Source organism: Enterococcus sp. HY326 (genome assembly GCF_026157065.1).
Lineage (GTDB): Bacteria > Bacillota > Bacilli > Lactobacillales > Enterococcaceae > HY326.
Genome location: NZ_JANLGQ010000001.1, coordinates 515,515 through 573,185, shown reverse-complemented (window position 1 = coordinate 573,185; position 57,671 = coordinate 515,515). Strand labels below are relative to the sequence as shown.

51 protein-coding genes (2 of these 51 only partly in view) are annotated in these 57,671 nt (G+C 39.3%); 39 read left to right on the top strand and 12 right to left on the bottom strand.

The window, feature by feature from the left end; translation table 11 throughout:
* Positions 1–149 carry the 3' end of a hypothetical protein gene (locus tag ORH16_RS02830; protein WP_265456040.1) on the top strand. Its footprint begins 406 nt before the window's first position, so 149 of the gene's 555 nt are visible here — the last part of the coding sequence; its start codon lies beyond the left edge, outside the window; the stop codon is at positions 147–149.
* Positions 150–162: 13 nt separating this feature from the next.
* A complete protein-coding gene (locus tag ORH16_RS02825; RefSeq protein WP_265456038.1) occupies positions 163–375 on the top strand; it encodes a helix-turn-helix domain-containing protein in 213 nt (70 codons plus the stop codon).
* A gap of 212 nt (positions 376–587) precedes the next feature.
* On the opposite strand, the gene ORH16_RS02820 is transcribed toward ORH16_RS02825, so the two are convergent.
* Positions 588–1,142: a GNAT family N-acetyltransferase gene (locus tag ORH16_RS02820; RefSeq protein WP_265456037.1), complete on the bottom strand. Its 555-nt coding sequence runs from the start codon at positions 1,140–1,142 to the stop codon at positions 588–590.
* Positions 1,143–1,321: 179 nt separating this feature from the next.
* Here ORH16_RS02820 and ORH16_RS02815 point away from each other — a divergent pair, with 179 nt between their 5' ends.
* The 4 genes from ORH16_RS02815 to lepB (ORH16_RS02800) all read left to right on the top strand — a co-directional run bounded on the left by ORH16_RS02815 (position 1,322) and on the right by lepB (ORH16_RS02800) (position 4,938).
* The gene (locus ORH16_RS02815; RefSeq protein WP_265456036.1) at positions 1,322–1,732 is read left to right on the top strand and encodes an Ohr family peroxiredoxin; all 411 of its coding nucleotides are present in this window, start codon (positions 1,322–1,324) and stop codon (positions 1,730–1,732) included.
* A 181-nt stretch (positions 1,733–1,913) separates the two neighbouring features.
* Entirely contained in the window at positions 1,914–2,360 is a 447-nt protein-coding gene (locus ORH16_RS02810; RefSeq protein WP_265456034.1) for a DUF2922 domain-containing protein, read from the top strand.
* Between the two features lie 329 nt (positions 2,361–2,689).
* Positions 2,690–3,841 carry a DUF916 and DUF3324 domain-containing protein gene (locus tag ORH16_RS02805; protein ID WP_265456032.1) on the top strand — a complete coding sequence of 384 codons (1,152 nt, stop codon included), beginning with the start codon at positions 2,690–2,692 and terminating at the stop codon, positions 3,839–3,841.
* A gap of 131 nt (positions 3,842–3,972) precedes the next feature.
* Positions 3,973–4,938, top strand: a complete 966-nt coding sequence (lepB, locus tag ORH16_RS02800) for a signal peptidase I (protein WP_265456030.1) — start codon at positions 3,973–3,975, stop codon at positions 4,936–4,938.
* A 122-nt stretch (positions 4,939–5,060) separates the two neighbouring features.
* Here the strand turns inward: lepB (ORH16_RS02800) and ORH16_RS02795 are convergent, their stop codons facing one another.
* On the bottom strand, positions 5,061–5,462 hold the full coding sequence (locus ORH16_RS02795) for a pyridoxamine 5'-phosphate oxidase family protein (RefSeq protein ID WP_265456029.1): 402 nt from the start codon (positions 5,460–5,462) through the stop codon (positions 5,061–5,063).
* Positions 5,463–5,659: 197 nt separating this feature from the next.
* Entirely contained in the window at positions 5,660–6,226 is a 567-nt protein-coding gene (locus ORH16_RS02790; protein WP_265456027.1) for an NADPH-dependent FMN reductase, read from the bottom strand.
* A gap of 774 nt (positions 6,227–7,000) precedes the next feature.
* Between ORH16_RS02790 and ORH16_RS02785 the strand changes: the two genes are divergently transcribed.
* The 11 genes from ORH16_RS02785 (at position 7,001) to ORH16_RS02735 (ending at position 21,951) form a co-directional block, all read left to right on the top strand.
* Complete coding sequence (locus ORH16_RS02785) at positions 7,001–7,378, top strand: VOC family protein (protein WP_265456024.1); 378 nt, start codon at positions 7,001–7,003, stop codon at positions 7,376–7,378.
* Positions 7,379–7,460: 82 nt separating this feature from the next.
* A complete protein-coding gene (locus ORH16_RS02780) occupies positions 7,461–8,084 on the top strand; it encodes a sugar O-acetyltransferase (protein ID WP_265456022.1) in 624 nt (207 codons plus the stop codon).
* A gap of 51 nt (positions 8,085–8,135) precedes the next feature.
* Entirely contained in the window at positions 8,136–9,122 is a 987-nt protein-coding gene (locus ORH16_RS02775; RefSeq protein ID WP_265456020.1) for an ROK family protein, read from the top strand.
* 907 nt (positions 9,123–10,029) lie between these two features.
* On the top strand, positions 10,030–10,974 hold the full coding sequence (lepB, locus tag ORH16_RS02770; protein WP_265456019.1) for a signal peptidase I: 945 nt from the start codon (positions 10,030–10,032) through the stop codon (positions 10,972–10,974).
* Between the two features lie 32 nt (positions 10,975–11,006).
* Complete coding sequence (locus ORH16_RS02765; protein ID WP_265456017.1) at positions 11,007–12,155, top strand: DUF916 domain-containing protein; 1,149 nt, start codon at positions 11,007–11,009, stop codon at positions 12,153–12,155.
* A 48-nt stretch (positions 12,156–12,203) separates the two neighbouring features.
* Positions 12,204–17,369 carry a WxL domain-containing protein gene (locus tag ORH16_RS02760; protein WP_265456015.1) on the top strand — a complete coding sequence of 1,722 codons (5,166 nt, stop codon included), beginning with the start codon at positions 12,204–12,206 and terminating at the stop codon, positions 17,367–17,369.
* Between the two features lie 359 nt (positions 17,370–17,728).
* On the top strand, positions 17,729–18,073 hold the full coding sequence (locus ORH16_RS02755) for an LPXTG cell wall anchor domain-containing protein (protein WP_265456656.1): 345 nt from the start codon (positions 17,729–17,731) through the stop codon (positions 18,071–18,073).
* The gene (locus ORH16_RS02750) at positions 18,070–18,894 is read left to right on the top strand and encodes a WxL domain-containing protein (protein WP_265456013.1); all 825 of its coding nucleotides are present in this window, start codon (positions 18,070–18,072) and stop codon (positions 18,892–18,894) included. The genes ORH16_RS02755 and ORH16_RS02750 overlap by 4 nt, the downstream gene beginning before the upstream one ends.
* A gap of 74 nt (positions 18,895–18,968) precedes the next feature.
* On the top strand, positions 18,969–19,862 hold the full coding sequence (locus ORH16_RS02745) for a WxL domain-containing protein (RefSeq protein WP_265456012.1): 894 nt from the start codon (positions 18,969–18,971) through the stop codon (positions 19,860–19,862).
* Between the two features lie 267 nt (positions 19,863–20,129).
* Positions 20,130–21,239, top strand: a complete 1,110-nt coding sequence (locus tag ORH16_RS02740; RefSeq protein WP_265456010.1) for a DUF916 and DUF3324 domain-containing protein — start codon at positions 20,130–20,132, stop codon at positions 21,237–21,239.
* Positions 21,240–21,258: 19 nt separating this feature from the next.
* Positions 21,259–21,951 (top strand): hypothetical protein, encoded by a 693-nt coding sequence (locus tag ORH16_RS02735; protein ID WP_265456008.1) that lies wholly within the window; start codon positions 21,259–21,261, stop codon positions 21,949–21,951.
* A 92-nt stretch (positions 21,952–22,043) separates the two neighbouring features.
* On the opposite strand, the gene ORH16_RS02730 is transcribed toward ORH16_RS02735, so the two are convergent.
* Both ORH16_RS02730 and ORH16_RS02725 read right to left on the bottom strand, forming a co-directional pair.
* The gene (locus ORH16_RS02730; protein WP_265456007.1) at positions 22,044–22,787 is read right to left on the bottom strand and encodes a TraX family protein; all 744 of its coding nucleotides are present in this window, start codon (positions 22,785–22,787) and stop codon (positions 22,044–22,046) included.
* A 730-nt stretch (positions 22,788–23,517) separates the two neighbouring features.
* The gene (locus tag ORH16_RS02725; protein ID WP_265456005.1) at positions 23,518–24,135 is read right to left on the bottom strand and encodes a histidine phosphatase family protein; all 618 of its coding nucleotides are present in this window, start codon (positions 24,133–24,135) and stop codon (positions 23,518–23,520) included.
* Between the two features lie 194 nt (positions 24,136–24,329).
* On the opposite strand from ORH16_RS02725, the gene ORH16_RS02720 reads away from it, so the two are divergent.
* From ORH16_RS02720 to ORH16_RS18935, 3 genes are read left to right on the top strand one after another with little or no spacing between them, the layout of a single operon-like run.
* Positions 24,330–24,755, top strand: coding sequence for a GTP pyrophosphokinase (locus tag ORH16_RS02720; protein ID WP_265456003.1), 426 nt, complete (start codon positions 24,330–24,332; stop codon positions 24,753–24,755).
* A 44-nt stretch (positions 24,756–24,799) separates the two neighbouring features.
* A complete protein-coding gene (locus ORH16_RS02715) occupies positions 24,800–25,000 on the top strand; it encodes a hypothetical protein (protein WP_265456001.1) in 201 nt (66 codons plus the stop codon).
* A gap of 4 nt (positions 25,001–25,004) precedes the next feature.
* Positions 25,005–25,109 (top strand): hypothetical protein, encoded by a 105-nt coding sequence (locus ORH16_RS18935; protein WP_416207829.1) that lies wholly within the window; start codon positions 25,005–25,007, stop codon positions 25,107–25,109.
* A 234-nt stretch (positions 25,110–25,343) separates the two neighbouring features.
* On the opposite strand, the gene ORH16_RS02710 is transcribed toward ORH16_RS18935, so the two are convergent.
* Entirely contained in the window at positions 25,344–26,366 is a 1,023-nt protein-coding gene (locus ORH16_RS02710) for an LLM class flavin-dependent oxidoreductase (protein ID WP_265455999.1), read from the bottom strand.
* Between the two features lie 402 nt (positions 26,367–26,768).
* Between ORH16_RS02710 and ORH16_RS02705 the strand changes: the two genes are divergently transcribed.
* Both ORH16_RS02705 and ORH16_RS02700 read left to right on the top strand, forming a co-directional pair.
* Positions 26,769–28,934: an LPXTG cell wall anchor domain-containing protein gene (locus tag ORH16_RS02705; protein WP_265455997.1), complete on the top strand. Its 2,166-nt coding sequence runs from the start codon at positions 26,769–26,771 to the stop codon at positions 28,932–28,934.
* 929 nt (positions 28,935–29,863) lie between these two features.
* On the top strand, positions 29,864–31,870 hold the full coding sequence (locus tag ORH16_RS02700) for a glucose PTS transporter subunit IIA (protein WP_265455995.1): 2,007 nt from the start codon (positions 29,864–29,866) through the stop codon (positions 31,868–31,870).
* 45 nt (positions 31,871–31,915) lie between these two features.
* Here the strand turns inward: ORH16_RS02700 and ORH16_RS02695 are convergent, their stop codons facing one another.
* Positions 31,916–32,635: a MurR/RpiR family transcriptional regulator gene (locus ORH16_RS02695; protein ID WP_265455993.1), complete on the bottom strand. Its 720-nt coding sequence runs from the start codon at positions 32,633–32,635 to the stop codon at positions 31,916–31,918.
* A gap of 152 nt (positions 32,636–32,787) precedes the next feature.
* On the opposite strand from ORH16_RS02695, the gene ORH16_RS02690 reads away from it, so the two are divergent.
* Together ORH16_RS02690 and ORH16_RS02685 are read left to right on the top strand one after the other, a co-directional pair.
* Positions 32,788–33,600 carry a carbohydrate deacetylase gene (locus tag ORH16_RS02690; protein WP_265455991.1) on the top strand — a complete coding sequence of 271 codons (813 nt, stop codon included), beginning with the start codon at positions 32,788–32,790 and terminating at the stop codon, positions 33,598–33,600.
* Between the two features lie 13 nt (positions 33,601–33,613).
* Entirely contained in the window at positions 33,614–34,975 is a 1,362-nt protein-coding gene (locus ORH16_RS02685) for a 6-phospho-alpha-glucosidase (RefSeq protein WP_265455989.1), read from the top strand.
* 503 nt (positions 34,976–35,478) lie between these two features.
* Here ORH16_RS02685 and ORH16_RS02680 read toward each other — a convergent pair.
* From ORH16_RS02680 to coaA, 5 genes are all read right to left on the bottom strand, one after another.
* Entirely contained in the window at positions 35,479–36,300 is an 822-nt protein-coding gene (locus tag ORH16_RS02680) for a hypothetical protein (RefSeq protein WP_265455987.1), read from the bottom strand.
* Positions 36,300–37,277: an AAA family ATPase gene (locus ORH16_RS02675; protein ID WP_265455986.1), complete on the bottom strand. Its 978-nt coding sequence runs from the start codon at positions 37,275–37,277 to the stop codon at positions 36,300–36,302. The genes ORH16_RS02680 and ORH16_RS02675 overlap by 1 nt, the downstream gene beginning before the upstream one ends.
* A 3-nt stretch (positions 37,278–37,280) precedes the next feature.
* Positions 37,281–38,603: a DUF262 domain-containing protein gene (locus ORH16_RS02670; RefSeq protein WP_265455984.1), complete on the bottom strand. Its 1,323-nt coding sequence runs from the start codon at positions 38,601–38,603 to the stop codon at positions 37,281–37,283.
* Positions 38,604–39,030: 427 nt separating this feature from the next.
* Complete coding sequence (gene guaA, locus ORH16_RS02665) at positions 39,031–40,584, bottom strand: glutamine-hydrolyzing GMP synthase (RefSeq protein ID WP_265455983.1); 1,554 nt, start codon at positions 40,582–40,584, stop codon at positions 39,031–39,033.
* Between the two features lie 80 nt (positions 40,585–40,664).
* Positions 40,665–41,588 carry a type I pantothenate kinase gene (coaA, locus tag ORH16_RS02660; protein WP_265455982.1) on the bottom strand — a complete coding sequence of 308 codons (924 nt, stop codon included), beginning with the start codon at positions 41,586–41,588 and terminating at the stop codon, positions 40,665–40,667.
* Positions 41,589–41,850: 262 nt separating this feature from the next.
* On the opposite strand from coaA, the gene ORH16_RS02655 reads away from it, so the two are divergent.
* The 15 genes from ORH16_RS02655 to ORH16_RS02585 form a co-directional block, all read left to right on the top strand.
* Positions 41,851–42,426, top strand: a complete 576-nt coding sequence (locus ORH16_RS02655) for an SGNH/GDSL hydrolase family protein (protein WP_265455980.1) — start codon at positions 41,851–41,853, stop codon at positions 42,424–42,426.
* Between the two features lie 11 nt (positions 42,427–42,437).
* Positions 42,438–43,040 (top strand): class I SAM-dependent methyltransferase, encoded by a 603-nt coding sequence (locus ORH16_RS02650; RefSeq protein ID WP_265455979.1) that lies wholly within the window; start codon positions 42,438–42,440, stop codon positions 43,038–43,040.
* A gap of 464 nt (positions 43,041–43,504) precedes the next feature.
* Complete coding sequence (locus ORH16_RS02645; protein WP_265455978.1) at positions 43,505–44,542, top strand: LacI family DNA-binding transcriptional regulator; 1,038 nt, start codon at positions 43,505–43,507, stop codon at positions 44,540–44,542.
* A 117-nt stretch (positions 44,543–44,659) separates the two neighbouring features.
* On the top strand, positions 44,660–45,961 hold the full coding sequence (locus tag ORH16_RS02640; RefSeq protein ID WP_265455976.1) for a pyrimidine-nucleoside phosphorylase: 1,302 nt from the start codon (positions 44,660–44,662) through the stop codon (positions 45,959–45,961).
* 11 nt (positions 45,962–45,972) lie between these two features.
* The gene (gene deoC / locus ORH16_RS02635; RefSeq protein ID WP_265455974.1) at positions 45,973–46,635 is read left to right on the top strand and encodes a deoxyribose-phosphate aldolase; all 663 of its coding nucleotides are present in this window, start codon (positions 45,973–45,975) and stop codon (positions 46,633–46,635) included.
* A 1-nt stretch (position 46,636) separates the two neighbouring features.
* Positions 46,637–47,035, top strand: a complete 399-nt coding sequence (locus tag ORH16_RS02630) for a cytidine deaminase (protein WP_265455972.1) — start codon at positions 46,637–46,639, stop codon at positions 47,033–47,035.
* A gap of 64 nt (positions 47,036–47,099) precedes the next feature.
* Positions 47,100–48,215 (top strand): BMP family lipoprotein, encoded by a 1,116-nt coding sequence (locus ORH16_RS02625; RefSeq protein ID WP_265455971.1) that lies wholly within the window; start codon positions 47,100–47,102, stop codon positions 48,213–48,215.
* Between the two features lie 318 nt (positions 48,216–48,533).
* A complete protein-coding gene (locus ORH16_RS02620; RefSeq protein WP_265455969.1) occupies positions 48,534–50,102 on the top strand; it encodes an ABC transporter ATP-binding protein in 1,569 nt (522 codons plus the stop codon).
* Positions 50,095–51,255 carry an ABC transporter permease gene (locus tag ORH16_RS02615; RefSeq protein WP_265455967.1) on the top strand — a complete coding sequence of 387 codons (1,161 nt, stop codon included), beginning with the start codon at positions 50,095–50,097 and terminating at the stop codon, positions 51,253–51,255. Before ORH16_RS02620 ends, ORH16_RS02615 begins: the two co-directional genes overlap by 8 nt.
* Positions 51,255–52,208, top strand: a complete 954-nt coding sequence (locus ORH16_RS02610; RefSeq protein WP_265455966.1) for an ABC transporter permease — start codon at positions 51,255–51,257, stop codon at positions 52,206–52,208. The genes ORH16_RS02615 and ORH16_RS02610 overlap by 1 nt, the downstream gene beginning before the upstream one ends.
* A 102-nt stretch (positions 52,209–52,310) precedes the next feature.
* A complete protein-coding gene (gene deoB / locus ORH16_RS02605; protein ID WP_265455964.1) occupies positions 52,311–53,477 on the top strand; it encodes a phosphopentomutase in 1,167 nt (388 codons plus the stop codon).
* 233 nt (positions 53,478–53,710) lie between these two features.
* A complete protein-coding gene (locus ORH16_RS02600) occupies positions 53,711–54,529 on the top strand; it encodes a purine-nucleoside phosphorylase (RefSeq protein WP_265455962.1) in 819 nt (272 codons plus the stop codon).
* Positions 54,530–54,551: 22 nt separating this feature from the next.
* The gene (gene deoD / locus ORH16_RS02595; RefSeq protein WP_265455960.1) at positions 54,552–55,256 is read left to right on the top strand and encodes a purine-nucleoside phosphorylase; all 705 of its coding nucleotides are present in this window, start codon (positions 54,552–54,554) and stop codon (positions 55,254–55,256) included.
* 79 nt (positions 55,257–55,335) lie between these two features.
* Entirely contained in the window at positions 55,336–56,514 is a 1,179-nt protein-coding gene (locus tag ORH16_RS02590; protein WP_265455958.1) for an iron-containing alcohol dehydrogenase, read from the top strand.
* Positions 56,515–57,363: 849 nt separating this feature from the next.
* Positions 57,364–57,671: the 5' end (the start) of a tyrosine-type recombinase/integrase gene (locus ORH16_RS02585; protein ID WP_265455956.1), read on the top strand. 805 nt of this gene lie beyond the right edge of the window; 308 of the gene's 1,113 nt are visible here — the first part of the coding sequence; its start codon is at positions 57,364–57,366; its stop codon lies off the right edge, out of view.

Below are 57,671 nucleotides of genomic sequence, written 5' to 3'. Positions count from 1 at the left end.
CAAAATTCCTGCAAAATCTCTTTGACCAAGATTATGATATTCAATACGGCTTGGACAGCGGCCTGATTTATGGCTTGATTTTATATGTGGTAGCCGGGGTGATTCATTATGGCATCGAGCTGCAAAAGCTGGCTGAAGATACAGTGTAAGGAGGGGAGCCGCTTGGCAATAGTGATTCGTCTAGATCGAGTGATGGCTGATCGCAAAATTTCTTTGAAGGATTTGGCGGATGAGGTCGGCATCACCAATGTAAATCTCTCCAAATTGAAAACCGGCAAGGCAGTGGCGATTCGTTTTTCAACGTTGGAGGCCATCTGCAGGGCCCTGGATTGCCAGCCGGGGGATTTGTTGGAATATCAACCAGAGGAAAATTAAAAAGCTGAGTTGCTGAAATTTGCAGGAGGGATGTCCGCAATTTCAACAGTTCAGCTTTTTATGTGGAATTTTATTCGGTTATTCGCCGATAACAAAAAAATTGGCTTCTAATCCAGCTCGTCAAAGTCGCTGTCTATACAAATTACCTTTATTCGAAAGTGACACCACTAAGAGATTACTGGCAAAAATTAATCCAGCAGTTTTACAAGAGGCTATCTCTTCCGCCAATCCTCCCGCAACACACCATATTTCACCGAATCAAAAAATTCTCCTTGATAATAACGGACTTTGGGAATCTGAGCTTCTAATTTTAAGCCGGACTTCAAGGCTAAATTCATCATACCCTGATTGCCAGACCAAGTTGTGCAGCCAATGTGTTCAATTTCCGGATGCAAATCAAACAGGTAATCCAACCAAACTGGTACTACCCGCTTGCCGATACCTTTGCCCCAAAGACTAGCATCGTAGAGGACAATCCCAAATTCCAACCAGCGTTGTAGCCCGCCGTCTTGCCATTGAGCTGTTAGCAGACCGATAATTTTCCCTCGATAAACAATGACCGCCCGGTGAGGGTTGCCGACTGAATCCCAGCCAAAGCCGCTGGAAAAATCCTGCCAGGTTTCGACGGGGTCGTGAAAATACGGGCCATTAAATTTCATCCATTCCAAATCCGCCTCTGGGCCAAAGGCGATGCTCCAAATTTCTTTTAAGCGTTCCAAGGGAAAACCGATAATTTCGATTTCACCATCTAAAGTTTTTAATTCCATGTAGGTCTTCCTTCGTTTTTTCTTTAATTCTAGCACGAAAAAAGTGTTCCTTTAAGCAAAATTGAACTATTTTCACAAGAAAGACAATTTTTTTTATCGAAGGCGGGCAGATTGTTTCTAGCTGCTAGTCAAAAGTGTTAGACTAATAGAGTAAGCAAATCAAGAAAGGATGATTTTGAATGTCAAAAAAAATGTCAGTTTCAACGGTAATTAATGAGGGCGGCCGCGAAGGTGAAAGCAAGTCAGTCACTGGTTTCTTGGATGTCAAAACAACTGGAACGAAAAAAGAAGGCTATACCAATCCAGAAGAATTATTTGCCGCAGGATTTGCTGCATGCTTCAACGGCGCAATGGTTTTCCCATTAGAAAGAGACGGCCACGGCGACTTACACCGCAGCGTGCGGGCAGAAGTTGCGTTACTTGGCGACTTGCCTGATTTCAACAGCTTGCACTTAGAAGTTACTTTAATCGGTAAAATCGACGGCCTTTCAAAGGAAGAAACCTTGAAATACATGAAGGAAACAGAAGGCATCTGCCCTTATTCAAAAGCGATTGAAGGCAATGTCAAACTAACTGTCGATGCCGAATAATTTTTAAAGCTAATAATCAAACCTGAGGCAGCTGTCTCAGGTTTTTTCTTTTGTTCAAAATTATTGAAGCGGAATTCTATTTTATCTAGAAAGAAAAAATTTTTTCACTGCCTGTTGATTTTTCCGTCGCTGAGGTTGTGTATATAGTGAAGCATTTATTTTTCACACAAGGAGTAAAACTATGCACAAACTACATTTACAATTTAGAAATGCGGACGGCAGCCGCAAAACCATGATTATTCAGCTATGCCATCAAAACTTATCTCCTGAAATTGTGCGACAAGCAATGACAGATTTGATTGCCCTCAAACTTTTTGAGCGCAACGGCGTGCAGCTTTATACAGAAATTGTTGGGGCGAAATATGCGGAGACGAAGGTGACGTGGCTTTTTATGGACTTTTCGCAAGAAGCGGGGAAAACACAGCAGTCGCAGCAGACAGCGACTGCACCGGAAATTTTGCTTGAAGAAGCAGAGGGGACTCGTTTCAATGCTAGACAAGGGTCATTGCAAGGCGTTTTTCTGCAATTGAGACAAATATTTGAGGCCAGCTTTACTAGTGCAAAAGAAACCCCAGAACCCAGTTATTTACAGAAATTATCCCTAGGTGCTTGGGCCTTGGCACCTTGATGTCAGGGTGGGTTTTATAACAAAATTATGCGATGACGAGTGTTTATTTGAGCTGCTGTTTTTAAGACAGCAGCTAAGGCACTCCTCTTTAACAGGATGACATTACCGCAAAGAAAGGGTTGGGCACAGCTCCACAAACATATTCCATCCTAACATGATTAGGTCGCTAATCCTTTCTAAATGGTAGCATTAGGTCGTACCAATTTATCGTCAATAAAAAACCTGCAGAAACCCAACACTCCCCACAACTAAAATAAATTGATATGTTATAATAATTGAGAATGAAACTATCAAATCAGGTGAATTTAATTGCATTTAGGGAGAAAAAAATGAAGCGATTTAAGTATTTTGTTGGTTGGGTTATTATTTTTGGTCTGTTTTTAGCTAGCCCAGCTGTTCCATTGGCAGCGAGCTCTGGCGAGACGGCTGATTCAAGCAGTCAAGCTGGCACAGAAACGACCACAGCAAGCAGTGAGGACAGTAGTGAATCTGCTCAAATCACTTTTTCAGTGGTGGGACATTTACCGGAGAATCAAATTAATACTCAGGATGAATTTTTTAATCTGCGGTTGGCCGCTGGTGAGCAGCAGACAATTTCTGTGGGAGTGACCAATCACTCCAATCGGGAAATGACGTATCAGGTCTCAGTCAATCAAGCTTACACCAACACCCGCGGGTTAATTGACTACACGCAGGCGGCCGACAGTGCCCGCAATGATTATCCTTATCCGATTGGAGACATCGTTGATTTTGAAAATGAAGTCACGGTGCCTGCCAATGAAACAGTTGACTTTCCGCTGACCATCACGATGCCAGCTGAAGAATTTGACGGGGAAATCTTGGCGGCGATTCAGATTACCCAGTCACAAGAAGGCTCTGCCGATCAAGGCTATGCATTGGGACTGCGTTTGACAGAAAATGACAATCCAGTCGTGCATGAGCTCAATTTAATTGATATTGTACCGGCCGCTGCTAATAATCGGCCAAGTGTCGTGGCGACGTTGGAAAATCCGACGATGGCCAGCTATAGTCAGCTGAGTTATCACGGGGAAATTTATGATACTAGTACTGGTGAGTTAGTCCGCAGCAGCGATAGCGATGCTAATTTGCAAATGGCCCCCAGCTCGACCTTTGATTTTGTGATTGATTGGGAGCAGGAGCCGTTGATGGCCGGCGATTACCGTTTGGTTTTGACGGTCTCAGATAATACCGACAGCGATTGGGAATTTGAACAGGAATTCAGTATCTCCCAAGAGCAGGCCGATGAGATTAACGGCATGACCTTGGTCACCAGTCAAGCGTCAGGACTGTCGATTTGGGGCTTTGTTTTTACTGGTATCGGTTTAGCCTTACTTTTGACCTTGGGCATTCAAGCCTATAAACGCCGGCGCCGCAAAAAGTTAGCGGCTGCACGACGGCAAGCTAAGCAGCAGCAGAAAAAGCCTCAGGGAAAACCAGCGCCTAAATCAAAGAAAAAGTAACTTGTTTAAGCCGCTTTCTGGATGCTGCAAAAAAAGCTGGGAAATTTTTGCGAGAATTCGACTAGAGTCCCTTGACTTTAATTTTTTAAAGGGCAATACTTAAATCATTACCGAAAAAAGAGGAGGACAAGATGGAGAAAGCTAAAGGATCAAAAAAGCACACTCCTCCTAAAGAGCGCACGGCCAAGAAACGGCCAACGACAGCCGGAAAAGACACGGAGCAAAGACGACAGCAACCAGGGAGAACACTACAAAAAACCTCGCAAAAGTTACCACAAAAAAGCGAAAATAAAGTGGTTGTTAATGAAGGGGCGAAAGAAAGGCAACGCCAGCAGAAAAATCAGCGCTCTGTGGCTAGTCAGCGGGAAATAACTGAGAGAAAAACCGCCAGACCGCAGTCAGCCAGCAGCTCAGCAGAAAAAAAACGCCCCCGCAAACCTGTCCAAGCAGTGTCTAAGAATTCTACGGCGAGCAAAAAGGCGGCCAGTAAGAAAAAAAGGCCACAAGGGAAAGCCAAGCGCCTCACCCAAACGAAGGGCTATCAAGCCGTTCGGTATCTCCAATACGGTGCTGAAATTTTATTCACCTTGGCGGTAGTGGTCTTTTGTATCTGGTTTACGGTTAATATTCGAGCTCATTTTGTCAACGGCGAGTCAATGTCGCCGACCTTCGCCACTGGGGATCGCCTCTTTACCAATAAAAATACCGAAGTTGAACGCTATGACATTATTACCTTTTTTCCAGGGGAGTCTTCTGAAACCTATTTAAAACGGGTGGTGGCTTTGCCTGGCGACAGTATTTATGTGATGGGCAATAGTCTTTATATTTTTGCCGGTGAAGTGGATGCCGAAAATATTCCAGGGATTATTTATTCAGCACAGCTGCCAGACAGTACCCAGATTGTCACAATTGATGATGCCGTGGCTGAAGAAATGGCCGGTCTAAAAGAAGTTCCAGCAGATCAGTTTTTTGTAATGGGGGACAACCGCGGCAATTCCCGCGACAGTCGGGCTCTCGGTTTAATTGATCGTGAGCAGATTGAAGGAGTTGTCAGCTTCCGTTTTTATCCCTTTGATAAATTCGGCTTTGTGCATTAAAGCTAAAACAACATAAAAAGGAGCTAGCAAAATGCTAGGCTGCCTCTATCTAGGATTTACTTTTTTTATCATCCTAGTTAAGAGTAGCTCAGCAAAAGTTGCCAGCTCCTTTTTTTATTTCATTAGCCTTCAATCAAGTTACCGGCTTCAGGACCGGCGTCGAGTTTGTAGATTTTTTCAATTGCAATCACATTGGCTGCGACTGGCACCGGCAATTTATGAGCCGCTGCAAATTCTTTAGCCGCTTCATAAATCTCATCACCTTGATGGATTTCAACCGGACCTTCAAAGCGGAAGCCTTTAAAAGCAGGATGGTCAACAGTGGCCACGACTGCTAGGTGGGTATCTTGAACATTTTGCCAAGCTTGCTTACCAGTGTGTTCGTTGTAAATCAAATGATTGTCATCCAAAACCCGCATCGTGCCTTTAGGTCCAACTTGCGGATAGCCATTTTTATCGGCGGTTGCCAAAAAACTTAATTGTGCTGCAATCATATCTTTCATTGCTTGTGTTAAAGTTGCCATAATTATCGTCTTCTTTCTTAATGTGAGATAAGTGTAGCACTTTTTGAAAAATTGACAAAAGAAAGTGTCCTGTTTTATTCCTTAATAGAAGAAACAAAAAAAGCCGACAAACACAGCTGTCAGCGGGAACGAAAAGTTATTTATTGTGTCGCTTTTCGTTTTTTTGTGCTAATGAGAGCTCTGTTTGCGGCATTTTTTTAATAGTCAAAAATTACTTCGTGGGGTGTCCAGACATGCTCTTGAGTTTCCGCCAAGACCATGGTATCTTCAACGAGCTTGTCAATTCTAAAGAGAATATCGTCATTGACAATTGTCGTGCCAAGCACATCGCTCTTTTCAATAAAGACATAGCTAGGCAGCAGATTGGCTTTCATATAATTCAAAATGGGTTTTAACTGGGTTTCAGCTACTAGATAATGTCTGGCAGAATCTGCAGAAACAATTAAGCTGACGGTTTTGCGCAACAGAGCGTTACGGGGCAGCAAATCAAATACATTTTTCAAACTTCCGGGAATTGAGGCTTGGCAAATGGCAGTGGCAATCACTAAGATGTCACACTCCATCAGAGTATTAATCAAAGCTTGGGTGTCCCCACTATACTCCTGATAATTGCGGCCATCGCTAAAGGCTAATTTTAGCTTTTGCAGGTCACAAATCGTCACCTCATTTTGGGGATACTTGACCATCAGTTCATTCTGGACTTGATCAATGGCTAGTTTGGCTCTGTTACCAAAATTTGACGCTGATAATAGTACAATTTTCATTCTGCTCATCCTTTTTTTCATGAATTTCCTAGTAGCGTGTTCTTAAGACTGCAACATCAAACAACATAGATGGTAAATGGCCAAACGCTTCACAAGTTTGGCTAACAGTCGAATGACTGCTCAGTGGATTATCACAGGGCAAAACGAACTGCTTTTGCTCACAGCTTCAGTCAAGCACTGAGACAATTACCTAAAAGACTGGCTATCTAATCTATCAACCTGATGTCAAAATCACCTTTGGAAATATTCATTTTTCAAGGTATCTACTAAAAGCCAAATCTGCAACCAACAGAAGGGCACTTTAAAAAGCAAATGATAGGAAACCGAGTGTGACGATTTTTATCAATTTTTCAGCTAAATACCTAAAAAAATATCTTTACAAAAAAATTATATCAACTTTGTCAATTTTAGTTAAATAAAATGCTTTTATCATAAGAATCATTTTTATTTAAAGGATTAATAAATCGCTTTCTTTTAATACTGAAAGACAGTCAATTCCTACAGCTGAAGCCTATGGGAGAGAAATAGTGGAAGGTCTAATCTTGATTATTTGCTTAATATCAACGGTTTTTCTTGAAAATTCAAATTTTCATTGAGGAATCTATAAGTTTGTCCGTGGGAAAAATTAAGTTAAATTTGCTAAAACGAGAGCAGAGATCAACTTTAAAGAAAATTTAGATTTAAAAATTTTTTCAAGAAACTTTATTAATAAAGTTTAAAAAGTATGGTATGATAAAGGAACCTTTTTTAATAGATATTAGGAGGAGACAGACTATGCACATCGAACACATCGCACTAGCTACCAATGACCTTGAAAAAATGAAGGATTTTTATGTAAATTATTTTAATGCTACTAGTAATCAGCTCTATCACAATCAAAAAACCGGCTTCCAGTCCTATTTTCTAGAATTCACTTCTGGCAGCCGTCTTGAGCTCACGACGAAAAAGCATTTGGCTGGCCGAGTACCAGAAAGTTTGGGCTATGCACATCTTGCTATTTCCCTCGGCAGTAAAGAAGCGGTTGATACTTTTGTGGAACGTTTTTTAGCAGATGGCTTTCCGTTATTGAATGGCCCGCGGAGGACTGGTGACGGCTACTATGAAGCAGTTATTCAAGACCCTGAAGGCAATCTAATTGAGCTGACGATTTAGTTTCCTTCATTAAATAAGTAAAAATTTTTCCGGTAATACAATCTGGAAAACAACGCAGGATAAAATTTTAAGGAGTTTTTCAATGGAAAATCAATTTGAACGCATGATTGCTGGTGAGTTATACTTGGCAAAAGACCCAGAGCTGTCCGCAAAATTTACCCGCTGTCAAAAATTGTTGGATGAATACAATCGACTGACCTATGAGCAAAAAGAACGGAAGGCAGAAATCCGTCGGGAAGTGCTAGGAGCCAGCGGGGAGCATGTGACTCTTGTAGCACCCTTTCGCTGTGACTATGGCGAAAATATTTCTATTGGCGAAAATTTTTATGCCAATTATGATTGCATCATGCTGGATGTAGCGCCGATTGAAATCGGCGATAACGTTTTATTTGGCCCACGGGTTGGACTGTATACCGCTGGGCACCCGATTGACGCCGCCGTCAGAAATACCGGTTTAGAATTTGGGAATAAAATTAAAATTGGCGATAATGTTTGGATTGGTGGCAATACTGTTGTCAATCCTGGCGTTACAATCGGCAATAATGTGGTCATCGGCTCAGGTTCAGTTGTCACCAAAGACATTCCCGCTGATGTCATCGCCTTGGGGAATCCTTGTCGTGTGCTGCGGCCAATTTCTCCAGAAGAAACCTTGGCCTGGCAAGAGCGCCAAGCAGATTATGAAAAAGAATTTAACATCAGCCTTTAATAAGCAAATTTTAAAGATACCAGCAAAATTAATTAGAAAGAAGGCAAAGTTGTGGAATCCTTCAAGCCTAGCAGTGTCAAAGAACATAATTTAGGCCTTTTGCGCCAACTTTTAATCAGCGGAGCAGGGCTGTCTGCCCGCCAATTGTCTGAAAAAACGGGCCTCAGCGTTGTCAGCATCAATAAGCTGGTCGCCGAATTAATCGAAACTGGTGAAATCAGTATCCAAGCAACACCCCAAACAACTGGCGGACGCAAGGCCACTTTATATCAGTACAATCCTGAGCGGCGATTATTGCTCATCTTTCAATTTGTTGAAGAAGCAAGTGGGATTGTTGCCAATCTAGCAGTGGTCAATTTATTTGGCGAGACATTGCAGCAAAAGCGCCTAACCTCAGACGAGTTGCATCCGCAAAAATTATTGGAAAATATTCAACAGCTACTAGAAAACTTTCCCAAAATTCAACTGATTGTTTTTGGTATCACCGGCGCTGAAATCGCCGGTAAGCTGCAAATCATGGACTTTGCGCCATTGCAGGACATTAATTTGCGTCAGTTAGTCACGGAAACTTTTGCCGTCGATGTCCTGATTGAAAATGATATTAATGCGGCGGCTTTAAGCCAGTCTCAGCCGCAGACGATTACCGTGGCCCTTTACTATCCGAAAAATTTTCCGCCTGGGGCAGCAGTAGTCATCAATGGTCAAATTTTTCATGGCACCCATGGCTTAAGCGGAGAAATCAAGCATCTGCCTTTTGTTCAGCGGGCACAATTTCCTATCAGCCCTTCTCAATTGAAAAGTCAGATTTTAGAAACACTTCAGACGGTCATCAGTGTCTATGATCCCGCAAAAATCATTCTCTACCTCAATCAATCAGCCTTCAGCCAAGCTGATTTAACTCTGATTGAAGCAAAGCTAGCCGAAGTATTTCCCTATTTTGCTTTGCCACCAATCCACTTAGCACAATCTTTCCAAGAAGATTATTTTGCGGGTCTGTTACAATTAGGACTTGCAAAGCTACGGAATTTGACAGATTAATTTTAAGGATTTGTTATGGTACAAGTCCTTATATAGAGATTTTAACGAAATAAGCTAAACGTCTTATTTGTAGCTATTTTAAGTAGGGTCTGGACAATTATTGATGAAAACGCATTTTTTTCTAGGTACACTACTTTTATTTTTCTGAGCACTACGCCTTTTTCTAATAATTTCAGCATATTATAAAAATTTTTTCTTATAAGAATTCTAGTCTAAAATTCAGCGAAAAAATTAAAAGTAAAAAATATCTTTATTCAGCTGAAAAAAGCCTGCGAAATTTTGAATATTTCGCAGGCTTTTTTTATTGGCAAATGATGAATATACCAACGAATAAAAAAACAATAAAAAATGATTTGTCTATTGTTTGGTAATTAAATGATAAATTTAAATATTATTAATATGTTATATATAAAACGCAAATGAATAGACTATTTATAAGATTTTTTGTCTAATATTATTCAAAACTAAGATAATTTTTGCTTAAAAATGATTGAAAAAGCTATTTTAGCGATTTATTATTAGGTTGTAATCAGAACAAAAGTTATTATAAAAATACGCAAAAATTTCCTTTTTTCGTTATTTTAAAATGATTTTTTCTTTGGTTGGAGAAAAAAACAGGAAATAAAAAAACGTTTTTTGTAAATGTATAGCTTTTGTCTGAAGTATCAAAAAAAGATAAATATTATTAAGTACTTTGCAAACTACTTGATAGTAAAATCTTTGACATTTATTTGAAAAAGGAAAGTTGTTATAAGTAAAAAAGCTTGTCGGAAAAGGAAGAAAAACAAAAAGGTTAAGTTGTTGAAAAGATTGCTGTTGAGCTTTTGTTTAGTACAAAAAGTAAATGGTAGCTATAGGGGGGATAAATCAGAACAGGGATGATAACGAGTAAAGCAGGTGCAAAATAATGGGGCAAAGAAAGTTAGAGAGTATTCAGCAGGCTAATCGTCCCAAGAAAAATATCCAAAAGAAAAAAACTAGAGGCAATCTCATACAGTCTTCTAAAGCATCAAATGAAAAGCAAAAAGGCCAGGTATTCATAGAAAGAAAAACTAAGAATTCGAGAAAAAAGAAAAATTTAGGAGTTAAGCAAGCGGCCGAGGTTTCTTTTAAAGAGGTTGGTATAGCCTCGAAAAAAGGCGTGTCAGCACCAGAAAAGAGTCTAAGACAGGAAAAAGAAAAAAATTCTGCAAAACGTAAGTCTCGTTCACATAAATCGTCATACATTCAAAAAAAAGGTCCGTCCAAGAAGAAAAGCAAAATAAAAATTGGCAGATTGGTCATCCCAATTGATAAACGGTTTATTCTAACAATTATTTTCTGTGTTTTATTATCAGGAATAACTATGCTCATCATTTCAGGAATAATGCGTTTTAGAATAATCGGAGTATCGGACAATCTAATGGCACCAGTGGTTGAAGAACATCAGCAAGTGGCAGTGGATACCCAGGCTCGTATTCAGCGCTATGACTTAGTAGCCTTTCAATTATCATCTTCAGAATTTTCAGGAGAGTACATACGACGAGTAGTTGGCTTGCCAGGAGATAGCATCTGGGTGGAAAATCAAACGGTTTTTGTAAATGGTTCATTGGAGGAAATGATTTCTCTTAGGCCGCAGACCTACGCCAGCCAATTACCGTCAAGAACGTATTCGTTTACGATAGATACCCAAAGCGTAATCGAAGAACTGCAGGGATTCAGTAACATTCCGTCAGAGAGCTATCTGGTTTTAATGGACAGTTCAGAAGACGGGGGTGTCGACAGTCGAGAGTGTGGCCTGATTAATTTTCGTAATATTCAAGGTGTAGTGACCTATCGACTCTGGCCCTTAAGCCAGCTAGGCGACATCTAAAAATACAGCGAGAGTGAGAGGGGGAATGCGGAGTGAAAAAAAAGTTTTGGTGCAGGATTTTTCTAGCCTTGCTACTGTGTTGCAGTTTGGTAGTTAGCAGCCAACGGGTTTTTGCCACTTCATCAGGATTGAATTTATTAGTTTCCCCGCTATTGCCTGATAATCAATTGACAGCGAAGGTAAATTATTTTGATTTACTACTAAAAAAAGAGGAAGAACAAACGGTCACGGTTGTGTTAAATAATCCAACGGATCAAGATCGGGTGGTTGCCATCGAGGTCAACCCAGCGACTACGACCTATAACGGAACAGTTGAATATGAGGACAAGGAGCCTAATGAAGACTTAGTTCCTTTCAATATTTGTGACGCTGTTGAGGTGGAGGAACGAATTGAATTGCCAGCCAATCAAACCATCGATGTGCCAGTCACAATCAAGATGCCGGATGTTGCCTTTGACGGTGTGGTAGCCGGAGGGCTGAAGCTTCGAGAAATCACCGAAGAGACAGCGAAAACAGAAACATCAGCAGAGTCGACGGATAAAGCAACGGATGATAGGACTGATGTCACAACAGAAGACTCTACCACAGAATCCACATTTGCTGAAGAGTCTCGTGAATCCGTGGTCACGAATACGTATACCTATGTGATTGCCCTGTTGCTCAGTCAAAATAAAGCAGCAGTCGCACCAGAGATTACATTAGGAGGGATGTCTCTTAAAAACGTTAAAAATCAAGATGCGATTTCACTAGAATTAGTGAATGAAGCAAATGCCTACGCTCAAGATGTTCGAGTGGAGGCGACTATTTCACTAGAAGGAGGGGATGAATCCTTCACTTCTGAGCAGTCAAACATGAAAATAGCACCAGCTTCCATCTTCAATTATCCAGTTGAAGTGGAGTCAGATTTACTTGCCGGGGATTATCTTGTCGAGACAATCGTTTACTCCGAGAAAGCAAAGGATGGCGCATACGAAGCAAGCGATGGAGAACGCTATATTTATCGTTTTGAGTTGAGTCAAACCTTTACGTTAGATGAGCGCATCATTCAAGGAAATAGCGATGCCGGGTCCTTCATTCCCAAAAATCATAATTGGATGTATTGGGTAGGCTTTGTCAGTTTAGCGGGATCTTTTGCCGGGGTAGCCTTTTATCTGCAGCACAAAAAATTAGGTGCTAATTAACCATGGCTGTGAGGAAATATGGAAGAAAATGTGTATGGGGGGTTAATAATGAAACTGAGAAGAATAATAGTTGGTTTTCTGGTAATTATACTGGCTGTTGGTGGGCTAAGGATTGCCAATGTATTTCAGGAAACAGAGGTGACCGAGGCGGCTGATGGAGATACTGTAGCTACCATTACATTTAAAACGGATGCTGCTTATCCTTTCGAAAATGGGTCATCAGATGATATTGTCTACACAACAAATAAAGAAGCAATTGAAACGATGTCATTACCAATGTTTAAAGACAACGAGGATTACAGCTTTGAAGGGTGGAAGTTAACTAGTCTTAGTTTAGCGGCAGCGACCAAACTTAAGCATCAATTGACTAGGGGGCAAAATCCAGATACTGATCCGTATGATTTAGTTGTCGGTAATGTTTATGAGCCACACCAGTTGTTGCGTACAGCCTTTTATCATGGTGACGAAGCAACATTTGAAGCGGTTTATGAAGCACAGGACACAGCAGGAACTACTGATATTTGGGAACAAAAGCTTGGCACACCGATATCTGAAAGAACTCCGTCAATCAGTGGGCAAGGAGCAGCAGCTAATAGTATTGTTGTTTATCGCTATGATGGAACTAATTTTAATCAGATATCAACCAGTGGAATGAGTCCAACAAACTTTAGAGCAGCTCTTTACGGCATTTATTTAGATAACCAGCCTGATGCAGACTATGTTATTGCTGTAACCGGAAGAGGCACCATTGATATGTCAGGAGCTACCTATGCTTCAATGGGAAGTCAATCAACAAGTGCAACAAGTGCGTCCGATGTTTCATTTTATTCTTTAGCTGGTCGAGCGAATAGTGTGACCATCACAGGTTCTGCTAGTGACCCCGTTACAGATAATGTTTCTACTAGTGAACCAACTGGCAATGCATTACTGTACTTTAACTTATCTACGGGTAATGGTTTAAATTTTGGGACCAATGTTGAGTTTAGAAATATACGTTATAGTACTACTTTTTTAGCAGCTAATGGTAATTCACTTACTTTGGGGGGGAATAGCTGGGGAACAAGAGCTACTACAGTTTATGGTGGAGCATATAGTGGAGATGCCGTAGCATCACCTAGTGCGGCAGTGACAATTAGCTCAACGGGAACTGGTACCTGGAACCTATATGGAGGTACTCGAGCTGGTAATTTTACAGGTGATACTAATTTGGTTGTGAACAGTTATAGTACATCTGTAGACACAGTTTCTGGAGGGAATCAAAGCTCAGGAGTCATTATTGGTGACACTAATCTATCCATATATGGGGGCAGGGCAACTATTACCAATGTATATGGTGGAACTAACTCTAGTTGGGTAACTGGTAGTGCGTATGTCAAAATGCGGGCAACGGATTCTGGGAACAAGCCGACAGTTACGAATTTCTTTGCTTCCGCTAATAACGGTATAATCGCTAGCAATGCCGAAACATTAGTTGCGGGGCAAGGAGCAATAACTACAAATTTTTATGGAGGTTCGAAGACTGGTAACAACGGAACACAAGGTGCGAATAATCATATCAAAAATATTTACGACTCAAGTTTATTTACTGATGGTAACGTGATATACGGTGGAAGTAATCAGACAACTGGCTTTGTGTACGCAGATATTACTAATACTGTACGAGCTGGGAAAACAACCACCACTGGTTCTATTGACGGATTTAGTGGTTCAGGAAATGATAGTGTTCCTGCATTGGACATTTCAGAGGTGGGGATTAACGCCTTTGGTGTAGATGATAAAGAAGGACGTAAAAATTATGCATTAAGTAGGGCCATTAATTCTTCTGGTGGTGCAAGAACTGTGATTACTGTTGGCGACATTGATAGTCATTTATTAGGTGGAGCATTTTCTGATGGCGGTGAAATTGGTTATGCTCATGCAACCGGAGTGAAGGGATATTTCGAAGGCAACGCTATTATGAATATTGGCATTTTGAATAGTGATGATAGTACAGCGGGAGGATACAACTTCTGTAGTACTGTGGTTGGACTCGGAATATCTGATTTAACTTATCAACGAGGAACAAGCACAGGATCCACTTCAACATTAAGAACTTATACTGGTCAAGACTGGGATGTTTTTGGTGGTACTGGTCGTGATGGTTCAGGTAGATGGTCTAGTTATGTATACGGAGATACAGGTATCGTACACAATAATGATCTTGCTCGTTGGACGTATGGAGGAGGTTATTATGGAACAATTGATGGAAACACTAGTAATACAGTCTATGGTGGTTTAGTTGATACGCTAGAAGGTGCCGGATATAGGACAGATAGAATTTGGGGTGACGCAACTGCTAAAATGCATAATGGCGAAGTCAACTTCTTCTTTTCTGGAGGAGGTTATGATGACTCTAAAATGTTTGGTAATGTCACAGCGTATGCTACTGGTGGCTTTATCAACTGTGCTATCGGTGGAACTTATGGAGCAACAGGAGGTCATACCATTAATGGAAATTCAAATGTCTATGTAACTGGAGGAAATTTTTCCGGATACCCTAGTCATGGAACTCGAGGTTTCTCTGGCGGACCAACAAATCTGGGGACAATAACAGGTGATGTGTCTCTAACCCTTGATTTAAGAGGAGCAACAGGATTTCAATTACCGAGTGGAGTCAATATTACTGGTGGCCAAAATACTGCGGGAACCACATACGTAGGAAGTAGTACAGATAATACTATTACGTTAAATATTTACACGGATCCTGGATCAAATATTTTGAATGGTGCAGTAATTTATGGAGATGCAGGTGATGCAAGTCGAACTAAATCTGGACATATTACTATGAATATAGACGCACCAGACTCGACTATTGGCAGCCTATATGCTACCAATTATTCCAATGTTAGTGGGTCGTCATTGTTGAGGAATGTGGATATTAATGTATTGCGTGCAAAAACAATTGGAGGATTAACTGGGACAGGAAACAATACCTCAGATAATATCACCAATAATATTTACACAAATGCTTTAGCACAAAACAAAGCTGTTGATGTCAAATTAGGGACTGAACTTGCTGAAAATACGTTTACTGGCTACAACTTAAAAGTAGAGGATGTTTCTGATAATGAGAAAGATATTGCTTTTGGAGATAAGGGACTAATTAATTTTACCAACCTATCAGTTGAAAATGGTTTTACTGTATTGGCAGGGACTGGTGGAATCAAAAACGGTCGAAATGCTTCTGGGACAAATCATTACAATCTTTATGATGATTTTGGAGATGTAACAATTAGTGATGGATCAGGCTTTGGTGTGACCAATGCAACAGGGATTCTTTCGATGGGTGAAATGACAATTGAAGGTGAAGCGTCGGTTTATTCAGCTCCAGGAGCTAATAGGATTAATCTATCCTCATTGGGCATGGCAAACGAGAATTCTCGATTAACATGGCACAAACAAACAGGTGGCTCAAATCAAGTAGCTTCGACAGGAGATTTCTTTGGCGCAGCTAATGCTTATCAAGTACTGACGTTTTCTTCTGACCCTGTTAACGAAAACATGTCGACAGCTTTGACACCGTTAAACTTTATGGGAATTGAAGATAGTACAGGGAAAACTTTTGTGGGGGATTCGGATACCACTACAGGGAGAAACCTTTCTAATGCGGCAAATCATAGACAATACGGCATTATGATTCCTGGTTCAGTAATAGACTTTACTGTCAGAGGTGATTATGATCCAAATGATTTAACCAATTTAGTAAGCGCTGGTACGGGGCTAATCAGTCATGATGTAACAGAGGCGAAAACAACAATAGATCCGCCTATTGTAGCGTATTCAACTCAACTTTCTGGTGCTGAAAATGGGACAACGAAAGGTCGTCTGGTTATACCTATACTTGGTTCAGATCCAATCTATCCAACATTAACCTTTAATCCGGACAATCCAACTGGTTCGTGGCTGAGGAAGGGAACCATTGATTCAACGAAAGTCAGCGATCCAAGTTATGATGAAATAATTCCTGAACAAGATGATTTAGATGCAGATATGTATCTTGATGAAACGGATCCAGATAATCCGGTGAAACGCTGGAAATCTGTAGATTGGACGATGGGTGCCAATACAGCAACCGATGCTAATGAGTATAGCTATACCATCGATGTCATCTTTTCAAATGAACTTGAGCTGACCGGACGAAACGTCATCGTTACAGAGCCGCAAGCGAAAGCCCTAGCAGATGAAGCGGCAGTACGAAATCTTCAAGAAATATTTGGCCGTCCATTCCTAACAACGAGTTTGAGTCAGGCTGATTTGGACTCTTTACAGGCTGGATTAGACAAGGGAACAAACAGTAAGACAATACCAATTACCTATCAGATTCAAAATGCTGAAACGGGAGCTAGTAATCAAAAAAGTGAGACTTGGAATATTGTCATTGTGCCGGATGGGGCGGTGATTGCTGCCGAACTCGACTTTGCCCTTTTTGCAAAAGATGGGGATATGACGTTGGCTGAGGCGGCTGTGGCTACGGAAACAGAAGTAAATGCAGAAACGAATGTCTTTACAATCAGGGCTGAAGACGGCATGGAAAATCCTAGTGATATTACCCGTACAATTAGCACCAACTTTGTAAATGATGTGAATGCAACTAGCAGCATTGGACCAGTTGATGTAAAAGGTAGTTATACAGCTACTTATCGTGGAGACTTTGCTGAACGTACACTGACTAAAGACGCTGCTATACGTGTCATGGGACATCTCTACCTGTCGGAAGTCACAGATGTCTTTGACTTTGGTGCGCAAAAAGTCACTGGTAGCGAACAGACCTATTGGCCAGATCGAGAAGCTTATGATGCAACAGAAGATCCAAATGGCGAACGAGGTTGGACAAATATAGTAGTCACGGATACCCGTGGAGATAACTTAACTTGGGATTTATCTGTTAAAGAGTTGAATCCATTAACAGATACTCTCAACAATCGAACCCTGCCAGAAATGCTTCACTATCAGGATTCGGCTACTGCAATACCAAAACCGATTACTGATGTTGGAGTTAATGTCTTAAGCGCAAGCAATGGCGAATATAGCAAACCTGAGTATATCGAGGACTATGATGTCACCTCAGATTGGGTGAAGGGTGAAAAAGGGGTCCAATTGACTCTGCCAAGTAGTGCACAACGGACAGGATCTTATAGCGGAACACTCGAGTGGACCTTGAGTTTTACACCTTAAACTGTTGGCAGGACTTTTGGGGAAAGAAAAACTTTCCCCAAGGTGTTCTTGATACTTTAGAAATTAAATTGTTGGCAATATTTAACTGAAATAAGGTTAACTTCATCTTAAAATCGATGTTTGATTAACAAAAGCTGAATATCAGGTATACGCCAATTAGTAAAGGTCATATCAATATCTAGTGTGTTGATTCGCACTTAATATACAACTCTTATTTAACTAGAGAGAGTCATCATTTTATGGGGAGGTGGACTACTTGGTGGTTGTCTGACTTCTGCAGCACATGCAGTTGGCTTTTGGTGCCTGTAGGAAGTGATGTCTTAAGGGAACAATAAGGTTGGGAGGGAAGAGTGGATGAAATGAAAAATAAAAAATTAGTCCTCCTCGTCGGATTATTCGTTTTGTTGCTTGGTTTTTTTGGAGGGGTACAAGCAGGAATTGCATCGGACGGAGTTGGCAGTCAGGTAACAGTTGAAGGTGGCATCACGTTTTACGAAGAGTCTAGCGAGCCGATGGCATCCTCATCGAGCACTTCTGAAAACAGTTCAACTGAATTGCCTTCAGCTGATGGTGGAAAGTTGCCACAGACTGGCGAAATTGTTCGTAATTTCAGTCTAATCATCGGTGTAGTCATTTTAGCTTTGTTTCTACTTCTACTTTATCGCAGGAAAAAGGAACATGATAAAGAGGAGGGCCAATCATGAAAAGATTAAGCAAACGATTGACAGGTTTAACTCTATTATTGCTTTCATCAACTATGGTTGGTGGTATATCAGCTCAAGCAACATCAGCATCGCATGGTCTAGGTAACAGCGGATCTGTCACCGTTATTGGTCCAGAGATATCCGACTTAATTGATCCAGAAAATCCTGATGTTAATGTTGACCCAGGTGATGGTTACTCAACAACAGGACCACTAAGAATCGATTTTATTTCTGACTTAGGCTTTGGTCTAGAAAAAATTACTGCCTCTGAACGTATCTATAACTCATTGGCACAGTTGTTCCATTCAGACACTGAGCCGCGAGGCTACTATGTTCAAGTTAGTGATTATCGTGAGGATGTTTCGGGCTGGCAACTGCAAGTAAGTCAAGAGGCTCAGTTTAGTAATAGTGTCATTCAAAATACCCAAGAGCAAGAATTATTGGGAGCGACATTATCTTTTACAAAAGGTTGGGCTAATACAAACGGTGACGAGGATCCTGGAAATATCGAAGTCACCAATGAAGCGATAAATATTTCTGAGATAGGGGCAAGTTACACGGTGGCTATTGCTGGAGAAGGTGAAGGCAAAGGTGTTTGGACAATCGTATTTGGCGGTTCAGCTGGATACCAGCAAAATGATCCAAACGGCACATTGGCACCATTATCAACACCAGAGGAACAACCTCTGATGAATACAACCTATAATAAACAAGCTTACGGAAATTCAGCTGTCCAACTGAGTGTACCTACGAATACAAAAATTCATCCGTTACAGTACACTACACAATTAAGATGGACTTTGGTTGCTGGACCAGCGTAAGGCAATTCAAATTTTGGCATTTTGGGGAAACCCATTTGTAAATAAAAAAACAAACATTTTTAGGAGGAAGAAAAATGAAAGTAAGAACATTAAGTGCGGCTGCATTATTAGCAGTATTGGGAGTAGCAACAGTAGCGCCAGTTGCAGCAGATGCAACTGCGCAAACACATTCACTAAATAATACTGGTAAAATCGTCATCGAAGCAGGTGAATTGGATCCTGAAACTGACCCGGTTATCGATCCAGAAAAACCAACTGAAAGTATTGACCCGAAAGATCCAGATTTAGAAAAACCAGGTACACCACCAGGACAAATTGGTATGTTGTTAGCTTCTCCTCTTGATTTTGGCACGTTAAAGGTTAAAAGCACAACACAAACTGCAACGGCAGCGGCTTATATGGCTGGCCCATTAGCTGCAGATGGCTCATCAGTAGTCACAGATTGGGATAGCGATGCAGATAAAGTTGAGCGGGGAAACATTGTTACTTGGGGCGACATGCGTGGTACAGATGCTGGTTACACAATTACAGCACAAATGACACAACAATTTACCCATATTACGGATACAAGCAAAGCTCTTACAGGTTCAACCTTAACTTATAACAATGCTTTACTTGCGACCCGTCCTGATGAAACAACTGGAGATACAACAGGTGGCTTGATTCCAGCTAATAATTTCACTTTAGGGATTGATGGTGCAGCTGCAGCAACTGCTACTACTATTGGAGCGACAGCTGCAGATACGACTATTGCGGATTCTCAATTGATTGTTAACGCAGCAAAAGATTTTGGCGGAGGCCACTTCACTTTAGAATTCGGCCAAAGTGCTGGCTATACAGGTACTGCAGGTACAAAAGACACAGCAGGAAAAGCTATTACTTTAACTATTCCACAAGCAACTTCTCAGAATATGTCAACTGGTACTTATGAAGCTGTAATTACATGGACCATGAACTGGGTAGCGTAAACTACTTTCCTAACTGAAAAAAAGAGAAGAGATTGTGATGTAAGTCAAAACAGAACTGAAATTTCCGAATGATATCTGGCAAGTGCTACTATATATTGTAAATTTGCGGCGAGGATTTATTAGATCGCAGGAGAAAATATAATGTAACTCGGAGAATCAACTGTAAAAACTTATGTCATAGTCTCTTCTTTATTTTGAAAAATAGTACATAAAACAAGCAAATGGTTTTGTCTTCGTTAATATCATAATAAAAATGGAGAAATAATTATGAAAACAAGTAAGCATAACAAATTTATTGTATGGACTCTCCTCCTTCTTTTGATTTTTTCTTTTGGAAGCACAAAAAAAGCTCAAGCGACCACAGAAAGTGAGACACAGTCTAGCAGTAATTTTTCAATATTACCTATCTTTCCTGAAAACCAAACGAATACAGGACTGAGTTATTTTGATCTAATGATGTCACCAAGCCAGCAACAATCCATCACGATTGATATTACTAACACGAGTGCAGATCCTGTATCCTTGGATCTAGATTACAATTCCGCCAAGACAAATCGCAGCGGCGGGATTGAGTATGGAGAATATAATATTGAAAATGATGCGTCGTTGGTAAATGATTTCGTAGATATCGTAACGGGACCAGACACAATTGAAGTACCTGGTGGTGGTGTTACGCAATTAGAGTTGGATATTCAAATGCCTGCAGAAGCTTATGATGGGGTCATTGCAGGAGGAATTACGTTGACTCCAGCAGAATCTGATACGAGTGAAAGTTCAGCTGAAGGTGGTAGTCGTGTCGAAAATATTTATGCGTACTCAATCTCTGTGTTATTGAGAGAAAATGAGACAGAACTGTTGCCAGATTTACAGTACAGGACTGCTTATGCAGGTAACCAAAACTATCGGAATACGGTTTATGTCAGTTTGTCGAATGTCATTGCCACCTATGTAGAAGGGTTGACGATTGATGCCCAAATTACGCAGTCTGGCAGTGAAGATGTCTTGTGGGAATCCCGCAGTACAGCGATGCGGATGGCACCGAATAGCTATATCAACTATCCCGTCAGTATGAATGGTGACAGGATGACACCAGGCATATATACCGCCCATGTGACTGCCTATGCAGGAGGACAGACGTGGGAGTTTACAGAAGACTTTGAAATCACGCAAGAAGAGGCTGATGAGAATAACCAACTGGATGTTGGACTTGTCCAAGATCGAGGTCTCGATTGGCGCTTGGTTGCTGCTATTGTAGCGGGTGTCGTGGTGGTCTTAGGTCTTGCCTTCCTAGTCTTCAGACGGATTAAGAAAAACAAGAAGAAACAAGCAAATGAAGAAAAATCTGTGAAACAGAAAAAGAAAAAGCGAAAAGAGTAAGACAAGTGGGGGATAGCCGATGACATTATTAGAGTGGGGAATACTTATAGGCATCGCCGTCACCATCATTTTGGTTATATTAGTGATCTTTAATTTGGTTCAATTTATCTTGCGGGCTAAGAAATTACGCAGCTTGCCGAAAAAGAAGCCGAAAAGTAAGAAGAAGCGCCACCTTCTGCTGCAGATGCGCAAAGAACTAACAACAGGTCGTAAATCAGCGATGAAGTTTATGATAATCTTTATCGTATTGGCAGGAATTACTGGCGGCGGTACGGCCTATGCCAGCCATTATCAATCTACCAATCTGTCAGAGACAGATTCTGAGCTGGTGGTTCAATCGTATTTACTGTTACGAGATTTTGAAACGCAAATCCAAGCATCTGGTAGTGAGTCAGCTGAGCAGGATGCAGTCTCCCGTAATATTCGTTACCTGACGACTAGTCTAGCTACTTATGGCAGTAAATTGGCTAGTACGGCCAACACTGTGGAAGGCCAAACGGTGCTGAATAAATATTATGCGGCAGTTGGAGAGCTAGGCATGAATGCCAGCCGAGAAATCAATGAGTTTTATGGCAATCCAGAACTAGTTGCCACTTATGAAAGTGACATCGAGAAGATTAAAGCACTAGAAGAAGCAGCTTATAGCTATTACCAGGTAGACCAAGCGGCCATTGATAGCCAAATTACCGAGCAAGAACAGGGTCAAGAGTGAAAGTGAATGACAATATGAAAGCCTAGCGTGGGAACGCTAGGCTTTTTGGCTACCTAAAAAACGACACTGACTTAGCTGTCAGTGTCGTAAGTTTACAAGAAGAAGATATTGCGAATAACCACCAAAAGAACCAAATGCACAGGATAAAATAAATAAAAACCCCATTTCATCCACGCAGGAGAATAACCGCGTTTGCCATTGTACATAAGTAGCAGTGGAATAACTAGTAAACCACCCCAAGCAGTCATGATAATGCCCATTGGATAGCCGAGGGGATTGACTAGATACAGCTCGGTGTACATCTGATAAAAGAAAATAGCGCAAGTATAAATGATTGGTACCGTTTTACGCAGAAAGTCATTTTTAATCCGATAAAAGCCGTAGATAGTCAGAACCCCCATAAAGCCCCAGTCAGAAAAATACGTCAACAAGGCAAATAAGAAAGCCAAAGGAATCTCTAGCCAAATCAGCTGAACCATATCACAGATGATTATCAGTAAAAGTCCAATCATCAAAGTGAAAAAGATATTATTAACTAAGTCGACAAGCTGAAATTCCCTTGAAGTGGAATGGAATAGTAGATAAAAGGGATAAATAGAAATCCCCCAGAATAGTGCCATCCTACCGAGATATTTCCATTTGTTACGGGTGTAATGGAACCCTTCTGCCACCATAAATGCCATGATTGGAAAGGTCAAGCGACCAATCCAGAGTGTTGCCTCATACATGCCAACAGATTGGGGAATAATCCACGGGGCAAAGCCACCGCCGATGTGATTAATTAACATAGCAATAATTGCAATTATTTTCAGAGTAAAACCATCAATTTTTTTCATTCTTCGTCCTCCCTTTAATATTTTAGCATAAATAAAACCGTGAAAACTGAAATTTTCACGGAGATATTAATATTATTTTCATTTTATTAAAGGTTGAAATTCGAAAAATAGTTTTTGTATTAGGTTTAATAAAAGAAAAGCTATCTCCCGGTATCTAACGAGAGCTTAGTTCAAAAAATTGGGTAAGTGTGTTGTTAGGAGTTTTGAAATGGTTCTCACAGTCTTAGAATTATTGAAACATAAAGAAAAATTAAAGATTTTTTATGAGAGATTTTAACAAGTTTAGTGATAAATTTTATTTAGAGTTACAATGTTACGTATTTCGATTTAACTGAACGTTATCAAACGCAAGCTTTTTATTAGTTTTTCTGTTATTAATTTGCTATTTTTAAAAAGCAGGCATTGAAAAATAATTATAATTAGAAGCTTTGATAATTGTTTTAAAGATAGAGTAGAACTTGATTTTTGATACAAATAATGTATGCTACAAGTGAATAATGTAGCAACTAAAGGATATGCCTCGTTAAAAAATATGTTATATAAAATAAAGAATAATTATTTTATCCAAGAGGTATAAGTACGTTTTCACAAGATAACTGACAGGATTAAAAAAATCAGTTGATTGACTGAACACTCACTCAGCCCAGTTAGCAGGGCAAGAACACAGCCATGCTAAACTGGACCTTTGTCACCGAGGTTAATTAAATGAGCGTCGTTGGGGAGAGTTACTCTATTGGTTTAGGAATAAAGTTTGAGCTTCGTCATTGATAATGGCGCTTAAGGAGAAAATCCCGTCTTCATAGTCGTATTTGAAGATAGCGCAGTTGCCAATTCGTTTTTTATTGAGGGGGATGTCAGCATCTCTCCGAAGTTCAGGAATGCTGTAATCGTCCCAGTATTTCCTGAACTGACCGCAAAAAGCACCATGGCTCATGGCTAAAACTGTTGTGACATCGGGAGCACTCATCAGTTGTTCGCAGGTTTGGACGGTGCGTTGTTGGAATTCTTTTTCTTCTTCGCCGCCATAGTTTGCAAAAAAATCACGATAAGGTAATGGAGGATTCAAGTCTTCGCTTTCCCCTTCAAAAAGTCCAAAATTCCATTCCTTTAGACCTTTGAGACGTGTATAAGGCTGATTGGTGATAATTTCCAGTGTGTCGCAAGCTCTTTCAGATGTAGAGCTGTATAATTTATCAAAAGTCAAGTTGGCTTTTTTTATATATTCACCAGCTAAGGCCGCTTGCTCCCGCCCTAGTTCAGTTAAAGGTGCATCACACCAGCCTTGAATTTTTTTCCGTACATTAAAAAGCGTCTGGGCGTGGCGCATTAAGTAAAATGTTTTTTTCATTTCTAAAACCTCCTAGTTTTTAATGAAGCAAGTTACATATACTGATAATTTTACTAGTCTTTTTTAGAAATGCTAGCAGTTTATTTTCCTTTGAAGAACGATGAAAAGAAAATCAGTGAAGACTCATTCCTGACTCGAATCCTGTTTTACTGAATGCGTGTGTAAATATCTAAATTTATGAAGGAGGGATTTAATTGGATTTTGTTGAAGTCGCAGAAAAAATTGCTAAAGAAGCCTACCATAATCAAGTAGATAATCAAGGGTATCCCTATTTCATCCATACGAAGGCGGTGGCGACTTTATGCAGCAAACCTAATGAAAAAGCGGTAGCCTATCTGCATGATGTTTTGGAATATACATCTTTGACAATTGCCGACCTGAAGGCTGCCGCCATTCCTCAGAAAGTCATTGATGCAGTCGTAGTCTTAACTAGAAAAGAAGAAGAGACGCTTTTTGAGTATTTAGACCGGATTAAAAAAAATAATTTGGCAATGATTATTACGCTGGCTAGTATTGATTTGCGTATCGAAGCGGCCCACACTAAAGATTTTACTACTCAAGATTTTGTACGTGTCGAGCGCTATCAACAAGCCCGCCGCTATCTACTAGATGAGTTATAGCTAGTGGCGAGGCGGAAAAAAAGCTTGATGAGTATCTTGTTTTATTGAGGAATGAAAAAGAAAAGGCGCAAGAAGCCATTAATTTGATTTCCGATAATTTACAGGAGCAAACTCGAGAAAAACGAGTACTCTTTTCACGAAAGCAAGCGGCGGATTATTTAGAAATAACTATAGATACTTTGCGGAATTGGGAGCTGAATGGCCTTGTAGAAGTCCCCGGTAAAGAATGGCTATCGGAGCTATGACTCGGTGGTGCTGGAGCAACTTAAAATAATTCGTACTCTGAGAAATGCCAATTATTCCCTTAGTGGAATTTTACGTCTTATGCAGGCTATGAAACACAAAGGAGGATGAATTCTCAAGAAATCAGCCAGACACTGAACCAACTAAGTGAACAAGAATATATTCATTCTGTTTGCGATACTTTATTGCTTTCATTAGAGCAGCTCAATGTAATTTAGTGATCATCAAGGACTTAATGGGAAAATTAGTTGTGCTAAAAATGGAAAGTGAAAATTCTTCAAAAAGAACCCAAACTGCTCACTAAAGCGAGCGGCTTGGGTTTCTGTTTGTTATCATAAGAATTTTTTAGCGCCAACCTAGGCCTGGTGCCACATCTTTAATGATGGTTTCAAGTAGATGCATATTGTAATCGACACCTAAAGTATTTGGAATGGTAATCAGCACAGTATCGGCTTCTTTAATCGCCTCATCTTCAGCTAATTCCTTCACCAATTTGTCTGGTTCACCAGCAAAGGTGCGCCCAAAAATAGTTGGATTGCGATGATAAGCTAAAAAGCCGACTTGATCATACTGAGAATCATCCTCTTGACCAAACAATTGTAAATCCAAATCCGTTGTAATCGGCTGAATTGAACGAGTTACTAAAGTTCTAGGTTCAAAATTATGACCAGCTTTTTTCCAAGCTTCTTTGTAAGCCCGCAGCTGTTTGGCTTGTTGGATATGGAAGGGTTCATTGGTTTCATTGTTCACTAGGGTGGAAGATTGCAAATTCATCCCTTGTTGCGCCGCCCAAATGGCAGTTTCTGTAGAACCAGCGCCCCACCAAATCCGTTGACGCAATCCTTCTGAATAGGGTTCAATCCGCAGTTTTCCAGGAGCTTGAGGGAACATCGGCATCGGATTAGGCTCAGCGAAGGGCTTGCCTTCAATTAAATCTAAAAATTCCAAGGTTCTTTGCCGAGCGATTTCTTTGATTTCTTCCTCAGAATAATCATAGCCAAAATATTGCCAGCCATCTAAAACTTGTTCAGGTGAACCACGGCCAACGCCCAACTCTACGCGACCTTGAGTAATAACATCCGTTAAGCCAGCATTTTCTGCCATGTAATAGGGATTTTCATAGCGCATGTCAATCAAGCCGGTACCAATTTCTATTTTGCTAGTTTTAGCACCAATCGCCGAAAGCAATGGAAACGGCGAACCAATTTGTGGAGCGAAATGATGGACCCGATACCACGCCCCGTCAATGCCGATTTTTTCGGCTTCAACTGCTAAATCAATTGATTGCAGATAAGCATCACTAGCCGTTTTAACTAAAGAACCTTGCTCCATCCAATGGCCAAAACTTAAGAAACCAATTTTTTTCATCTGTGTGACCTCCTTTATTTTCAACGCATCTTTAAATAACTTGAGCCCATCTTACTACGATTCTAAGAAAAAAACGAATAATTGTTCTCGGAAGCGGGATTGTTCTTAATAAAGCGAGGAATGTAACAATATGGTGGGTGAAACGACATAATAATTATTAAATACAGGATAAGTAGATATTTTTTTTCATGAAATAAACCAACCGCTAAAGAATTGCTAAGAGATTTGAAAAATCTTCAGATATATTTATCTATAAAATACTTTAATATGATTTTCAGAACATGCCTATAAAATATTATCTATTTAACATAAATTAATTTTTATTTTTGAAATATACTGTTCATTAAAATGAAAAGATGGTAAAGTTATAATTGGTAATAAAAAAAAGGATAGGGGATTTTTATGAAAAGTAAAAAAATGATTGGGTTAACTCTAGTAACACTATTGGCACCGACTTTTTTAAATGCTCATGTAGCTTTTGCTGATTCGGCAGAAGTTGCACAACCGGAGGAAGTAACAACAGCTCCTGTGCCGGATACAACTGCGGCAACTGCGGCTGCTGAAACACCTCAAGCCACACCAGAAGTAGAACCAACACCGGACACAACAGCGCCTTCTACTGAAGAGACAGTGCCACCAGTTGTTGAAGAAACCACTCCTTCAGTTGGAGATGAGGCAGAACAAACTACGCCATCTGTAGAAACACCAGCTGAAAACAATAATGCAGCCGATGCTTCAGCAGAAGTGGCTGTTCCAACTGAAACTGAGGAGACTCCTGCACCAGCACCGGCTCTACCAATCCCGCCAGTAACTGGCGAGGATGCTGATTCACCGATGATTAAGGTAGCACCACAAAAAACTGTGAAATATAATAGTACATTTAATCCGTTGGAAGGTGTGTTTGCAACAGATGCTGATGGGACAGACCTTACTAGTCAAATCAAAGTCGTTACGAATACAGTTAATACAAGCGTTCCGACTGGCGTAGACGATGCTCCTTACCAAGTAGTTTATTCAGTTACCAATGCTGCAGGAAAGACGACTACAGCAACTGTTGAAGTTCTTGTTGCGCCAGAAAATGTTGGTTTTCTGAGTGTCTCACCTTTTAGTGTTACAGTGGCACAAGGCGGGGATTACCAGCAAGAAATTACCGAAAAAATTGTTGTATTAGACTCTAACGGAAATGTCGCTCCAAGCAGTGATTATGTACTGAGCTTTGTTGGAGGAATTTATGCCGGAGAGCCTGGAAGTTATCAAATTACCGTATTAGTTTATTCGACAAAATACAATACCTTAACCGAAGCTGTTGTTACGATTAATGTGATAAAAGGGTTGAATTTAACAGCATCTGATCAAACATTATATGTAGGACAAACTTTTGAGCCAATGGACAATGTAACTGCAACTGAAGTTAAGAAAGATGGCTCAACAGTTGCATTAGGAGCTTATGATGGAAGTAGTGACACTGGGATTTCATACACTGGTACTGTAGATACAACAACAGCAGGAGTTTATCCTGTAACCTATACTGCGAAAAATTCTGCTGGAGTTATTGAGTCTAAGACAGTTAATATTACTGTAGAAAAACGAGTACCAACAATCGTTGTAGCTGACCAAACAGTTTATCAAGATCAAGTGATTGATGATGCAACAATCTGGAGCTGGGCTACAATTTCCGATCCAGTAGATTCAGCAGAAGGTTTGACTAAGTCTTACACGATTACGCCGATTAGTGTCATGCGTGCGGGCTCGATTGACACTACGACAGTAGGTTCTGCTTATACTGTTGAATACACTGTAACGAATACAGCTGGAGAAGTTGCAACTAAGTCCATCACTGTGACTGTTGCTGAACGTCTTGCAACAATTAATGCCACAGACCAAGTAGTCGGCGTTGGGGATATTGTCGATGACGAAACTATTTTAGGCTGGGCGACTGCCAGTGATGTTGTCGATGGCGATAACTTACCAGTAACTGAGTATACAGTTGTTGGTGGAGAAACGATTGATACTTCCATTCCAGGTAGCACGTATACTGTCATCTACAGCTATACAAATTCTGCCGGCAATGTGGCCACTAAAGCAATTACTGTGACTGTTGCAGAATTACAAGCTCCAACAATTACAGTTGCTGACCGAGTAATGTATATTGGAGATACTATCACAGAAGAAATGGTTCTTGGTTGGGCTGAAACCACCAATGCTGAGTATATTTCTTTTGAAATTATTGGTGACGGCATTCCTTATGATCCTGCAACTAACACATTAGTTGAAGCTGGAGAATACCAAATTAAGTTTACGGCTTATTCTGGTATGGGAACTGCATATGAACAAACAGCTGAAACAACAATGACTTTAACTGTTAAAGAGAAAGAAAATGCTACAGTTACTACTCCAGTAGATAATAAAACAAACACAACTACTAAAACGGTAACTAGTGGGGAAAAACCTTTACCAGCTACTGGTGAAAAAGAAAGCAGTATGATGGCAACAGTATTAGGGTTGACATTATTAGCTAGTGTTTACTTTATGAAGAAAAAAAGAGAAGACGAGTTTAACTTATTTTAAGCAAGACTCAATGATACTGTAGAAATTTGTACCCCTCTACTAAAATCTAAAAGATTTTACTAGAGGGGTTTTTGATGAGTATTGAAAAACAATAGTGAGGAGGATGAAGAGATAATAGAAACCTTGACGTACAAGCTTTTTATGTTTTCCTGCTACTGTTCCTTGCAAATTATCAAATTCTATCAAAGATAGGAAAGATGACAGGATTTCTTTGTTTAGAATCCCATTAAATGGGCTTAAACATTTGGATAAACCTAAGCTTGCAGCTGTTGATATTTGTTATGGACTGTTTTCCTAAATATTATTATACGACTGAACAAATAAAATAATTCATTATCTAGATATATCTGTTATTACAAATCTCCGAGGGAAAGATTTCGAATAGTGATTTATGGCTGGCTACACTAAGTTGAGCTGACAAGGTGTGTATTTGAACTAGAAGGAAATACCAGATGTCAAACAGACTACGTAGAACATTTTCACCAGAAACGGCTACTTGTTTATAATATGAAAATCGCCAATAGTATGAGGCTCAAATGATACGAGGCCAATAAATTTTAAAAAGGCAGGCCCAACAACGCTTATGATGTTTAAGGAACACCTTTTTATGAGCTCTTCTGAGATTGCAGGGGAATCTTTATTCTCGTTGACAGATAAGGATTCTCCATTAAATTAATGGTTCCTGTTTCTTCAACAGTCAGGTAATCTAGTGTACTTTGAAACCACTCGAGTAAACACCTATGCCATGTTATTTTTTTAGGTTATCTCAAAAAAAATCTAGACTTTATCATAAAACCTGAAAGTATTTTCAAATCTTGAAAAGGTTTGCTTCCTTTGGTAATAGCCTTGTGCAACCGTTTTCTCTATCATATACTAAAATCAAATAACAGGGTAAGTTAATTTATCAACTTTAGGGAGTGTGTTTTTTTATGAAGGAAGCTGTTCAAAAATCCATGCGAACATTCGCTCGTGCTATTATTCAGCCGGTAATGTTTATGGCCGTTTCAGGGTTAGTCATTTCGATTGCTGCAATTATGCGGATGGATTTCATGCCAGAAGTGATAGCGAAAATCGGAAATTTTTTCTTTGGTATTGTTAATAGCGGTGCGATTGGTTCTCTCTCAGTAATTTTTTGTGTAGGTATTGCAGCTGCTTTAACCAAGAAAAAAACAGATGGAGCAATCGTAGCCATTACTTGTTTTATGATATTTCTATTTGCAAATAATTCTTGGTTGACTCTAACCAATCGATTAGCTGAACCGGGTGAACAAGGTTTGTTCGGAACTGGTCAAAATATGGTAATGGGGATCCAAGTCAATGACATGGGTGTATTTTTAGGTATTATTATTGGTTGTATGGTGGGCTTCATTATCAATCGTTTTGGTAATTTTAAATTCCATAAATATTTGGCCCCTTATGAGGGAACAAAATTTGCTTATGGGATTGCAATATTTGCAACAATTGCGCTAGCAATTGTTGTCACCTATATTTGGCCAGTAATCAATGCGGGTGTTAATGCAGCTGTTTCAACAATGGCTAGCTCTGGACCTTTCGGCTTTTTCGCTTATGGATTTTTGAATCGAATGCTTTTACCAGTAGGCATGCACCATCTATTATGGATGCCACTTCATTACACACCAATGGGCGGTACTGCACAGATTGCAGGAGAAGCCGTCAGTGGAGCGTATAATATTTGGTTAGCGCAATTAGGTGACATTAGCAATGTTACTCAAATGAATCCAGCCATTGGATTCTTAACAAATTTTGGACCATTAGCATTTCCAATCGCAATTGCAGCTGCATTTATCAAGACTGCGTTGCCAGAAAATAAGGCTAAAGTGAAGGCAATCGTTATTCCGGCTGTTGTCTTAGCCGCAGTAGCTGGTACGACTGAGCCAATTGAGTTTCTATTCTTATTTGCAGCACCTGTCTTATGGTTAGTCCATGCCGTGATTTTTGGGTTTAGTTTCTTCTTATCTAATATTTTAGGCTTACGAGTCATGGTTGGAAGTATTCCCGAGACGCTACCATCACTATTTGTTCCGATGGAATTAGGGCGAACCTGGCTAATTATTCCAATCATTTTGATTATCGCAACTATGGAATATTTTGCCTTCAAGTACTTAATCGTCAAATTAAAATTACCAACAATCGGTCGTGAACCTATAGCAGTAGATGAAAGTTCCGAAAAAGCAGTAGACTCACTGAAAGGTAATGAGGCTGGTCTGGCTGTGATTGTTGAAGGCTTAGGTGGCGTCGATAATATCGTTGAAATCTATAATTGTTATTCTCGATTGCGGTTGGATGTTATTGACGATAAAAAAGTTGATATTGATTTATTGAAAACTTATCCATCCTCTGGTGTGGTCGATAAACAGAAACATATCCAAATCATTATTGGAATTGGAGTTAACGAGCTAAGAGAATCTTTAGAAACTTATGTTGAACAGTTAAAGGCTGGAAAAGCTGAACTCCCAGCTACCCAAACGAAAAATGGACAAATTATTCATTCACCAGCGAGTGGTGAAATTATTTCAATTGAAGAAGTGCCTGATGAAGTTTTCTCAAATAAAACTTTAGGTAATGGTTTTGCTATCAAAAATCATGATGGTAATGTCTACGCACCTGTAAACGGAACAATTTCGACCATTTTCCCTACGCTGCACGCTATTGGAATTGAAGGCGAGCATGGTGAACAATTACTGATTCATATGGGAATTGATACAGTTGATTTGCAGGGAGTTCCTTTTGATATTAAAGTGAAACAAGGGCAAACTGTAAAACAAGGTGAACTGATTGCCATTATGGATAGTGCTAAGATAAAAGCCGAAAATAAGGATGATATGATTATTTTGGTAACTCTTGAAAAAAGCAATGGGAAAATAGTTGCAAAAGACGGTAATATCACCTGTGATGACGTCGCCTTTGAAGTATAAATTAAAAGAACTAGCCTCTGTAATTAGAAGCTAGTTCTTTTCCTATTACGAAAGGTAACGGTCAAATAAATACTCCATAGCATTCAGACAATTGCCAAAAAAATAATTGAGGGTAGAGTTCTCAGAGTTAATATTGTCAGCCTCTGGATCAATTTGGAAGGAAACATCGCCTTCTTTGATAAACGAACTATTGGGCGTTGCACTGAATGTAATCACTTTTCCACCTAATTCTCGACATTCTTTAATTCGTCTTATGCCGTCAACATTTTCACCTGATTGGGAAAATGTAATCAGGCTTTTTGGAGTACCGTGGGCAATTAGTTTTATTTCCATGTCTTTAAGATCGATGGCATAAATTTTCTTCAACATAAGCTTCCGATAGGCATATTTTACAAGCAAATCACAAAAACCTTCGCCAGATAAATATACCTGACCTTGGTCTTTAATTAGTTCAAAAACTTGATCAATTTCCTCCCAGTGTTGCTTAGTATTTAAAAATTTTTGCTGGGTAGAAGAAGGCCGAATCAATTGTTGCTCATTGACCTTTTGCTTCAAGAAATAAATCATCTCTTTGAAGTTATTAAATCCAGCCCGCTTTGCTAAGCGGGAGATTGAACTAGGAGAGGTGAAATTTTCAGAAGCAGTAGTTTTAATATCTACTTCCTGCTTATTTTCAATTTTTTCTACAATATATTCGATTACAGCTTCATCATCTTGACGCAAATCATTATCGGGGAATAGTTTAGCTAGATGATAAATTTTCATTTTTCAGCCTCCTTAAATGAAAATAATTTCGTTCCTTGAAAACGGTACCTCAATGTTTGAAATCCATTGTTTCCGCTTTTTTTCTATAATATACTCTATTTACAGAAAGCTAACAACTACTTTTAAATTACGAAAAGAAAGAAGGCCACGTTTTGAAACAGCTAATAATTAACGCGGATGATTTTGGTTATAGTGCGGCTGTCAATGCTGGAATTATTCATTCACACAAAGAAGGAATTTTAACTTCTGCTACTCTCATGGCGAATATGCCAGGCACATTGGAAGCAATCAAATTGGCTGAAATGTATCCTGACCTAGGTGTAGGGTGTCATTTAGTTTTGACAATGGGTCAACCCTTAAACAAAGACTGTCATAGTTTTCAAGATGAGAATGGCTACTTTTATAAGCTTAGCGATTATCCGAAAGTTCGAGGAAAGTATTCAAATCAGGAAATCTATACCGAATGGTGTGGACAAATCGATTATTTACTTGCTTGCGGTGTGAATCTAACACACTTTGATTCCCATCACCACATTCACTTTTATCCTGAAAATCGGGAGATTGCATTGGAAATATCTCAAAAGTATAATTTGCCTTTTAGAAACTCTTATGGAACTGAACATTTTGAGCCATTTGATTTTAATAGGGTCAATGATTTGTTGCTGGATATGATGAATACTACGGCAATTCGAGATATGTCACTTCCATACACTGAAAATCAGGACAAATGTTTGGAAGAACTAACAGAGACATTTAGTCGTGGAAACTCTGCTCAAATTTTAGAAATGATGGTTCATCCAGCCTTTGTTGATGAATACTTATTTTCCCATTCTTCATTTAATATTGCCCGTATGAGGGAAGTCGAAATTTTGACTGACCCTAGGGTTCAACAGTTGATTCAAGAATTAGGATATACACTAGTTAATTATGGAACAGTCAATAAAAAATCAAGAGTATCAATATAGGAGGAATTTCTACATGGGAAACAAATTTGTTATGGTCGGTGGTGGCTCAACTCAATCACCTGGTATCTTAGAAGTTTTGCGCCGCCGTGCTGAAGAATTAAATATGAGTGACTTGGTCCTTTATGATATTGATGAAGAGCGTGTTTCTTTATTAGGCCAGTATACAAAAATGTACTATGCTGAGACAGGTTCAAAAGTAAATGTAAGCTACACTACAGATATAGATGTCGCCTTTACTGACGCAAATTTCCTATTTATGCAAATTCGGCCAGGTCTCAATGCGCAACGGGCAGTTGATGAAAAAATTTGTTTGAGTCATGGTGTGGTTGGTCAAGAAACTTGTGGCTTAGGAGGATTTTCATTTGCTTTGCGCGTAATTCCAGCTGTGCGCCAAATCATCCGTAAAGTCAAAGAGCTTTGCCCAGATGCTTGGATCTTGAATTATACCAATCCAGAAGCAATTCTTTCAGAAGCGATTTACAGTGAATTCCCAGATGCCAAATGTTTATGCATCTGCGATATGCCTATTTCTATTGAAGGGGCAATTGCCAAATATTTTGATAAAGACTTGAGAGACCTGACATTTAAATATTTTGGCTTAAATCATTTTGGCTGGTGGACGAAGATTGTTGATAGAGATGGCACAGATTTATTGCCAAAATTAAGAGAAGATGTTTTATCTGGGAAAATTGATACATTGCTAATGTCAAATGACGAAACTGTTGGGGATCAGTACTGGATTGATACTTATAAACAAATGATTAAATTATTTAAGATTTTTCCTGAATACTTCCCTAATTGTTATTTGCAATACTATTTAACTCCAGACGAAATGGTGGCTCATGAGGATCTGGAATTTACACGGGGCGACTATGTAACCAATGGTCGTGAAAAACGTATTTATGAAGAGTGTAAACGCGTCATTGCGAACGGCTCTGCCAAAGATTCTAGCTTGCATGCTGGTGTTCACGGGAACTACATTGTAGATATTTGTTACGCAATTATCCATGACACTAGAGAGCGGTTCACTGTAAATATCACAAATAATGGAGCGATTTCAAATTTTGATCCCAAAGCTGTCGTTGAATTGCCAGCCTACGTTGGGGCATCAGGAGCAGAGGCCATCACTGTCGGTGAAATTCCAACTTTCCAAAAAGGACTGATGGAAATGCAAAAAGCCTACGAAAAGATGACTGTTAAGGCTGCTTTGACAGGTTCTTATCAGGCTGCTTTAGAAGCAGTGATGTTAAATAAGACTATCCCAAACTACACTGTTGGTAAAGCAGTACTTGATGATTTATATGAATCCAATAAACAGTGGTGGCCTGAACTAAAACAGGAATATATTCGTGATACGGATAAAGTTTCCGTATAGATATCAAACGGTGTAAACAAAATTCAGAGTAAAATGATAGCTACTTTCTCAATATGTTAAATAATTTTCTAGGAACTATCTTTTTTTGGGATAGTTCCTTTTTTTTGAAATTTCTCAATTGAAAAATCTTTATTTATTCTACTGTATTTTGCTAGATAGATTTTCCTTATCTTTCCAAGTGTGAGTTTCTTTTTTTGACAACAAAAAAGTGTTGGCAGGAAATCAAATTTGATTTCCCATCAACACAAAAACTTATAGATTAAGAAAAATTTTGGCAGGTTTTTTGGCAGGGAACTAATCAAATTTAAGTGTTTTTTCTCCGTTTTAAGTACCAAGAAATGCAGTTAAATCAGTGTTTCCCATTCAATTTATGTTAGCTCTTTATTCCCACTCAATTTTTCCGGTGGATAATATGGAGCGAAAACTTCACGTACGGTTTGATGAGGGGGAGCTGAAAGTAAAACACCGACCCGAGAGCCGGTGTTCGAAATCAGTTTTCTACTCTACAAATGTTTAATCTGTCTACCAATATATAGTCTTCTTTTCTCTACTTCCATGTAATAAGAATATCCATTTTTCATAGAATGATGCCGATAAATAGCTCTCTTTTCGCCAATAAAAGAAAAATTTACTGTAACTGTTTTTTTCATTTTTTTATCATCTTTTATAGTCTTTATCGACTCTGAATGATACGACTTTGTCATAGAATTCAAGTTTAAATCTCCCTTCATTATGGAGATTAACTTCTCTGTAAATATTTTTTTACCATTAGAATTTAACTTATTATAATCTTTATAAAAATCATCATGGAAATGTATTTCAGATAACTCTGAACAAATTGAGGATTCATAGGTAAGTTTAATAAAGTCCTTAGACCAGTTATTTAGAATAAAATTTACTCTTTTTGAAATAAAATGTTCTTTAAAAATGTGTAATGAATTTGTTTTATTATATACATTTACACAACCGTTTTCTAAGATATCTATTCGCCATTTTTCAGTATGAGAGCAGCTAAGTAATCCCAAAAAATCTTCATTTTTAGAACTTAAGAAAGAACATTCTTTTTCTTCAGTATCAATTTTAGAAGCCTTGTCTAGTATTTGAAATAATACAGTCATTGTATCAGGGTCTTCATTTAACTTTAATTTTTTTATTATACTCAGAATCTGTTGTTTTATTTCATCTGAATAACAATACGTAAAGCAAAAATCACCTTGAAATTCAGAAGTAAGAACTATTCCACTTAACTCTTCTATAGAATTTTTTAATATTTGATCATTATCACTCATAAAAGAGTCTGCATTTAGTAATAATCTAGTACTCATCATAATAGCTCTACTACTTGTTTCTGTATTTCATCAAAAAAATCGGTATAGTATCTACTAAGTTTTCCCATTTCATTAATAGATATTTGTTTAATATCGGATTGTTCATTAATAAAAAATACATTTATTTTATTAAAATTACCACTTGTTTTAGCAAATAGTCGAAGTGAATTTAAAATATGGTCACTATGTGTTTCTACAAATAATTGTATTTCTTTTTCAATACATTTTTTACAGATAAAATTCATTAAACTAACTTGAGCTTTGGGATGTAAATGAATTTCGGGATTTTCTATAATCAAATTTATCCTTTCATTTGTTAAAATAGTAACAATTATAGGTAAAACATATTGAATTCCTATTCCAACATTGGAAATTGGGATACTATCTACTTCTATAGAAATATTGCCTAACTCTCCCGAAGCAGTAATTCCCTTTTCTATAATTCCCATTTCTAATAAGGTTTCATCAAGTTCTTTAGAAAAATCAGTTGTTCTTAATTCGTCAATATTTTGTTTTATATATTGCCCAAGAGTTGTATTTTTTTTATTTGGAATATAGTTGTTTTGTATTTTTAACTCTTTTTGATCAGCTGTAATTTCACGATTAGCACTGATATAATATAAATCTTCTAAGTTATCTATAGTATTTGTTTTAGACATGCTATATAAAGGTTTATCTGCTTTGTAAATTAATTCTTTGAATATTCTTGACTCGTCATTTACTTTCACTTTGAATGTTTCTGCATTTTCAGCTCTATTATTTATAATGCTCTTAAAACTAACAAAATCAATGTCATAATCAGTATGTCTCAAATCAATATCTACTTCTTTTCTTTCGTTAAAAAAAAGGAGCATTGACTGTAAAATTGTTGATTTACCTGAAGAATTTATTCCAGATATTAAATTAATATGATTGAATTCTATTTTCTCATGTTGATAACATTTAAAGTTTTCAATCTCAATATTTTCTATCATCTTTTATTTATCTCCTTTCAATTCAAAAAATCGCTTTATTTTTTTACTTGCAATTTCAATATTTTTAATATTACTAGTACTGCTCGAAATCGCAAATAACAAATCTTTTTCATTTTCTAAGTATTCAAAAAAACTGTTTGTCATATAACCGTCATTTTTATTAAAATTCACTGGAACATCTAAAAGAATAATTAATATTTGAGTATAAAGTAAAGTGTTGATCGGACTTCTTCTTTTTTTTTCTCCATTTCCTTTAGGAGGTTTTCGAAAACTTTGGGTATCAAATAATTTATTGCTTTTCTGTAAAACTTGATAAAACTTGTAGCATATATCAATAGTTTCTTGGCTATTTTTAGTCATATATTCTAAAGCTTCGTCTAAGAATAAATTCATTTTGCCTTTATATTCTAATTCTTTAGTTACTTGTGAAAAGTACGCTCCAAAAAATCTTAAAATCATTTCATGATGAACAAATCTATTGGTATTAACACTGTTAACAATTAATTTTTGAAAATATTCATTTTTTTCAATCTCTTTATATAGTTTTCTAATATTTGTATGAGTAACAGAATTTCTTATTTCTTGGGAGTTAAGTTTTGTTCCCGTTGTGTTTAATCTTCTGAAAACATCTAGCTTAACTGCATTAGGTGTTTTAGGACTAATAATAAAAGTATTAATCGTGTAATCTCTAAAATGTCTATATTGTTTTTGAGATAGCGTTTTATCGCTGGATTTATAGGTAGCTCCTTCTAAATTTTTTAAGTGTTCTAATTCAACTAGTTTTAATTTACCACTCATAAATTCATATACTGTGTTTAATCTTTGCAAGCCATCTGCTGGGATATATTTTTTATCTTCGCTTGTATTAAGATATATAGATGGGATTGGTATATTTAAAAGTATTGATTCAATAAGCGAGCTTTTTTGTTTTTTAGACCACACATAGTTTCTCTGAAACTCCGGAGACATATCAATTGTGGGTTCTTCAGTATAATCAAAACCAGTCATATAATTATATAACGTTATTAATGAAAAAGGTTTCTCAGTAAACTCAACTTCTTCGGGAGAATAATTGTAAGAACTTGTATATGATTCTTCAATTTCAGTAAACTCTATACCTTCAGATTCAGTTTCTTCAAGATTCATTCTAAATGATGAATATGTCTCGATAATGATTTTTCTTTCATAAGACTCTAATTCATAACTAGCTAATTCTTCATAGATGTTTAGATATTCATTATTAATTTCAATTCGGATATCTTCTTTTTTTTCACTCATATAAATTAATATATTTGAATCAATTATCGGTTTTTTTATTGATCGCATGATGTACCTCCTTATTCAATTTCAGTTACTATTATACTATACTTTGTTTTTTTACGTATTTTTATCAGTTGAGATTTATATATTTATACGCTTTTAAGCAGACTCAAATTAACACACTTTCTGAATCAATATAGTTGTTTTATAATCAATCTCAAAGAATTAATATATTACAATGGCATTATCAATTGTTTATCTGAAGTAGAATAAATTATAACATAATTGAAACGTAATGAAATATGACAGAAAAAAGCTAAGCAATAACGCTTAGCTCTCAATGGTCTAGGTTTATGGTACCCCACATTATCCTGACAGGGGTTTTTGGTAGGGAAATGGTAGGGAACTATATCATTTTAAGTAGAAATCAAGCTTTTTAACAGTTGAAAAACGTTGATTCATAGGCTTTCCCCATTCATATTATGTTAGCCTTTTATTCCCACTCCACCGTAGCTGGTGGCTTACTCGTAATATCATACACAATCCGATTGACATTATCGACTTCGTTGACAATCCGCACAGAAATTTTTTGTAAAATATCCCATGGGATGCGGGCGAAATCGGCAGTCATGCCGTCGATTGAGGTGACGGCCCGGATGCCGATGGTGTAATCGTAGGTGCGGCCATCACCCATGACGCCGACTGATTTCATGCCAGGGAGGACGGTGAAGTATTGCCAAATGTCACGGTCAAGGCCGGCATTGGCGATTTCTTCTCTTAAAATGGCATCGGAATCTCTGACGATTGTTAATTTTTCTTCGGTGACTTCACCGAGGACACGAATCGCTAAGCCAGGTCCTGGGAAGGGTTGGCGCCAGACGATAGAATCGGGCATGCCGAGTTCAGTTCCTAAGGCCCGGACTTCATCTTTAAACAAAGTATTTAAGGGTTCAATTAATTCAAATTGCATGTCTTCTGGCAAGCCACCCACATTGTGATGGGATTTAATCGTTTGGGCTGTTTCCGTGCCGCTTTCGATGACATCAGTGTACAATGTGCCTTGGGCTAAGAAGTCAATACCCTGTAGTTTTGAGGCTTCATCGTCGAAAACGTAGATAAACTCGTTACCGATAATTTTGCGTTTTTTCTCTGGGTCAGACACGCCGGCTAATTTGTCTAAGAAGCGGCGTTGGGCATCGACTTTGATGATATTCAAGCCGAATTTACCGCCAAGACTTTCCATTACTTGTTCGGCTTCGTCTTTGCGTAACAGGCCGTGATCAACGAAGATACAGGTCAATTGGTCGCCGATGGCTTTTTGTAAAAGGACACCAACTACGCTGGAATCGACACCACCAGACAAGGCTAACAAGACATTGCGGTCGCCGACTTTTTCTCGGACTTTGGCGATTTCCATATCGATGAAATTGCCCATGCTCCAGTCGCCAGTGCAATGGCAGACATCAAAGGCAAAATGACGTAATAAATCATTACCATATTCTGAATGGCGTACCTCCGGGTGAAATTGGACGCCATAGAAATTACGATTTGTATCTTGGATAGATGCGATAGGACAGTCTTTGCTGGTGCCGACAACTTCAAAACCAGTCGGAATTTCAGTGACTAAATCACCGTGGCTCATCCAGACGGTTTGTTTTTTTGGTGTGCTGGCAAAAAGAGTAGCATCGTCAGCGATGATTTCCAGTTCGGCTTTGCCATATTCGCGGTTTTTAGCAGGTTCGACTTTGCCGTCCAACGTATAGGTAATCAATTGCATACCATAACAAATACCTAAAACGGGAATGCCTAATTCTAAAATTTCTGGATCAATGCGAAATGCATTTTCATCATAAACACTATTGGGGCCGCCAGAAAGAATAATTCCTTTGGGGTTCATTTTACGAACTTCATCGGCGGTGATTCGGTGGCTTAATAATTCTGAGAAAACCCCGAACTCCCGGATGCGGCGGGTAATTAATTGGTTGTACTGGCTGCCATAATCTAGCACGATAATTTTTTCAACGCTGGTCATATCGACTTGGGTCACACTATCTACTCCATTTCCTATTTATTTCAAAAGGCGAACCTTTTAAAGCTGGTTGCAACATCTGCTGAAAAAATCTTAATTTAATAACGTTTTAAATAGATTTCATCAATGATGTGGTGTTCAGATTTATGAAGAATTATATCGGCCCGCTCGCGAGTAGGCAAGATATATTCTTCTAAATTTTTCAAATTCACATTTTTCCAAACGCCCTTGGCCATATCGAGAGCGTCTTCCCGTTTGCCGATGGCATATTGATAATAATAATTTGACGGATCTAAAAAGGCGGAATCCAGCAGGGCTTCAAAGCGATCCAGATACCATTTTTTAATGACGCTGGAATCAGCATCGACAAAAATCGAAAAATCGAAGAAGTCGCTGACATAAATTTGTTGGTTAGCAGGCAGCTGCAACGTATTAATCCCTTCAACAATTAAAATATCAGGCGAGTTGATGTATTCATATTCACCATCGATAATATCGTAGACCGAATGGGAATACAGTGGAATTTCAATATTTTCTTCCCCATTTTTGACACGGTTTAAAACACTGATTAGGTTTTCCATGTCGTAACTTTCGGGAAAGCCCTTGCGGTCCATAATATCTTTTTCGGCTAAAACTTTATTCGGATATAAGAAGCCATCAGTGGTGATTAGTTCAACATTGCGGCGTCTAAAGGTGCGGGATAAAATCGTCTGCAGCAGACGGGCAGTGGTACTTTTGCCAACTGCGACACTGCCGGCAATCCCGATGATAAATGGCGGCACCCGCAAGTATCTGTGCAAAAAGAGACCTTTACTTAAGGTCAATGATTCGTATTCTTTTCGGTACAATTGAATCAAGTGGGTCAGCGGCACATAGATATCCTCAACGTCTTGAATGGAAATCTGATCGTTGAAACTCTTGATATTTTCTAGCTCTTCTGCGGTGAGCGGCACCTTGCCGTTGACGTAGAAATCCTGCCATTCTCCCCGTCCAATCTTGTAATAATTCATCCGTTTGTCCATGGGACCCTCCAAATTCCGTTATACTGCTGTATTTTACCATAAAATTGGCTAATCTCCCATGTTTAATTAGAATACTTTTGTTTTGTGAAAAGACTTCTGCGTGATATGATTAACAAGAAATAACGAAGAACAGTGGACAGACTTTTGCTAATCAAATTTTTGTTGATTTAAAAGAGTTAGTTTAACCATTAATTGCACAAAGCTAATGCTTACTTGCCCACAAAAAATAAAAATGGGTATTCAGCTGAGGAGGAATTTTTTTATGAAAAAAGTTGTATTATTTGGTGATAGCATCACCGCAGGATATTTAGATAATCAAAATACGGATATTGTTGAAAAATTAGCAGCGAAACATTTAGCCGACATGGGTTTTCCCGGCTATGTATTTGAAAATTACGGGGTCAATGGGGATACGTCAGTTGATGGTGTTGCTCGATTGGCAGAAGTGAAAAAGGCCGCTGAAGACGCCGAATTTGTTATGGTATTTTTCGGAGATAATGATTTGACGAACCAAAAAGTAGCTGTGGCTGATTATCAGGCCAATTTGGAAAAAATAGTGGCTGAGCTTGGCGCTGCTAAAAAAGTCTTGTTGGTTGGCCCGAGCTATGTTAAAACTGTATCGGAAGCTGTGCTGGCACAATATGTGGCGGCAGCCAAAGCCGTTGGCGAAAAAGCTTTGTCCTTCATCGATTTGAACCACTATATGGCGGCTTATCCCGGCCGTGATCAATTTTTAGCGGAGGATGGTCTTCATTTTTCTGAAGAAGGCTATGACTTTTTCACCGCTTTAGTGGCACGGGACATCAAAGAATATTTACTAGCGCAACAAGCAAATTAAAGGGGCAGCATATGGCAAATCATTATTTTTCTGAAAATCCGGAGACAGCGCATCAGTTTGAAAACTGGCGCTTTACACTTCTTGGTCATGAGTTTCAATTTACAACTGACAGCGGCGTTTTTTCCCGCAATACTGTCGATTACGGTTCACGGGTTTTGCTGGAGGCCTTTGATTGGCAGGAGTTGCCTGATGGGACGTTGTTGGATGTCGGTTGTGGCTATGGGCCAATTGGTCTAGCATTGTCCAAAGCTAGTGGGAAAACCGTTGAAATGGTGGATATCAATCAGCGGGCTGTTGAGCTGGCTGAAAAAAATGCAGCGACCAACCAACTAAACAATGTGGATATTCACACCTCGAATATTTATGAAACGCTCCACCAAACTAGCTATGCAGCAATTATCAGTAATCCACCAATTCGCGCTGGGAAAAAAGTGGTCCATGAAATTCTTAGCGCCGCTGAGCCGTTATTAAAAACCGGCGGCACGTTGACAATCGTGATTCAAAAAAAGCAAGGCGCACCCAGCGCTGAAAAAAAAATGGCAGAGGTCTTTGGCAATGTAGAAATTGTCACCAAAGATAAAGGCTATTACATTTTAAAAAGTTATAAAGAATAGGTTGTTAAAATTCCTCAAAAGTTGTCTGGCTTTTGAGGGATTTTATTTTTTTAGGCGAATACTTGTTAAAAAATTTTTTAGCATATTTATAAAGCTAAGCGTAGAAATAAAGACAATTTCACCAAGCATTCATAGCATTTCCAGCGATTTATCGAGAGAAATAGAAAACTGACTCTAGTATTTTTTTTTAAATTTGTTAAACTGAAAGCGGATAAAAGATAGTCAAATTTTTCAGCTTGCCTAAAGCATTCTGATTTACAAGTTGACTGCTTTAAGTATGGGTTCGTCAAATGAGAAAAATTCTTATTCAGTCACCTATTGAAACTTGTGATTGCAGCCAAAGTTGTAATCAGAAAGTTGCAATCAGTTTAATAAATTGTCCTGATTAGGAAAATTACTTTTACGATGGAGATAGTCTTTAGAAACTATCTCACCTAATCACAAAGAAACAGGGGGAGTGGAAAATGAAACTGACGATTAAAGAAATCGCCGAGATGGCGGGGGTTTCGATTACTACAGTTTCACAAATTTTAAATAATAAAGGGGCCCGCTTTAGTCCGGAAACCCGTAAAAAGGTGCTGGATATTGTAGAAAAATATCAATATAAGCCGGATTATTTTGCCTCCAATTTAATTAAACGTCATTCTAAAACAATTGGCATGATTGTACCAGATGTCACGGATTTCTTTTTCTCAAAGGTTATTGAAGGGGTCGAAAGCTATTTAAATCCGCTGGGCTATATGATTTTGCTCTGTAATAGCAAGAACAGTAAAGCACGGGAAGAAAAATACATTGAGGAGCTAGTTCATCGTTCTGTGGATGGGATTTTGTTGGCAACGCCCAATGTTTTGCCTGAAGGCAAGGCTTTAGACAGCGGTTTTTTTGCTAAGACACCGATTATTTTAATCGACCGAGGGATTAACGAGCGCAAGGGCGGTCGTTTAATTGTGAAAGAATACGAAGGGGCTTATCGAGCAATCAGCAAGCTGATTGAGTATGGCCATCAGCATATTGGCATGTTGAAGGAAGAAGAGGGGTATTATCAGCTGATTGAACGGCAGACAGCCTATCAGCATGCTTTGAAGGACCACGAGATTCCCTTTAGAAAAAATTATTTGTCAAACGGTAGTTTATCAATCGAAGGTGGTTACCAAGCAGCTAAAAATTTACTAGCTGGAAACCCTGAACTGACCGCCATTTTCTGCGGGAATGATGAAATGGCGATTGGCTGTTACCAAGCAATTCATGAAATCGGCAAAAAGATTCCAGAAGATTTTTCGGTGATTGGCTTTGATGGATTAGAAATTTCTAATTATTTAGTGCCTTCTCTCACGACAATTTTGCAGCCAAGCTTTGATATCGGCTTTTATGGGGCAAAATTCTTGGTTGATAAAATAGATTTTCCTCATAGTCGGGTGCCAAATAAGATTTTTGACACGGAATTTATCATTCGGGAAAGCATAAAACCATTGACAGCGGTTCCAAAAGAGACTACTATCTGAGTGAAAACAATTCTTTTCGGTTTTCTTCTTTGGGACTTTAGTAAAATGTTTTACTAAAGTGGTTTACCTTTTAGATTTTTTGTGTATAATATTTTTGAAGTTAGGGGGCAGAGTTTTATGCGAATGGTAGATTTGATTGAAAAGAAACGAAACGGCCATGAATTAAGCAAAGCTGAAATTCTTTTCATTATCGAAAACTACACGAATGGTACAATTCCCGATTATCAAATGAGCGCCTTTTTAATGGCGGTTTATTATCAGGATATGACGGATGAGGAAATTACCGAAATGACCTTGGCGATGGCAAATTCTGGTGATGTGATTGATCTTTCCAAATTGCACGGGATTAAAGTGGATAAACATTCAACAGGTGGGGTGGGTGACACTACTACCTTAATTTTGGCGCCTTTAGTTGCAAGTGTTGGGGCGACAGTTGCTAAAATGTCCGGCCGTGGTTTAGGTTATACTGGAGGTACCTTAGATAAATTAGAAGCGATTCCTGGTTTTAAAGTTGAAATCAGCGATGAAGATTTTGTCCAGATTGTCAATGAGAGCCATGTGGCGGTTATCGGCCAGTCTGGCGATTTAGCGCCAGCCGATAAAAAACTCTACGCTTTGCGGGATGTGACGGCCACGGTTGATTCGATTCCTTTAATTGCCAGTTCGATTATGAGTAAAAAAATTGCCGCTGGCGCGGATGCAATTGTGTTAGACGTGACGACCGGTGACGGGGCCTTCATGAAAAATATTGAGGATGCCAAGCGACTTGCCCATACCATGGTACGGATTGGAAAATTAGCTGGCCGCAATACCATGGCGGTGATTTCAGATATGTCCCAGCCATTAGGAGAAGCGATTGGCAATAGTTTAGAAGTTGTTGAAGCTATCAATACCTTGAAGGGTCATGGCCCAGCAGATTTAGTTGAAATGTGTTACGCCTTGGGTAGCCAAATGGTTGTCTTGGCAGAAAAAGCTGATACGTTAGAAGCTGCTCGGGAAATGCTGGAGGAAGCGTTGAACAGTGGCAAGGCCTTTGAAAAATTCAAAGAGATGGTCCAAAATCAAGGTGGCGATGTCAGCGTGATTGAACAGCCTGAAAAATTATTGACGGCACAATATCAAATTGAATTGCCCGCTTTAAAAGACGGTTATGTCAACCGTTTAGTAGCCAATGAAATCGGCATTGCTGCAATGATGTTGGGAGCTGGTCGCAAAACGAAAGAAGACGAGATTGATCACAGCGTGGGCTTAATGCTCCATAAAAAAGTTGGCGATCAGGTCAAAGCCGGCGAATCTTTGATGACGATTTACAGCAACACAGAAGATATTGCGGATGTCAAAGAATTATTGTATCAAAACGTGACGATTGGCGGACCAACTGAAGAACCGCCGTTACTGCACGGCATTATCACAGATTAGGAGTGAACAACATGGAATTGAATCGTTTAATCGATCACACAATTTTAAAAGCAGATGCCACTGAGGTGGACGTTTTAAGAATTATTGAAGAAGCCAAGGAGTATTCCTTTTACTCAGTTTGTATTAACCCAACTTGGGTAGCTCTAGCAAAAGAAAAATTACAGGGAGCGCCTGTCGCTGTCTGTACCGTTATTGGTTTTCCTTTAGGAGCTAATACTTCTGAAGTGAAGGCCTATGAAACAACCAACGCCATTCAAAATGGCGCAGATGAAGTCGATATGGTGATTAATATCGGTGCTTTAAAATCAGCGCACTTTAACAAAGTTCAAAAAGATATTGAAGCTGTCGTTGAAGCGGCCAAAGACCGTGCTTTAGTCAAGGTGATCATTGAAACAGCCTTGTTGGAAAAGGATGAAATTATTAAAGCTTGTGAATTAGCTAAAGCAGCTGGCGCTGATTTTGTTAAAACGTCGACTGGCTTTTCAACAGGCGGAGCTAAAGTTGAAGATGTCCGTTTGATGCGGGAAACAGTTGGCCCAGATATGGGAGTTAAAGCTTCTGGTGGTATTCACAATGAAGCCGAAGCTCTAGCAATGGTAGAAGCTGGGGCAACTCGGATTGGAACCAGTGCTGGTGTTGCCATTATGGCTGGACAAACTGGTGTGGGGTATTAAGATGACCACAGCAAAACAAGAATGGCTGGATGTTGCTCTAAAAGCCTTGGACCATGCTTATGTTCCTTATTCTCATTTTCCGGTAGGTGCTTGTCTGGTAACGACAGAAGATGAAATCTACCAAGGAATTAATATCGAAAATGCCTCATTTGGTTTGAGTAATTGTGCGGAACGAACAGCTTTTTTCAAAGCTGTTTCAGAAGGCAAGCGGGAGTTTAAACATCTGGTGGTTGCTGGGCATACGCCTGAAGCAATTTCTCCTTGCGGTGCCTGTCGGCAAGTGATGGCGGAATTTTGTTCACCGGATATGCCGGTGACACTTTTAGGGGATAATGATAGTATAAAAGAGACAACAGTGGGGCAACTGCTGCCTTATGCATTTACAGATAAGGATTTATAATTCAGTATTCAATCAGTCTTTGACTGTTGAAAATAAAAAAACTTATTTAGGGGGCTTTACAGTAATGAAGAAAGCGAAATTATTTGGTCTTGGCGCAGCGACTTTGGCATTAACGTTGACGCTAGCAGCTTGTGGCGGAGGAAACAACTCGAGCGGTTCGACTGATTCATCAGGTGGTACGTCAGCATCAAGCGGCGGTACTACTGATGCAGCACACAGTGCAGTTGTAATCACGGATATCGGTGGAGTTGATGACAAATCCTTTAACCAATCTGCATGGGAAGGTTTGACTGCTTGGGGCGAAGAACACGGTTTAGCAGAAGGTACTGGCGGTTACGCTTATATTCAATCAAATGATGCATCTGAATACACAACAAACGTTGACTCGGCTGTTTCGCAAGGATTCAATACTATTTTTGGGATTGGTTATCTATTAGAAGATGCTATCAGTACAGGAGCTGCATCAAATCCTGATACAAACTTTGTTATTGTTGATAGTATCATCGACGACATGGACAATGTTGCTTCAGCAACCTTTAGAGATAACGAAGCAGCTTACTTAGCAGGTTATGCAGCTGCTTACACGACCTTAACTAACCAAGTTGGTTTTATCGGTGGTGAAGAAGGCGTCGTAATTGACCGTTTCCAAGCTGGTTTTGAAGAAGGTGTTGCGGCTGCTGCTGAAGAATTAGGCAAAGACATTGAAGTAAAAGTTGAATATGCTGCTTCATTTGGTGATCCTGCCAAAGGTAAAGCTATCGCTGCTTCTATGTACAACAGTGGCATTGATGTTATCTATCATGCTTCTGGTGGTACTGGTGCTGGGGTCTTTGAAGAAGCAATTGCTTTGAACGAAGCTGGTGAAGGCGATAAAGTTTGGGTTATCGGTGTTGACCGTGATCAAGAAGCTGATGGTGACTATACTGATGCTGACGGAAATGCTGCAAACTTAACATTAACTTCAACACTTAAAGGTGTAGGAGCTGCCGTGGAAGATTTGGCTAACCGTGCGTTAGACGATGATTTCCCTGGAGGGGAACACTTATACTATGGTTTAGCTGATGGTGGTGTTGATATCACAGAAGGCAACCTGTCTGATGAAGCTATGACAGCAATCAATGCTGCTAAACAAGCCATCATTGATGGAGATGTAACTGTTTCTGAAACACCTGCAGAATAATTTTTACGTTTAACAAAAAAGAGGTTGTAATTTCCGTTTTTTGAAGAAACGGCTCGAAGGATATTGTTGTTGCTGCGATTCACAAACAGATTCGCAGCAACAATTTAGTATTAAGTTAATCGCTGATACCTTTCGGTAGAGTCTTTATTTTTGAAGGAGAGAGAAGTTACAGCCTTCTTTACCAAAGAAGATTTACTTAGTTAAATCTTTTTTGGTAAGGGTAAATTCCTTAGCGGGTCCTTTTGCAATTATTATTTTTATGAAGACCTAAAATTATTGTTTGTTTCTCGGGAAAAAAACTGTTAGGAAGTGAAAAAATTGCCTCAAGAAAACTATGTGATTGAAATGCGCCACATCACAAAGGCTTTTGGCGAGTTCAAAGCCAATGACAACATCAATCTTCAGGTAAAAAAAGGCGAAATTCATGCTTTGCTAGGGGAAAATGGTGCGGGTAAGTCAACGCTGATGAATATTTTATCCGGCTTGTTGGAACCAACTTCTGGCGATATTCTTTTGAATGGTCAAAAGGTTGTCATTAACGGTCCGACCGCAGCCAATCGTCTAGGTATCGGGATGGTCCATCAGCACTTTATGTTGGTTGACGCTTTTACTGTTGCAGAAAATATTATTCTGGGCAGTGAGCCTACCAAAGTTGGGGTTTTAAACCAAAAATCCGCCATTGCTGAGATTGAAAAAGTATCAGAGCATTATAATTTGGCTGTTGACCCTAAAGCCTATGTTAGAGATATTTCGGTGGGGATGCAGCAACGGGTAGAAATCTTAAAAACACTATATCGAGGAGCAGATATTCTAATTTTTGATGAACCGACTGCTGTTTTGACACCGCAGGAAATTGATGAATTAATTGAGATTATGCACGGCTTGATTAAAGAGGGCAAATCGATTATTTTAATTACCCATAAGTTGGATGAAATCAAAAAAGTAGCAGACCGTTGTACTGTTATCCGCCGTGGAAAAAGTATTGAGACTGTGAATGTCAAGGATGTTTCTTCTCAACAATTAGCGGACATGATGGTGGGCCGCAGCGTTTCCTTTAAGACAGAAAAACAACCAGCTAAACCAAAAGAAGTTGTCTTAGCGGTTGAGGGTCTGACAGTTAAGGAAAATCGTGGCTTAGAAGCGGTTAAAAATCTCAGTCTTGAGGTAAGAGCTGGCGAAGTGCTAGGCATTGCAGGAATTGATGGCAACGGCCAATCAGAATTGGTGCAAGCAATTACCGGCTTACGAAAAGTCGAGAGTGGCACGGTGACCATCAAAGGGGAAAACATGACTAATTTCAAACCCCGTAAAGTCACAGAAGAAGGTGTCGGTCATGTACCTGAAGACCGTCACAAGTACGGATTAGTTTTAGAGATGACATTGGCCGAAAATATGGCGCTGCAAACGTATTACCAAGAACCAAATAGTAAAAATGGTATTTTAAATTACGGTAATTTAAATGAGCATGCCAGAGAATTAATTGAAGAATATGACGTGCGGACAGTTAACGAAATTGTTCCAGCTAAAGCATTGTCTGGGGGAAATCAGCAAAAGGCGATTATCGCTCGGGAAATGGATCGTGATCCAGACCTCTTGATTGTCGCTCAACCAACTCGTGGTTTAGATGTTGGAGCGATTGAATACATTCACAAACGCTTGATTGAACAGCGAAATAAAGACAAGGCTGTATTATTAGTTAGTTTTGAGTTAGATGAAATTTTAAACGTTTCTGATCGGATTGCGGTAATCCATGCCGGTCAAATCGTCGGGATTGTCAACGCCTCAGAAACTTCAGAAAATGAATTAGGCTTGATGATGGCGGGGTACTCTTTAGAAGAAGCCCGCCAAGAATTAGCAAAAGTGGAAGTAGGTGGCTCAGATGAATGATCGTGCTGAAAAAATCAGAAATATACTGGTGCCGATTTTATCTGTTATCTTAGGTTTTATTCTAGGCGCCATTATCATGGCAATCTTTGGCTATGATCCAATCGCCGGCTATCAGACGATGTTTTCGACAGCCTTTTTAGATCAGAGTACAGGTGCTTTAAATCCAAAAAGTATCGGGGAAATTTTTGTCTCCGCCGGTCCATTGATTTTCACTGCCCTCGGATTTGCAGTGGCCAGTTCTGCCGGCTTCTTCAATATCGGGCTTTCTGGTCAAGCACTGTGCGGCTGGGTAGCGAGTATGTGGGTTGCCTTAGCCTTTGGTGATTTGCCACGGTTAGTAATTTTACCTTTAGCAGTAATCGTTGGTGCTTTAGCAGGTGCGGCAGCAGCAGCTATTCCAGGTCTTTTGCGGGCCTTCTTTGGAACCAGTGAAGTTATTGTGACCATCATGCTGAACTATGTTTTCTTGTACACAGGTAATTATTTAGCTAATAGTGTTATGGGCGAAAATCTGATGAGTAACAAAGGTGTGACCCAGACTTTAACAAAAATTGGTTCTAACGGGTCTTTAAGAGCCAGCTGGTTATCTGAGTTAACTAATGGTTCTCGTTTAAACTTAGGAATTTTCTTGGCCTTTATCTTTTTAGTTGTTGTCTGGTTCTTAATGAAGAAAACAACTTTGGGATATGAGATTCGTTCTGTTGGGTTGAATCCATTTGCCTCTGAATATGCTGGGATGAGCAGCAAACGAACAATCGTTGTATCGATGGTGATTTCCGGAGCACTAGCTGGTTTAGGTGGCGTTGTTCTTGGCTTAGGTACCTACGAATATTTCTTCACCCAAAGCGCATCATTAAGTATTGGTTTTGATGGGATGGCCGTTTCCTTATTAGGCGGCGGTAGCTCGATTGGTATTTTATTATCGGCAATCTTATTCAGTGTCTTGAAACTTGGTGGACAAGGGATGCAATTTGCTGGCATTCCAACTGAATTAGTGGATGTCGTCATTGCCTCCATCATCTTCTTTATTGCCATCAGCTATTTGATTCGCTTCTTATTAGCGAAGACTAGCCGCAATAAAAAAGAAGTCGAAATTGTTACAGAGATTGAAAGTAAACCTGATGACGAAAGTCAAGAAGGAGGGACCCTCTAATGGATATTTCAACGATTGCTTCAATTTTTACCCAAACTTTGATTTATGCCACACCGTTAATTTTGACGGCCTTGGGCGGAACCTTCTCTGAGCGCAGCGGGATTGTCAATGTCGGTCTTGAAGGCATCATGGTAATGGGTGCTTTTAGTGCAACTGTCTTTAATATTGAATTTGCTTCTTCCTTTGGTGCGTGGACACCGTGGCTAGCAATGCTCTTTGGTGGTTTTATCGGAATGATATTCTCACTGCTTCATGCGGTGGCGACAATTAATCTACGAGCTGATCATATCATTAGTGGTACCGTGGTTAATTTGATGGCCCCTGCGCTAGCTGTATTCTTGGTGAAAGTTTTATACGGAAAAGGTCAGACAGATAGTATCAGCCAACGTTTTGGCTATTTTACCTTCCCTGTTTTAAGTGATATTCCGGTGATTGGCGATATTTTCTTCCGTTCGACTTCGCTGCCGGCATATTTCGCGATTCTTGTGGCAATCATTGCTTGGTTTGTTATTTTTAAAACAAAATTTGGTTTGCGGCTGCGGTCTGTTGGTGAAAATCCGCAGGCAGCTGATACATTAGGGATTAATGTTTACGCAATGCGTTATTCAGGCGTGTTAATCTCTGGCTTCCTCGGCGGTATGGGTGGGGCAATTTTTGCTCAATCAATTGCCGGTCGCTTCGCCGCAACTACGATTTCCGGTCAAGGTTTCATCTCGATGGCTGCTATGATTTTCGGAAAATGGAATCCTCTCGGGGCAATGGGGGCTGCGATTTTCTTCGGCTTTGCCCAAAACATCAGTATTGCTGGCTCCAATTTACCAATTATTTCATCGATTCCAGCGGTGTATCTACAGGCGGCACCATACGTCTTGACGATTTTAGTTCTGGTCTTGTTCTTAGGCAAGGCGTCAGGCCCTAAAGCCGGTGGTAAAAACTATATTAAATCTAAATAATTGTTTATGATATAAGGGTGGGACTAAGGGACATGTTTCTTAGTTACGCCCTTTTATTTGGCTAAAGGGACAAATTTTTGAAAAGCGAAAGGAAGGAAACAAATGTTTAAACGTGTACATTTAGTAGTCATGGATTCTGTAGGTATTGGTGAAGCGCCAGATGCCGATAAATTTGGTGATGTCGGCTCAGATACCTTAGGCCATATCGCAGAAGTTGCCGGTTTAACCATTCCCAATATGGAAAAATTAGGCTTAGGCACGATTCGTCCTTTAAAAGGTGTGGCCGATGTAAAAGATCATCAAGGCTATGCAACAAAATTAGAAGAAGTTTCAGTCGGCAAAGATACAATGACTGGCCACTGGGAAATTATGGGATTGGATATCAAAACGCCGTTCAGAGTTTTCCCTAATGGTTTTCCTGATGAATTACTAAAACAAATTGAAGATTTTTCCGGCCGCAAAGTGGTTTGTAATAAACCATACAGTGGAACAGCTGTGATTGATGATTACGGCGAACACCAAATGAAAACCGGCGATTTAATCGTTTATACATCAGCTGATCCAGTGCTGCAAATTGCCGCCCATGAAGATATTATTCCTTTAGAAGAATTGTATCGCATCTGCCAATATGTCAGAGATATTACGAAGGATGATCCTTACATGATTGGCCGAATTATTGCTCGGCCCTATGTTGGCGAGCCCGGTAATTTCACGAGAACTGCTAATCGCCATGATTATGCGCTTGATCCTTTTGGTCATACTGTTTTGGATTCCTTAAAAGAAGCTGGCAAAGATGTTATTGCAGTTGGTAAAATCAACGATATTTTCAATGGTCAGGGGATTACAGAATTTGTTCGGACTAAAAGCAATATGGACGGTGTCGATCAATTATTGAAGGTGATGGCCCAAGACTTCACTGGGCTAAGCTTCACCAACTTAGTAGACTTCGATGCATTATTTGGCCATCGTCGGGATGTTGTCGGCTATGGACAAGCCATTGATGATTTTGATGCGCGTCTACCGGAAATCATTGCCGCAATGGAAGAAGACGACTTGTTGATGATTACAGCTGATCACGGCAATGATCCAACCTTCTCGGGGACTGACCATACACGGGAATACGTGCCTCTTTTAGTATTTAGCAAACAATTCAAGGGTCAAGGAGCTTTACCACAAGGCCATTATGCGGATATTTCTGCAACGATTGCCGAAAACTTTGCTGTACCAGCAACCGAAAATGGTCAAAGCTTTTTAGCTGATTTAAAATAAAAAAAATATGGCTGTGATATAGTTTTTCCAGATATTATCCGAATTAACTTGTCGTTGTCCTAGCGATGTAATCAGTCACTGAGACAAAGTACAAGGATTGCCGCTACTCAGTAAATGCTACTAATTAGTGAAAGACATTTTTAGTTTTTGTTGATTGCAAATCCGTTAGATATAATTCTGGTCAAAACTATCCCACAACCATGTTTGATTGAAATAAAAATGGGAGGGTATTCATGGAAAACATACAAAAAAAATTGCAGGAAACAGCAGCGTTTATTCGCCATCTAGGTGTTGGCGAGGTGGACTTCGGCTTAATTCTAGGTTCAGGGTTAGGTGAACTGGCTGAGGAGATTGAAGATGCCATCGTAATTCCCTATGAGGAAATTCCACATTTTCCAATCTCAACGGTAGTCGGTCATGCAGGCCAATTAGTGTACGGAAAACTATCTGGCAAGTTCGTTTTAGCGATGCAGGGGCGTTTTCATTATTATGAAGGCCATTCAATGCAGACTGTCACGTATCCAGTACGGGTCATGAAGGAATTAGGGGCTCATTCGATGGTAGTCACCAATGCTTGTGGTGGCGTCAATCAAAACTTTGCGCCAGGGGATTTAATGTTAATCACTGACCATATTAATTACATGGGCAACAATCCGCTGATTGGACCGAACGATGAGAACTTAGGACCTCGCTTCCCTGACATGAGCCAAGCCTACAATCATGAATACCGCATGAAAGCTAAGGAAGTGGCAGAAGCCCGCAATTTGCATATTAAAGAAGGCGTTTATGTCGGCTTTTCTGGCCCAACCTATGAAACACCAGCAGAAATCCGTTTTGTTCGCACAATTGGTGGCGATGCAGTCGGCATGTCAACAGTCCCTGAAGTGATAGTGGCAGTTCATGCTGGGTTAAAAGTGCTGGGAATTTCTTGCATCACCAATTTGGCAGCGGGGATGCAGGCAAACTTGAATCATGCAGAAGTAGTGGAAACGACTGAACGAGTAAAAGAAGAATTTAAAGCACTAGTCAAAGAAACGTTAGCTGTCTTATAAAAATTTAAGGAGAATCAAGTGGATGAGCGTTCATATTGAAGCCAAAGCAGGCGAAATTGCTGATAAAATTTTACTGCCCGGTGATCCATTGCGGGCCAAATATATTGCGGAGACTTTTTTAACTGAGCCAGTTTTATACAATAATGTGCGGGGCATGTTAGGCTATACCGGAACTTATAAAGGTGAGCGGGTTTCCGTTCAAGGAACCGGCATGGGGATGCCATCTGCGACCATCTATGCCCATGAGCTGATCAATTCATACGGGGTTAAACGACTTATTCGTGTTGGTACTTGCGGTGGGCTGCAAAAAGATGTCCATGTGAGGGACTTGATTTTGGCACAGGCAGCTGCCACTAGTTCTTCCATGATTGAAAAAAATTTCCAAATGTTCCATTTCCCACCGATTGCTGATTTCAATTTATTGATGAAGGCCTATGAAGTCGCTAAAGCAAAAGGTTTTAACATTCATGTCGGCAATGTGCTTTCAGAAGACACCTTCTACAAAGATGATATGACAGAAACCATGCAACTCGCTGAATTAGGTGTTTTAGGTGTTGAAATGGAAGCGGCCGCCTTGTATTACCTTGGTGCAAAATTCAATGTAGAAACATTAGGTATCATGACCGTTTCAGATCACATCATCACCGGCGAAGAAACCACAGCCGAAGAACGGCAAATGACCTTCAATGAAATGATTGAAGTCGGTTTAGAAGTAGCGATTAGTTAAATATGGAGATAGACAGTTGAAATGCTTTTCAACTGTCTGTTTTTTCGTTATCATTAAATGGAAATGGAGGAATGCAAAGATGAATAATTTTCGTTTTGATGTAGCAACCGATGTCCGTTTTGGCAAAGATCGTTTAGACGAGCTGCCAGAAGTTTTAAGTCAATTTGGCAAGAATGTTTTACTAGTATATGGTGGTGGCAGTATTAAAAAAAATGGTCTTTATGACAAACTGCAAACTGTCCTAAAGGAATTTACCGTCACAGAATTGGCCGGAGTTGAGCCTAATCCCCGGGTGGAAACTGTCGCTAAAGGCGCAAAATTATGTCAAGAACATGATATTGATGTCATTTTAGCTGTCGGAGGTGGCTCAACCATCGACTGCGCCAAGGTTATTTCAGGTGCGGCACTTTCTGACTTAGAGACTTGGGACTTTGTTAAAGCTCGTAATTACAAAGGAAAGACAATTCCTTTAGTGGATATTTTGACCTTAGCAGCAACTGGTAGTGAAATGAATCGTGGGGCGGTCATTTCCAATATGACTACCAATGAAAAATTAGGCGTCCACGGCTGGAATTTTTTGCCGAAAGCCTCCTTCTTAGATCCAAGTTTGACGTTTTCAGTTTCTAAATATCAAACGGCGGCAGGTTCTGCAGATATTATGAGTCACCTGATTGAAAATTATTTTAGTGAAACTACTGGTGCAGATGTACAAGACTTCACTGCTGAGGGTTTGATGCGGGCTGTAATTAAGAATTGCCCAATTGCCCTAGAAACACCCGATGATTATGATGCCAGAGCAAATCTAATGTGGGCCAGCACTTGGGCTTTAAATGGTTTGACTGGTAACGGTAAAGGTGGCACTTGGTCTTGCCATCCAATGGAGCACGAATTGAGTGCCTATTATGATATTACCCACGGTGTTGGGTTAGCGATTTTGACGCCTCGCTGGATGAAGTTTACTTTAAATGCTGATACGGAAGGGAAATTTGCACAATTTGCCCGCAATGTTTGGAATGTTCAGGAAAGTGTTGATCACCTAGCAGCTCTTGAAGGCATTCAAAAATTATATGATTACTTTGTTGCTTGCGGGATTCCGATGACTTTACCTGAGGTTGGCATTAATGAAGAAAAATTTTCCGAGATGGCTCAAGGGGCTGTAAATCATAGCAGCATTGAAAAGAATGCTTATGTGCCGCTGACAGCAGCTGATGTACAAGCGATTTACGAAGATTGCCTAACACCATCTAGCTATTTGTAAAAATATAGAAAACCGTGGATATCCCTATTGATTTCCACGGTTTTTTTGTGCTGTTTATTAAAGAAACAAGCGCCTGTATAATAAATATAAGGAAGAGATTTTACGATAAATCCATCAGTAACTGCTCAGAAATTCACTCCTAAATCCTTAGTCGATAAATCTTAAGCAAGCATATGAGACAACGCAAAATAAAACAAGCGAAAAAATTCTTAACAAAGACAGCTTGAAAGAACAACCGAGGATAACCAATTTATAGCAGGTTTTTTGGCAAAAGGTGAAAGGTTTAAAAGAAGGATTACCCTTTAGATGTAGCAAACTTCTGGTAATAAAGGCAAATAATTTTTGAAATTTTTTTATGTAAAAAAATTAGAATTGACCGCAAACAGTGATTGTATGACTACTAATTTACGATAAAACTTTGAAGGGAAACCAAGAGAAGATAATGACAAGAATAAATTTTATTGGATATAAAATAATTTTTTTTTGATATTGTATGAATAAAATTTAATTTCAATAGTTATAAAATACTTCTTATAACTATGTATTATAGGAAATATAATAAAATATTCCATTTCTAATTCCGTTAATTTAATTCTAAATGTAATTAAATTTATTGTCAATCTTATTTCGTGTAAATTATTGTGATTTTTGAATAATTTTTTTTGATTTATTGGAAGTATGATGTTTTTTGTCAATTGATTAAATTACCTTTTTTTTCGATTTTTATTGAACATTGTTGCGTAAAATTTGTTATTATGTATAGGATTCTATTGATATCATGATGAAATTAAATGACAAGAATAGCTTTAAGCCGTCAAGAGAATCGTCAAGAAAGAAAGGGAAATTATTATGGTAAAGCGTGGAGAAAATATTTACAAAAGAAAAGATGGCCGGTGGGAAGGGCGCTACATTAAAGGTCGGACTGCTGAAAATAAAATCGTATACGGTTACGTCTATGGGAAAAAATATGATGAAGTCAAGGATAGTTTGTTGATGTTGAAGGTCAACGCATTTACCAAGAAGAAAACACCGTTTCACAAAAGAACTTATGGAGACTGGTTTTCGAATGAATTTTATCCGTTATTAAAAAAGCGCATAAAAAATTCAACTGATTCCAGCTATACACGAATTGCACAAGTCCATATTTTACCTGTGCT

Excerpts from the sequence above, each read along its gene's own strand:
- ORH16_RS02820 (WP_265456037.1), bottom strand. The coding sequence starts at position 1,142 with ATGGAATTAAAAACTTTAGATGGTGAAATCGAAATTATCGGTTTTCCC.
- ORH16_RS02815 (WP_265456036.1), top strand. The coding sequence starts at position 1,322 with ATGTCAAAAAAAATGTCAGTTTCAACGGTAATTAATGAGGGCGGCCGC.
- ORH16_RS02810 (WP_265456034.1), top strand. The coding sequence starts at position 1,914 with ATGCACAAACTACATTTACAATTTAGAAATGCGGACGGCAGCCGCAAA.
- ORH16_RS02805 (WP_265456032.1), top strand. The coding sequence starts at position 2,690 with ATGAAGCGATTTAAGTATTTTGTTGGTTGGGTTATTATTTTTGGTCTG.
- lepB (WP_265456030.1), top strand. The coding sequence starts at position 3,973 with ATGGAGAAAGCTAAAGGATCAAAAAAGCACACTCCTCCTAAAGAGCGC.
- ORH16_RS02795 (WP_265456029.1), bottom strand. The coding sequence starts at position 5,462 with ATGGCAACTTTAACACAAGCAATGAAAGATATGATTGCAGCACAATTA.
- ORH16_RS02790 (WP_265456027.1), bottom strand. The coding sequence starts at position 6,226 with ATGAAAATTGTACTATTATCAGCGTCAAATTTTGGTAACAGAGCCAAA.
- ORH16_RS02785 (WP_265456024.1), top strand. The coding sequence starts at position 7,001 with ATGCACATCGAACACATCGCACTAGCTACCAATGACCTTGAAAAAATG.
- ORH16_RS02780 (WP_265456022.1), top strand. The coding sequence starts at position 7,461 with ATGGAAAATCAATTTGAACGCATGATTGCTGGTGAGTTATACTTGGCA.
- lepB (WP_265456019.1), top strand. The coding sequence starts at position 10,030 with ATGGGGCAAAGAAAGTTAGAGAGTATTCAGCAGGCTAATCGTCCCAAG.
- ORH16_RS02760 (WP_265456015.1), top strand. The coding sequence starts at position 12,204 with ATGAAACTGAGAAGAATAATAGTTGGTTTTCTGGTAATTATACTGGCT.
- ORH16_RS02755 (WP_265456656.1), top strand. The coding sequence starts at position 17,729 with ATGAAAAATAAAAAATTAGTCCTCCTCGTCGGATTATTCGTTTTGTTG.
- ORH16_RS02750 (WP_265456013.1), top strand. The coding sequence starts at position 18,070 with ATGAAAAGATTAAGCAAACGATTGACAGGTTTAACTCTATTATTGCTT.
- ORH16_RS02745 (WP_265456012.1), top strand. The coding sequence starts at position 18,969 with ATGAAAGTAAGAACATTAAGTGCGGCTGCATTATTAGCAGTATTGGGA.
- ORH16_RS02740 (WP_265456010.1), top strand. The coding sequence starts at position 20,130 with ATGAAAACAAGTAAGCATAACAAATTTATTGTATGGACTCTCCTCCTT.
- ORH16_RS02735 (WP_265456008.1), top strand. The coding sequence starts at position 21,259 with ATGACATTATTAGAGTGGGGAATACTTATAGGCATCGCCGTCACCATC.
- ORH16_RS02730 (WP_265456007.1), bottom strand. The coding sequence starts at position 22,787 with ATGAAAAAAATTGATGGTTTTACTCTGAAAATAATTGCAATTATTGCT.
- ORH16_RS02725 (WP_265456005.1), bottom strand. The coding sequence starts at position 24,135 with ATGAAAAAAACATTTTACTTAATGCGCCACGCCCAGACGCTTTTTAAT.
- ORH16_RS02710 (WP_265455999.1), bottom strand. The coding sequence starts at position 26,366 with ATGAAAAAAATTGGTTTCTTAAGTTTTGGCCATTGGATGGAGCAAGGT.
- ORH16_RS02705 (WP_265455997.1), top strand. The coding sequence starts at position 26,769 with ATGAAAAGTAAAAAAATGATTGGGTTAACTCTAGTAACACTATTGGCA.
- ORH16_RS02700 (WP_265455995.1), top strand. The coding sequence starts at position 29,864 with ATGAAGGAAGCTGTTCAAAAATCCATGCGAACATTCGCTCGTGCTATT.
- ORH16_RS02695 (WP_265455993.1), bottom strand. The coding sequence starts at position 32,635 with ATGAAAATTTATCATCTAGCTAAACTATTCCCCGATAATGATTTGCGT.
- ORH16_RS02685 (WP_265455989.1), top strand. The coding sequence starts at position 33,614 with ATGGGAAACAAATTTGTTATGGTCGGTGGTGGCTCAACTCAATCACCT.
- ORH16_RS02680 (WP_265455987.1), bottom strand. The coding sequence starts at position 36,300 with ATGAGTACTAGATTATTACTAAATGCAGACTCTTTTATGAGTGATAAT.
- ORH16_RS02675 (WP_265455986.1), bottom strand. The coding sequence starts at position 37,277 with ATGATAGAAAATATTGAGATTGAAAACTTTAAATGTTATCAACATGAG.
- ORH16_RS02670 (WP_265455984.1), bottom strand. The coding sequence starts at position 38,603 with ATGCGATCAATAAAAAAACCGATAATTGATTCAAATATATTAATTTAT.
- coaA (WP_265455982.1), bottom strand. The coding sequence starts at position 41,588 with ATGGACAAACGGATGAATTATTACAAGATTGGACGGGGAGAATGGCAG.
- ORH16_RS02655 (WP_265455980.1), top strand. The coding sequence starts at position 41,851 with ATGAAAAAAGTTGTATTATTTGGTGATAGCATCACCGCAGGATATTTA.
- ORH16_RS02650 (WP_265455979.1), top strand. The coding sequence starts at position 42,438 with ATGGCAAATCATTATTTTTCTGAAAATCCGGAGACAGCGCATCAGTTT.
- ORH16_RS02645 (WP_265455978.1), top strand. The coding sequence starts at position 43,505 with ATGAAACTGACGATTAAAGAAATCGCCGAGATGGCGGGGGTTTCGATT.
- ORH16_RS02640 (WP_265455976.1), top strand. The coding sequence starts at position 44,660 with ATGCGAATGGTAGATTTGATTGAAAAGAAACGAAACGGCCATGAATTA.
- deoC (WP_265455974.1), top strand. The coding sequence starts at position 45,973 with ATGGAATTGAATCGTTTAATCGATCACACAATTTTAAAAGCAGATGCC.
- ORH16_RS02630 (WP_265455972.1), top strand. The coding sequence starts at position 46,637 with ATGACCACAGCAAAACAAGAATGGCTGGATGTTGCTCTAAAAGCCTTG.
- ORH16_RS02625 (WP_265455971.1), top strand. The coding sequence starts at position 47,100 with ATGAAGAAAGCGAAATTATTTGGTCTTGGCGCAGCGACTTTGGCATTA.
- ORH16_RS02615 (WP_265455967.1), top strand. The coding sequence starts at position 50,095 with ATGAATGATCGTGCTGAAAAAATCAGAAATATACTGGTGCCGATTTTA.
- ORH16_RS02610 (WP_265455966.1), top strand. The coding sequence starts at position 51,255 with ATGGATATTTCAACGATTGCTTCAATTTTTACCCAAACTTTGATTTAT.
- deoB (WP_265455964.1), top strand. The coding sequence starts at position 52,311 with ATGTTTAAACGTGTACATTTAGTAGTCATGGATTCTGTAGGTATTGGT.
- ORH16_RS02600 (WP_265455962.1), top strand. The coding sequence starts at position 53,711 with ATGGAAAACATACAAAAAAAATTGCAGGAAACAGCAGCGTTTATTCGC.
- deoD (WP_265455960.1), top strand. The coding sequence starts at position 54,552 with ATGAGCGTTCATATTGAAGCCAAAGCAGGCGAAATTGCTGATAAAATT.
- ORH16_RS02590 (WP_265455958.1), top strand. The coding sequence starts at position 55,336 with ATGAATAATTTTCGTTTTGATGTAGCAACCGATGTCCGTTTTGGCAAA.